At 70.4% G+C, this 53,875-nt stretch carries 61 protein-coding genes and 4 pseudogenes (1 of these 65 cut by a window edge); 42 read left to right on the top strand and 23 right to left on the bottom strand.

All coding sequences use genetic code 11. From position 1 onward, the window contains the following. Positions 1-133: 133 nt before the first annotated feature. The 4 genes and pseudogenes from NT132_RS07820 to NT132_RS07835 form a co-directional block, all read left to right on the top strand. Positions 134-571 (top strand): annotated as a pseudogene (locus NT132_RS07820) (DNA-processing protein DprA); the annotation flags it as partial. Between the two features lie 97 nt (positions 572-668). After that, positions 669-875 carry a hypothetical protein gene (locus NT132_RS07825; protein WP_297787143.1) on the top strand — a complete coding sequence of 69 codons (207 nt, stop codon included), beginning with the start codon at positions 669-671 and terminating at the stop codon, positions 873-875. A gap of 87 nt (positions 876-962) precedes the next feature. Beyond that, positions 963-1,874 (top strand): tyrosine recombinase XerC, encoded by a 912-nt coding sequence (locus NT132_RS07830; protein ID WP_297787145.1) that lies wholly within the window; start codon positions 963-965, stop codon positions 1,872-1,874. Positions 1,875-1,888: 14 nt separating this feature from the next. Continuing rightward, positions 1,889-2,452, top strand: coding sequence for a hypothetical protein (locus NT132_RS07835; protein WP_297787147.1), 564 nt, complete (start codon positions 1,889-1,891; stop codon positions 2,450-2,452). Here the strand turns inward: NT132_RS07835 and NT132_RS07840 are convergent, their stop codons facing one another. Next, positions 2,453-2,956 carry a M23 family metallopeptidase gene (locus NT132_RS07840; RefSeq protein WP_297787149.1) on the bottom strand — a complete coding sequence of 168 codons (504 nt, stop codon included), beginning with the start codon at positions 2,954-2,956 and terminating at the stop codon, positions 2,453-2,455. 280 nt (positions 2,957-3,236) lie between these two features. Between NT132_RS07840 and rpsB the strand changes: the two are divergent. The 9 genes and pseudogenes from rpsB (at position 3,237) to NT132_RS07885 (ending at position 9,967) form a co-directional block, all read left to right on the top strand. Continuing rightward, a pseudogene (gene rpsB, locus NT132_RS07845) lies at positions 3,237-4,176 on the top strand (30S ribosomal protein S2). Positions 4,177-4,270: 94 nt separating this feature from the next. Beyond that, a complete protein-coding gene (tsf, locus tag NT132_RS07850) occupies positions 4,271-5,098 on the top strand; it encodes a translation elongation factor Ts (RefSeq protein ID WP_297787151.1) in 828 nt (275 codons plus the stop codon). A gap of 88 nt (positions 5,099-5,186) precedes the next feature. Then, positions 5,187-5,903 carry a UMP kinase gene (pyrH, locus tag NT132_RS07855; RefSeq protein WP_297787273.1) on the top strand — a complete coding sequence of 239 codons (717 nt, stop codon included), beginning with the start codon at positions 5,187-5,189 and terminating at the stop codon, positions 5,901-5,903. A gap of 63 nt (positions 5,904-5,966) precedes the next feature. After that, on the top strand, positions 5,967-6,521 hold the full coding sequence (gene frr, locus NT132_RS07860; protein ID WP_297787153.1) for a ribosome recycling factor: 555 nt from the start codon (positions 5,967-5,969) through the stop codon (positions 6,519-6,521). A 6-nt stretch (positions 6,522-6,527) separates the two neighbouring features. Beyond that, positions 6,528-7,550 carry a phosphatidate cytidylyltransferase gene (locus NT132_RS07865; protein WP_297787155.1) on the top strand — a complete coding sequence of 341 codons (1,023 nt, stop codon included), beginning with the start codon at positions 6,528-6,530 and terminating at the stop codon, positions 7,548-7,550. Continuing rightward, entirely contained in the window at positions 7,547-8,194 is a 648-nt protein-coding gene (locus tag NT132_RS07870) for a DivIVA domain-containing protein (RefSeq protein ID WP_297787157.1), read from the top strand. Before NT132_RS07865 ends, NT132_RS07870 begins: the two co-directional genes overlap by 4 nt. 48 nt (positions 8,195-8,242) lie before the next feature. Then, positions 8,243-8,932, top strand: a complete 690-nt coding sequence (locus tag NT132_RS07875) for a transglycosylase SLT domain-containing protein (RefSeq protein WP_297787159.1) — start codon at positions 8,243-8,245, stop codon at positions 8,930-8,932. A 9-nt stretch (positions 8,933-8,941) separates the two neighbouring features. Continuing rightward, positions 8,942-9,229: a hypothetical protein gene (locus tag NT132_RS07880; RefSeq protein WP_297787161.1), complete on the top strand. Its 288-nt coding sequence runs from the start codon at positions 8,942-8,944 to the stop codon at positions 9,227-9,229. After that, positions 9,230-9,967, top strand: a complete 738-nt coding sequence (locus tag NT132_RS07885) for an alpha/beta fold hydrolase (RefSeq protein WP_297787163.1) — start codon at positions 9,230-9,232, stop codon at positions 9,965-9,967. On the opposite strand, the gene NT132_RS07890 is transcribed toward NT132_RS07885, so the two are convergent. Beyond that, positions 9,942-10,988 carry an AI-2E family transporter gene (locus tag NT132_RS07890; RefSeq protein ID WP_297787165.1) on the bottom strand — a complete coding sequence of 349 codons (1,047 nt, stop codon included), beginning with the start codon at positions 10,986-10,988 and terminating at the stop codon, positions 9,942-9,944. The two genes, NT132_RS07885 and NT132_RS07890, sit on opposite strands and share 26 nt — an antisense overlap. 1,705 nt (positions 10,989-12,693) lie before the next feature. Here NT132_RS07890 and NT132_RS07895 point away from each other — a divergent pair. Next, on the top strand, positions 12,694-12,948 hold the full coding sequence (locus NT132_RS07895; RefSeq protein WP_297787167.1) for a hypothetical protein: 255 nt from the start codon (positions 12,694-12,696) through the stop codon (positions 12,946-12,948). Next, positions 12,945-13,892, top strand: a complete 948-nt coding sequence (locus tag NT132_RS07900; RefSeq protein ID WP_297787169.1) for a tetratricopeptide repeat protein — start codon at positions 12,945-12,947, stop codon at positions 13,890-13,892. The genes NT132_RS07895 and NT132_RS07900 overlap by 4 nt, the downstream gene beginning before the upstream one ends. Before the next feature lie 59 nt (positions 13,893-13,951). Here NT132_RS07900 and glgB read toward each other — a convergent pair whose 3' ends face one another. The 3 genes and pseudogenes from glgB to glgX all read right to left on the bottom strand — a co-directional run bounded on the left by glgB (position 13,952) and on the right by glgX (position 20,313). Then, positions 13,952-16,090 (bottom strand): 1,4-alpha-glucan branching protein GlgB, encoded by a 2,139-nt coding sequence (gene glgB, locus NT132_RS07905; RefSeq protein WP_297787171.1) that lies wholly within the window; start codon positions 16,088-16,090, stop codon positions 13,952-13,954. After that, positions 16,087-18,157: pseudogene (locus tag NT132_RS07910) on the bottom strand (maltotransferase domain-containing protein). Before NT132_RS07910 ends, glgB begins: the two are co-directional and overlap by 4 nt. Positions 18,158-18,222: 65 nt before the next feature. After that, on the bottom strand, positions 18,223-20,313 hold the full coding sequence (gene glgX, locus NT132_RS07915; protein ID WP_297787173.1) for a glycogen debranching protein GlgX: 2,091 nt from the start codon (positions 20,311-20,313) through the stop codon (positions 18,223-18,225). A gap of 73 nt (positions 20,314-20,386) precedes the next feature. Here glgX and NT132_RS07920 point away from each other — a divergent pair, with 73 nt between their 5' ends. Continuing rightward, positions 20,387-20,776 (top strand): hypothetical protein, encoded by a 390-nt coding sequence (locus NT132_RS07920; protein ID WP_297787175.1) that lies wholly within the window; start codon positions 20,387-20,389, stop codon positions 20,774-20,776. A gap of 3 nt (positions 20,777-20,779) precedes the next feature. Here NT132_RS07920 and NT132_RS07925 read toward each other — a convergent pair whose 3' ends face one another. From NT132_RS07925 to NT132_RS07940, 4 genes are all read right to left on the bottom strand, one after another. Next, positions 20,780-21,814 carry an FUSC family protein gene (locus NT132_RS07925; protein WP_297787177.1) on the bottom strand — a complete coding sequence of 345 codons (1,035 nt, stop codon included), beginning with the start codon at positions 21,812-21,814 and terminating at the stop codon, positions 20,780-20,782. Between the two features lie 24 nt (positions 21,815-21,838). After that, entirely contained in the window at positions 21,839-22,327 is a 489-nt protein-coding gene (locus NT132_RS07930) for a hypothetical protein (RefSeq protein ID WP_297787179.1), read from the bottom strand. A 121-nt stretch (positions 22,328-22,448) separates the two neighbouring features. Continuing rightward, the gene (locus tag NT132_RS07935; protein ID WP_297787181.1) at positions 22,449-23,120 is read right to left on the bottom strand and encodes an LON peptidase substrate-binding domain-containing protein; all 672 of its coding nucleotides are present in this window, start codon (positions 23,118-23,120) and stop codon (positions 22,449-22,451) included. Between the two features lie 37 nt (positions 23,121-23,157). Beyond that, positions 23,158-24,075 carry a VOC family protein gene (locus NT132_RS07940; RefSeq protein ID WP_297787183.1) on the bottom strand — a complete coding sequence of 306 codons (918 nt, stop codon included), beginning with the start codon at positions 24,073-24,075 and terminating at the stop codon, positions 23,158-23,160. A 76-nt stretch (positions 24,076-24,151) separates the two neighbouring features. Here NT132_RS07940 and NT132_RS07945 point away from each other — a divergent pair, with 76 nt between their 5' ends. The 4 genes from NT132_RS07945 (at position 24,152) to NT132_RS07960 (ending at position 27,050) form a co-directional block, all read left to right on the top strand. After that, positions 24,152-24,550, top strand: coding sequence for a YchJ family metal-binding protein (locus NT132_RS07945; protein ID WP_297787185.1), 399 nt, complete (start codon positions 24,152-24,154; stop codon positions 24,548-24,550). A 9-nt stretch (positions 24,551-24,559) separates the two neighbouring features. Continuing rightward, on the top strand, positions 24,560-25,207 hold the full coding sequence (locus tag NT132_RS07950; protein WP_297787187.1) for an SDR family oxidoreductase: 648 nt from the start codon (positions 24,560-24,562) through the stop codon (positions 25,205-25,207). A gap of 51 nt (positions 25,208-25,258) precedes the next feature. After that, positions 25,259-26,389: an NAD(P)-binding domain-containing protein gene (locus tag NT132_RS07955; RefSeq protein ID WP_297787189.1), complete on the top strand. Its 1,131-nt coding sequence runs from the start codon at positions 25,259-25,261 to the stop codon at positions 26,387-26,389. A 61-nt stretch (positions 26,390-26,450) separates the two neighbouring features. Then, positions 26,451-27,050, top strand: a complete 600-nt coding sequence (locus tag NT132_RS07960) for a flavin reductase family protein (protein WP_297787191.1) — start codon at positions 26,451-26,453, stop codon at positions 27,048-27,050. A gap of 20 nt (positions 27,051-27,070) precedes the next feature. Here NT132_RS07960 and NT132_RS07965 read toward each other — a convergent pair whose 3' ends face one another. Then, complete coding sequence (locus NT132_RS07965) at positions 27,071-28,579, bottom strand: hypothetical protein (protein ID WP_297787193.1); 1,509 nt, start codon at positions 28,577-28,579, stop codon at positions 27,071-27,073. A 103-nt stretch (positions 28,580-28,682) separates the two neighbouring features. Continuing rightward, entirely contained in the window at positions 28,683-29,063 is a 381-nt protein-coding gene (locus NT132_RS07970) for a DUF3054 domain-containing protein (RefSeq protein ID WP_297787196.1), read from the bottom strand. A 71-nt stretch (positions 29,064-29,134) separates the two neighbouring features. On the opposite strand from NT132_RS07970, the gene NT132_RS07975 reads away from it, so the two are divergent. Together NT132_RS07975 and NT132_RS07980 are read left to right on the top strand one after the other, a co-directional pair. Continuing rightward, positions 29,135-29,704 (top strand): ribonuclease H, encoded by a 570-nt coding sequence (locus NT132_RS07975; RefSeq protein ID WP_297787197.1) that lies wholly within the window; start codon positions 29,135-29,137, stop codon positions 29,702-29,704. Then, positions 29,701-30,279, top strand: a complete 579-nt coding sequence (locus NT132_RS07980) for a YdeI family protein (protein ID WP_297787198.1) — start codon at positions 29,701-29,703, stop codon at positions 30,277-30,279. Before NT132_RS07975 ends, NT132_RS07980 begins: the two co-directional genes overlap by 4 nt. A gap of 21 nt (positions 30,280-30,300) precedes the next feature. Here NT132_RS07980 and NT132_RS07985 read toward each other — a convergent pair whose 3' ends face one another. Next, positions 30,301-31,332, bottom strand: a complete 1,032-nt coding sequence (locus NT132_RS07985; protein WP_297787200.1) for an LLM class flavin-dependent oxidoreductase — start codon at positions 31,330-31,332, stop codon at positions 30,301-30,303. A 51-nt stretch (positions 31,333-31,383) separates the two neighbouring features. Then, positions 31,384-31,896: a hypothetical protein gene (locus NT132_RS07990; protein WP_297787202.1), complete on the bottom strand. Its 513-nt coding sequence runs from the start codon at positions 31,894-31,896 to the stop codon at positions 31,384-31,386. A gap of 152 nt (positions 31,897-32,048) precedes the next feature. Here NT132_RS07990 and NT132_RS07995 point away from each other — a divergent pair, with 152 nt between their 5' ends. Continuing rightward, positions 32,049-32,555: a GNAT family N-acetyltransferase gene (locus tag NT132_RS07995; RefSeq protein WP_297787204.1), complete on the top strand. Its 507-nt coding sequence runs from the start codon at positions 32,049-32,051 to the stop codon at positions 32,553-32,555. A gap of 70 nt (positions 32,556-32,625) precedes the next feature. After that, the gene (locus NT132_RS08000; RefSeq protein ID WP_297787206.1) at positions 32,626-33,138 is read left to right on the top strand and encodes an ACT domain-containing protein; all 513 of its coding nucleotides are present in this window, start codon (positions 32,626-32,628) and stop codon (positions 33,136-33,138) included. A 12-nt stretch (positions 33,139-33,150) separates the two neighbouring features. Here NT132_RS08000 and NT132_RS08005 read toward each other — a convergent pair whose 3' ends face one another. The 3 genes from NT132_RS08005 to NT132_RS08015 are packed head-to-tail and all read right to left on the bottom strand — an operon-like array spanning position 33,151 to position 34,892. Further along, complete coding sequence (locus NT132_RS08005) at positions 33,151-34,125, bottom strand: DUF1731 domain-containing protein (protein WP_297787207.1); 975 nt, start codon at positions 34,123-34,125, stop codon at positions 33,151-33,153. Beyond that, positions 34,122-34,559 (bottom strand): hypothetical protein, encoded by a 438-nt coding sequence (locus NT132_RS08010; protein WP_297787208.1) that lies wholly within the window; start codon positions 34,557-34,559, stop codon positions 34,122-34,124. Before NT132_RS08010 ends, NT132_RS08005 begins: the two co-directional genes overlap by 4 nt. Before the next feature lie 18 nt (positions 34,560-34,577). After that, positions 34,578-34,892: a YbjQ family protein gene (locus tag NT132_RS08015; protein WP_297787210.1), complete on the bottom strand. Its 315-nt coding sequence runs from the start codon at positions 34,890-34,892 to the stop codon at positions 34,578-34,580. 127 nt (positions 34,893-35,019) lie between these two features. Between NT132_RS08015 and NT132_RS08020 the strand changes: the two genes are divergently transcribed. The 3 genes from NT132_RS08020 to NT132_RS08030 are packed head-to-tail and all read left to right on the top strand — an operon-like array spanning position 35,020 to position 38,247. Then, complete coding sequence (locus NT132_RS08020; RefSeq protein ID WP_297787212.1) at positions 35,020-35,964, top strand: squalene cyclase; 945 nt, start codon at positions 35,020-35,022, stop codon at positions 35,962-35,964. Between the two features lie 3 nt (positions 35,965-35,967). Beyond that, on the top strand, positions 35,968-36,780 hold the full coding sequence (locus NT132_RS08025; RefSeq protein ID WP_297787214.1) for a hypothetical protein: 813 nt from the start codon (positions 35,968-35,970) through the stop codon (positions 36,778-36,780). 48 nt (positions 36,781-36,828) lie between these two features. Then, the gene (locus NT132_RS08030) at positions 36,829-38,247 is read left to right on the top strand and encodes an FAD-dependent monooxygenase (protein WP_297787216.1); all 1,419 of its coding nucleotides are present in this window, start codon (positions 36,829-36,831) and stop codon (positions 38,245-38,247) included. Positions 38,248-38,400: 153 nt separating this feature from the next. On the opposite strand, the gene msrA is transcribed toward NT132_RS08030, so the two are convergent. Continuing rightward, positions 38,401-38,949, bottom strand: a complete 549-nt coding sequence (msrA, locus tag NT132_RS08035; protein ID WP_297787218.1) for a peptide-methionine (S)-S-oxide reductase MsrA — start codon at positions 38,947-38,949, stop codon at positions 38,401-38,403. Further along, positions 38,946-39,425, bottom strand: a complete 480-nt coding sequence (gene msrB / locus NT132_RS08040; protein WP_297787220.1) for a peptide-methionine (R)-S-oxide reductase MsrB — start codon at positions 39,423-39,425, stop codon at positions 38,946-38,948. Before msrB ends, msrA begins: the two co-directional genes overlap by 4 nt. Positions 39,426-39,601: 176 nt before the next feature. Between msrB and NT132_RS08045 the strand changes: the two genes are divergently transcribed. The 4 genes from NT132_RS08045 to NT132_RS08060 are packed head-to-tail and all read left to right on the top strand — an operon-like array spanning position 39,602 to position 42,917. Then, a complete protein-coding gene (locus NT132_RS08045) occupies positions 39,602-40,438 on the top strand; it encodes a hypothetical protein (protein ID WP_297787222.1) in 837 nt (278 codons plus the stop codon). Positions 40,439-40,498: 60 nt separating this feature from the next. Next, on the top strand, positions 40,499-41,353 hold the full coding sequence (locus NT132_RS08050; RefSeq protein WP_297787224.1) for an SDR family NAD(P)-dependent oxidoreductase: 855 nt from the start codon (positions 40,499-40,501) through the stop codon (positions 41,351-41,353). After that, positions 41,353-42,087 carry a histidine phosphatase family protein gene (locus NT132_RS08055; protein ID WP_297787275.1) on the top strand — a complete coding sequence of 245 codons (735 nt, stop codon included), beginning with the start codon at positions 41,353-41,355 and terminating at the stop codon, positions 42,085-42,087. Before NT132_RS08050 ends, NT132_RS08055 begins: the two co-directional genes overlap by 1 nt. After that, positions 42,084-42,917, top strand: coding sequence for an NAD(P)H-hydrate dehydratase (locus NT132_RS08060; protein ID WP_297787226.1), 834 nt, complete (start codon positions 42,084-42,086; stop codon positions 42,915-42,917). Before NT132_RS08055 ends, NT132_RS08060 begins: the two co-directional genes overlap by 4 nt. Positions 42,918-42,985: 68 nt before the next feature. On the opposite strand, the gene NT132_RS08065 is transcribed toward NT132_RS08060, so the two are convergent. Continuing rightward, positions 42,986-43,954, bottom strand: a complete 969-nt coding sequence (locus NT132_RS08065) for a lytic transglycosylase domain-containing protein (RefSeq protein ID WP_297787228.1) — start codon at positions 43,952-43,954, stop codon at positions 42,986-42,988. A 253-nt stretch (positions 43,955-44,207) separates the two neighbouring features. Between NT132_RS08065 and NT132_RS08070 the strand changes: the two genes are divergently transcribed. From NT132_RS08070 to NT132_RS08115, 11 genes and pseudogenes are all read left to right on the top strand, one after another. Next, on the top strand, positions 44,208-45,290 hold the full coding sequence (locus tag NT132_RS08070) for a M4 family metallopeptidase (protein ID WP_297787230.1): 1,083 nt from the start codon (positions 44,208-44,210) through the stop codon (positions 45,288-45,290). Next, positions 45,265-45,567: a protealysin inhibitor emfourin gene (locus NT132_RS08075; RefSeq protein ID WP_297787232.1), complete on the top strand. Its 303-nt coding sequence runs from the start codon at positions 45,265-45,267 to the stop codon at positions 45,565-45,567. Before NT132_RS08070 ends, NT132_RS08075 begins: the two co-directional genes overlap by 26 nt. 40 nt (positions 45,568-45,607) lie before the next feature. Beyond that, positions 45,608-46,009: a PPOX class F420-dependent oxidoreductase gene (locus NT132_RS08080; RefSeq protein ID WP_297787234.1), complete on the top strand. Its 402-nt coding sequence runs from the start codon at positions 45,608-45,610 to the stop codon at positions 46,007-46,009. Between the two features lie 83 nt (positions 46,010-46,092). Then, on the top strand, positions 46,093-46,827 hold the full coding sequence (locus NT132_RS08085; RefSeq protein WP_297787235.1) for a CoA pyrophosphatase: 735 nt from the start codon (positions 46,093-46,095) through the stop codon (positions 46,825-46,827). A gap of 97 nt (positions 46,828-46,924) precedes the next feature. Beyond that, positions 46,925-47,383, top strand: a complete 459-nt coding sequence (locus tag NT132_RS08090) for a hypothetical protein (RefSeq protein ID WP_297787237.1) — start codon at positions 46,925-46,927, stop codon at positions 47,381-47,383. 28 nt (positions 47,384-47,411) lie between these two features. Beyond that, on the top strand, positions 47,412-47,897 hold the full coding sequence (locus NT132_RS08095; RefSeq protein WP_297787239.1) for a tetratricopeptide repeat protein: 486 nt from the start codon (positions 47,412-47,414) through the stop codon (positions 47,895-47,897). A gap of 79 nt (positions 47,898-47,976) precedes the next feature. Further along, positions 47,977-48,060: pseudogene (locus tag NT132_RS14360) on the top strand (DUF2510 domain-containing protein); the annotation flags it as partial. A gap of 75 nt (positions 48,061-48,135) precedes the next feature. Further along, positions 48,136-48,363 (top strand): hypothetical protein, encoded by a 228-nt coding sequence (locus NT132_RS08100; protein WP_297787241.1) that lies wholly within the window; start codon positions 48,136-48,138, stop codon positions 48,361-48,363. 92 nt (positions 48,364-48,455) lie between these two features. Then, entirely contained in the window at positions 48,456-48,926 is a 471-nt protein-coding gene (locus NT132_RS08105) for a G5 domain-containing protein (RefSeq protein WP_297787243.1), read from the top strand. A 225-nt stretch (positions 48,927-49,151) separates the two neighbouring features. Then, positions 49,152-50,474 carry an HNH endonuclease signature motif containing protein gene (locus NT132_RS08110; protein WP_297787245.1) on the top strand — a complete coding sequence of 441 codons (1,323 nt, stop codon included), beginning with the start codon at positions 49,152-49,154 and terminating at the stop codon, positions 50,472-50,474. A gap of 26 nt (positions 50,475-50,500) precedes the next feature. Then, positions 50,501-51,013 carry a GNAT family N-acetyltransferase gene (locus NT132_RS08115; protein ID WP_297787247.1) on the top strand — a complete coding sequence of 171 codons (513 nt, stop codon included), beginning with the start codon at positions 50,501-50,503 and terminating at the stop codon, positions 51,011-51,013. 57 nt (positions 51,014-51,070) lie between these two features. Here the strand turns inward: NT132_RS08115 and NT132_RS08120 are convergent, their stop codons facing one another. The 4 genes in view from NT132_RS08120 to NT132_RS08135 are tightly spaced (at most 2 nt apart) and all read right to left on the bottom strand, a layout consistent with a single transcriptional unit that may run on beyond the window. Then, positions 51,071-51,544 carry an S-ribosylhomocysteine lyase gene (locus tag NT132_RS08120; RefSeq protein WP_297787248.1) on the bottom strand — a complete coding sequence of 158 codons (474 nt, stop codon included), beginning with the start codon at positions 51,542-51,544 and terminating at the stop codon, positions 51,071-51,073. After that, positions 51,544-52,707, bottom strand: a complete 1,164-nt coding sequence (locus NT132_RS08125; RefSeq protein ID WP_297787250.1) for an aminotransferase class I/II-fold pyridoxal phosphate-dependent enzyme — start codon at positions 52,705-52,707, stop codon at positions 51,544-51,546. Before NT132_RS08125 ends, NT132_RS08120 begins: the two co-directional genes overlap by 1 nt. 2 nt (positions 52,708-52,709) lie before the next feature. After that, entirely contained in the window at positions 52,710-53,378 is a 669-nt protein-coding gene (locus NT132_RS08130; RefSeq protein WP_297787252.1) for a methionine ABC transporter permease, read from the bottom strand. Continuing rightward, positions 53,375-53,875 carry the 3' end of an ATP-binding cassette domain-containing protein gene (locus NT132_RS08135; protein WP_297787254.1) on the bottom strand. The gene runs 531 nt beyond the window's last position, so only the last 501 of its 1,032 coding nucleotides appear in the window; the start codon falls outside the window, past its right edge; it ends in the stop codon at positions 53,375-53,377. The genes NT132_RS08130 and NT132_RS08135 overlap by 4 nt, the downstream gene beginning before the upstream one ends.

A 53,875-nucleotide genomic window follows, 5' to 3' on the forward strand; every position in this document is an offset into this window, starting at 1 on the left:
ACATTATGCATCTAACGCGAACGCTCGGTACGAGCGCAACTCGATCCGCACTATCACCAGGTGCCCCGGACCCCTCCTGTACGATCAGCGACACCTAGAACGCCACCCGAACCTGCGTTAGACGCAAAAGGGCGTGGTTATCGCGCTCGTCGGTGCGCGGGCTGCGACGTCGTACGGGGAACACGTCGCGGGCGAGTTCGCCGCGGGGATCGTCGGCGCCGGGGCCGTCGTCGTCTCGGGCGCGGCGTACGGGATCGACGGCGCAGCGCACCGGGCGGCGCTCGCGAGCGGGGGAGTGACCGTCGCGTTCCTGGCCGGCGGATGCGACCGGCTCTACCCCGCGGGCAACACCGACATGCTGGAGCGGATAATCCGGACCGGCGCGGTCGTCGGCGAGACCCCCTGCGGTGCGGCGCCGACCCGCTGGCGCTTCCTCGCGCGCAACCGGCTCATTGCGGCACTCGCCGGGGCGACGGTGGTGGTGGAGGCCGGTGCCCGCAGCGGATCGCTGAACACGGCGGGCCACGCCGCAGCGCTCGGTCGCCCGCTGGGCGCGGTGCCGGGGCCCGTGACGAGCGCGGCGTCCGTCGGCACCCACCGGATGCTGCGCGACTTCGATGCGCGCTGCGTGACGACGCCGGCGGAGGCACTGGAGCTCATCGGGCACGGTGCCCCGGGACCGCGGGGAGTGGACCGGCGAGAGCACGCGGCTGCGCGACGCGCTCAGCCGCCGGGTGTTCCGGGATGCGGCGACCCTCGCCGCAGCGAGCGGTCTATCGATCGGCGAGGTGGAGGGGATGCTCGGGATGCTGCTGCTAGAGGGCGTCGTGGAGCACGCGGGCACCGGCTGGCGGCGGCGTCCCGGCACGGAGTGACCGCCGCGCACCACCTCGTCGCGCCGGATCCCGGTCCCATCGGGGAGCCTGGCCGACGACCGTCCGGCGGCGCGGCATCCTGGGAGCATGCGACTCGACGACGCGGTGGAACGGTGGTGCACCCACCTGACCCAGGTGCGACGGCTATCGCCCGCCACCGTGCGCGCCTACCGGTCCGATCTCGCCGACCTCGCCGACGCCGTCGGGGAGGACACGCCGCTCACGCGGGTCGACCTCGAGGAACTGCGGGAGTGGCTGTGGCGGGCGACCTCCCGCGGCGACAGCCGTGCCACCCTCGCCCGGCGCGCCGCATCCGCCCGCGGGTTCTTCTCCTGGGCGCGGGAGGCGGAGCTCATCCCGACGGACCCCGCCCTCCGGCTCGTCACTCCCAAGCGCGGTCGCACCCTGCCGGCCGTGGGCACCGCCGCCTCGCTCGCCGAGGTGCTGCAGCACGCGGCCGAACGCGCGGAGACCGGTGACCCGGTGGCGCTCCGTGACCACGCCGTGCTGGAACTCCTCTACGGTGCCGCGGTCCGCGTCTCGGAACTGTGCGGGCTGCGGGAGGGCGACATCGACCTCGATCGGCGCACCGTGCGCGTCGTCGGCAAGGGCGACAAGGAGCGCGTCGTCCCGTTCGGGGGAGCGGCGGCACGCGCCGTCGCCGCCTACCTCGCGCAGGGGCGCCCCGTCCTGCGCGCCCGGGCCGCCGACCCTGCGGCCGCGAGCCGGGTGTTCCTCGGCGTCCGTGGCGGACCGCTCGGGCCCCGCGCCGTCTACGACCTGGTCTCGCGCACCGTCGGTCCCGCCCTCGGCACGGCGGCGGTCGGACCCCACGCGCTGCGTCATTCCGCCGCCACCCATCTGCTCGACGGGGGCGCTGACCTCCGTGCCGTGCAGGAGATGCTCGGCCACGCGAGTCTCGGCACGACCCAGATCTACACACACGTCTCCGGCGAACGCCTTGCCGCGGTGTATCGCCAGGCGCATCCGCGTGCGTGAGTTACCGTGAACGCATGACGATCTCGCGCGCCGGCGGACTCGCCGCCGTTCTCGCGGCCGCGCTGCTCCTGGCCGGCTGCTCGCTCGCGGCCGAGCCGCGCACCACTGTGTTGCCGAGCGACGGCACCGCCTCCGCCTCGCCGACACCCACCGCCTCGCCGTCCGTGACGGTGATCGTCCCGTCACCCTCCGTGGTGCCCGGTGACGCGCTCGACTGCGGCGGGCATGCACTCGTGATCACCGCAGGATCCGCCGACACGATCGTCGGCGACTGCCCCGACGTGCAGGTGCAGGGCGGCGACCTCACGCTCGATGCCACCGGTGCGTCCGTCGCCGTCCTGCAGCTGTTGGGGGACCGACTCACGATTCGGCTGGGCAACGCCGGCCAGATCACCCTCGCGGGCAACGACACGGAGGTTTCCGCGTCCGACATCTCGTCGCTGACGGTGCGCGGCGACCGCAACACCGTGGCCGCGACCGGCGCCGTCGCTGACCTGCTGCTCCAGGGGAACGACAACACGGTCCGCGGCACGATGGGCGAGGTGTCCGACGAGGGCGCCCGCAACACCATCGGCTGATCAGCAGCACGGCAGGAGAACCGCCCGCGGCACCCCGCCGAGCAGGAGCAGCGGGTTGACGTAGGCACCGTCGTGGCGTGCGCCCAGGTGCAGCGCGCCGGCCGGCGCATGCCCGCCGACGCTGATCCGGCCGATCTCCTGACCGCGCACGACGGCGGTGCCCGGCGTCAGGGCGCTCGAGACGGGTTCGAACGAACTGACCCAGCCGTCGCCGTGGTCGATCGTGACGACGCCGCGGTCGACCACGCGGCCGGCGAACGCCACGACGCCGTCGGCGGGCGCCGTGACGACGACGCCGTCCCCGCGCACATCGATCCCGCGATGCCCCGCGCCGTAAGGATGCGGCGGTTGCACGTACGGGGCCACGACCCGTGCGGCCGGGACCGGCCACGCCCACCGGGGCGCGGCCACCCCGCCGTCGGCGACGGATCCGGATGCGGCGGGCGGGCCAAGGACGCCGGCCGCGGCGACGAGGAGGACGGTGAGAAGCGCGCGGCGGAGCATTCCCCCAGGGTGCTCCCGCCCGAGGGCTTCACCCTTACCCGGCGGACGACTGTGGAGCGCGGGTGACTCCCCGCGACTGGGGAGGAGAGGTCCCGTGCCTGCTAGACTTGACGGTGCACCTCGCATGTCGGGGTGACTACGCGTGCCCAGAGCGCGACGGAATCCCGTCGCGCGGCATCCCACCCGGTGGTCTCCGTCACGGAGCGGGTGTGTGCCGGGTACCAGGATCGCGGGCCGGTCGGCCTCGCGGTGACAACCCGATCAGATCAGGAGAACGACCATGGCCGTCGTCACCATTCGCCAGCTGCTCGACAGCGGCGTCCACTTCGTACACCAGACCCGCCGGTGGAACCCGAAAGTCAAGCGCTTCATCCTCACCGAGCGCAGCGGCATCCACATCATCGACCTGCAGCAGTCGCTCGGGTACATCGACAAGGCGTACGAGTTCGTCAAGGAGACCGTCGCTCACGGCGGCACGGTCCTCTTCGTCGGCACCAAGAAGCAGGCGCAGGAAGTCATCGCCGAGCAGGCGACGCGCGTGGGCCAGCCCTACGTCAACCAGCGCTGGCTCGGTGGTCTGCTCACCAACTTCCAGACGGTGTCCAAGCGTCTCGCCCGGATGAAGGAGCTCGAGGAGCTCGACTTCGAGAACCCGTCCGAGAGCGGCTTCACCCGGCTTCACCAAGAAGGAGCTGCTGCTGAAGAACCGTGAGCTCACCAAGCTGCACAAGTCGCTCGGTGGCATCCGGAACCTCACCAAGACCCCGTCCGCGATCTGGGTCGTCGACGCCAAGCGCGAGCACCTCGCGGTCAACGAGGCCACCAAGCTCGGCATCCCGGTGATCGGCATCCTCGACACCAACGCCGACCCGGACGAGTTCCAGTACCCGATCCCCGGTAACGACGACGCGATCCGCTCCGTCTCGCTGCTGACGCGCATCATCGCCGACGCCGCCGCCGAGGGTCTCATCCAGCGCCACCAGCCCGCCGATGAGGCAGCCCCCGCCGAGCCGCTGGCCGAGTGGGAGCGCGAACTGCTCGAGCAGGGTGCGCCGGTCGTCGAGGGCGCTGCCGAGGTGGCCGAGGCCGCCGAGGAGACCCCCGCGGACGAGGCCGGCGCCGCCGCCGCCGAGGCCGTCGTGGAGACCGAGGTCGAGGCCGAGGTCGCCGAGCCCGCCGCTGAGGCCACCGAGGCCGAGGCCGAGGTCACCGAGAAGTAACCCCCGCGTCCTCCGACGCGCATCGATCGGCGCGGCCAGACCCGGCCGCGCCGATCGCCTCCCCAGATTCTTTCTACAGAAGGAGCAGCCAGTCATGGCAAACTTCACCATCGCTGACATCAAGGCGCTGCGCGAGCAGCTCGGCACGGGCATGGTCGACACCAAGAAGGCGCTCGAAGAGGCCGACGGCGACCGCGAGAAGGCCGTCGAGATCCTCCGTCTCAAGGGTGCGAAGGGCAACGCGAAGCGTGCCGACCGCTCCACGAGCGAGGGCCTCGTCATCGCCCGCGAGCAGGACGGTACCGTCACCCTCGTCGAGCTCGCCTGCGAGACGGACTTCGTCGCCAAGAACGACCGCTTCATCGCCCTCGCCGAGAAGGTCGTCGACGCTGCCGCTGCAGCGAAGGCCGACTCCGTCGAGGCCGCGCTGGCCGCCCCGGCCGGCGACCAGACCGTCGACCAGCTGATCTCCGACGAGGCAGCGATCATCGGCGAGAAGGTCGAACTGCGTCGCGTGCGCACCCTCTCGGCCGACCACGTCGAGGTGTACCTGCACAAGACCAGCAAGGACCTGCCCCCGCAGATCGGTGTGGCCGTCGCGTACAGCGGCGACGACGCGGAGACCGCGCGCAGCATCGCGCAGCACATCTCGTTCGCGAACCCCTCTTACCTCTCCCGCGAGGACGTCCCCGCGGAAGACGTGGAGAAGGAGCGTCAGATCGTCACCGAGATCTCGCGCGGCGAGGGCAAGCCCGAGGCGGCTCTGCCGAAGACCGTCGAGGGGCGAGTGAACGCGTTCTTCAAGCAGGTCGCGCTGCTCGACCAGGATTACGCCAAGGACAACAAGCTGTCCGTGGCCAAGGTCGCGGCCGACGCCGGCATCACGATCACCGACTTCGCCCGCTTCAAGGTCGGCGCGTAGTCGTTCCGAGAGGCCCGCATCGAGGTTCGGTGCGGGCCTTTCGCATGCCGTAGGTTGAGTTCGCAGCTGCTGAGAGGATGACGACGTGATGGATGAGTCGACCGGGCGCCGCAGGGTGCTTCTGAAACTTTCGGGCGAGGCGTTCGGCGGTGGACAGCTGGGGGTGAACCCGGACGTGGTCAGCCAGATCGCGCGTGAGATCGCCGCAGCGACCGACCAGGTGGAGATCTCCATCGTCGTGGGCGGCGGGAACTTCTTCCGCGGCGCCGAGCTCAGCCAGCGCGGCATGGACCGCGGGCGAGCCGACTACATGGGGATGCTGGGCACCGTCATGAACGCGCTTGCGCTGCAGGACTTCCTCGAGCAGGCCGGTGCCGCCACTCGCGTGCAGTCCGCCATCTCGATGACCCAGGTCGCCGAGCCGTACATCCCGCGTCGCGCCGAGCGACACATGGAGAAGGGCCGCGTCGTCATCTTCGGCGCCGGCGCAGGTCTGCCCTACTTCTCCACCGACACCGTCGCCGCACAGCGTGCGCTGGAGATCGGTGCCGACGAGGTGCTGGTGGCCAAGAACGGCGTCGACGGCGTGTACACCGCCGACCCGAAGAAGGACCCGGGCGCCACCAAGATCGATCGCATCACCTACGGCGACGCGCTGGTGCGCGGGCTCAAGGTCGTCGACTCCACCGCCTTCAGCCTCTGCATGGACAACCGGATGGACATGCGCGTCTTCGGGATGGAACCGCAGGGCAATGTCACCAAGGCTCTCCTCGGGGATCCCATCGGAACGCTCGTCACCGCCTGAGCTCCACGGGGCGTTGCCGCCGCCGACTAGACTGGAATTCTGCCGCAAGCGAGGAGAAAAACTGTGATCGCCGATGTGCTGAGCGAAACCACCACACGCATGGATCGTGCCGTGGAGGCCGCCAAGGAGGACTTCGCGACGGTGCGCACCGGGCGTGCGAACCCGCAGATGTTCCAGAAGATCCTGGTCGACTACTACGGCACCCCGACGCCGCTGGCGCAGCTCGCGTCGCTGCACAACCAGGAAGCCCGCACCCTCGTCATCACGCCGTACGACAAGTCGGCGCTGAAGGCCATCGAGGACGCGATCCGCAACATGCCGAACCTCGGCGCGAATCCCACGAACGACGGCACCATCGTGCGCGTGACGCTGCCCGAGCTCACCCAGGAGCGCCGCAAGGAGTACGTGAAGATCGTGCGCGGCAAGGGCGAGGACGCGAAGGTCCACGTGCGTGGTATCCGCCGCAAGGCCAAGGACGACCTCGACGCCCTGAAGTCGGACATCGGCGAGGACGAGCTCGTTCGCGCGGAAAAAGACCTCGATGCGCTCACGCGTGCACACGTCGACGCCATCGACGAGGCGCTGAAGCGCAAAGAGGCAGAACTCCTCGAGGTCTGACCTGCGATGAGCGACGCGTCCGCGGGGGCTACGCCCGACGCACCGGATGACGGTGCGCCCGTCGGCGATCCCGCGGTGGAGCCGAAAGCATCCGTGCTGCCGCACCAGGTGAGGTCGGCACGGAGCGAGTTCGAGTTGCAGGTCGCCCATGCACGCGCCGAGTTCGAGGAGGCCAACGCGCGCATCACGCAGCGCACCGGCCGCAACCTCATCCTCGCCATCCTCATCGGACTGGCGATCGGTGCGGTGGTGCTGCTCTCGCTGATGTTCTTCAAGTGGCCGTTCGTCGTCTTCGCGACCGCCGCGGCCCTGCTCGGCCTGTTCGAGTTCGGGCGTGCGCTGCAGGTCGCGGGCCGGCGAATCGACCTGGCCGTCCAGATCGTCACGGGCGCCGCCGTGCTGCTGTCGGCCTACTTCCTCGACGGCGGGCTGCACTGGGTCACCCTGTTCGTGGCCCTCGCCGTCGTCATCGTGTGGCGGCTCATCGGCCAGATGGTGGCCCGCGACGGCCGCCGCTACGGCGCGGTCATCGACGATGTCCTCATCTCCGGTTTCGTGCTGCTGTACGTCCCCTTCTTGGCCTCGCTCGCCCTCGTGCTGCTGCGTCAAGACGGCGGCGAGTGGTGGGTGATGTCGTTCCTCATCATCGCCGTCGCCGCCGACACCGGCGCCTACGCGTCCGGTCTCGCGTTCGGCCGCCACCCGATGGCCCCGAAGATCAGCCCCAAGAAGACCTGGGAGGGGTTCGCCGGCGCCGCGGTCGCCTCGATGATCGCCGGTGTGCTGCTGGCGTGGCTCCTGCTCGGCCTGCCGTGGTGGACGGGCATCATCATCGGTCTCGTCATCCTCGGCACCGCCACCGCGGGCGACCTCGGCGAGTCCATGGTCAAACGCGACCTGGGCATCAAGGACATGAGCTCGTGGCTGCCCGGGCACGGCGGTGTGCTCGACCGGCTGGACTCGATCCTGCCGTCCGCCGTCGCCGCCCTCGCCCTCTATTACCTGCTGATCCCGCTGGCGGTGACATGACGACCGTGAACGACGACGCCGATCTCAACGACGCCGAGGCGCTTGTGGAGCGCGAGACCGCGGGCGAGGTCGCCCCTCGCCCCGCCTTCCCGCTCGTGACCCGGGGCCGCGGCTACGAGCGCACTGCGGTCGACGCATTCCTGCTGCGCGCCCGCGCCGCGTTCGAGGACGGGCCGGATGCGGCCGCGGCCGATGGATCCGAGGATGCCCCGGTGACCGCCCAGACGGTGCGCGACGTGTCGTTCCCGCTCGCGCGGCGCGGCTACGCCATCGCCCCCGTCGACGCGGCGCTCGGCCGCATCGAGGACGCGTTCGCCGCACGGGAGCGCGCGGAGGCGCTCGCGACCGTCGGCGCGGGCACCTGGGTCGCACAGCAGCGCGAGCTCGCGCAGGAGATCCTGGATCGACTCACTCGGCCCCGCAGACACCGCTTCGAGCGCGCCAGCGTGCTCCGCTACGGTTACCGCGTCGATGAGGTGGACATGGTCGCCGACAAGATCGCCGGGTACCTCGCGGAGGGCTCGAACGTCACCGTGGAGCAGGTCCGCTCGGTCGCGTTCCGGATGCAGCGCGGCGGCTACCGCGAGGCGCAGGTCGATGCCGTGCTCGACGCGGTCGTTGAGGTCATGCTTGCGGTCGGTTGAGCGCCCGGGTGACACATCCGGAGTCCTGCCGGTATCATCGGGGGCATTGTGACTTCCCCCGACGAGCAGACGACCACCACCGTGAGCCCGCTCACCCGGCGGGACGCCCGGCTCGCGCAGGGCGCGCGCGCCCGCTCGGCAGCCCCGCGCTGGTCACGGCGTCGCCCTGTCGCGGCACTCTTCGCAACCGTTGCCGCGCTCGGCCTCGCGGCCGCGTACATCGGCCCAGCCGGGCTCGCCATGGCCGAGACATCGACCGATGAGGACACCACCACGGTCTACGCCGGCATGGTCACCGATGCGCAATCGCTGACGGTGTCCGAGGGAGTCACCGCTCCCGCCGATCTCGGCCGCGGCAATTACCAGACCTACCAGACGCCGAAGCCCGTCCCGGTCGTCGAGGCCGCGTCGACGAGCAGCAGCGACGGTGCGGTGGCGGCCGTGCTGTTCTACACCGGCGGGGGCAGCGCCTCGGAGTGGATGGCGGCCGCCGGGATCGCGGAGAGCGACTGGGCATACGTCGACTACATCGTGAAGCGCGAGAGCGGCTGGAACCCCAACGCGACCAACAAGTCGTCCGGCGCGTGCGGCCTGGTGCAGGCGCTACCGTGCAGCAAGGTCCCCGGGAACGGCTACGACCCGGTGGACAACCTGCGGTGGGGCACCGGCTACGCCAACGGCCGCTACGGCGGCTGGGCGGGCGCCTACGCCTTCTGGGTCAAGAACAATTGGTGGTAGGCGAGCCCGATGGCACGATCGCGCCGTCGGCGCCCTGAACCGCGCCCGCAGGAGGACTCGTTCCAGCGGCTCCTCGCGGGGTGGAAGCGCACCGAGACCCGTCGCGGGTCGACCTGGACCGTCCAGCCGGTTACCGGCGACCGCGCCGAGAAGTCGTACATCTGCCCCGGATGCGGCGGCACGATCGATCCGGGCACGGCCCATCTCGTCGTGTGGCGGGCGGACGGCGTCCTCGGTGATGCCGCCGACCTCGCCGCCCGCCGACACTGGCACTCCCACTGCTGGAAGGTGTACTGAATGGAGATCCGCGGCGCGTCGCTCCTCCCCGCCCGACGTGAAGACATCGAGCTGCGCACTGCCGACGGGCTGACGCTCGTCGGCGAACTCGCACTGCCCCTGGACCGGGAGCCGGCCGCGACCCTGGTGACACTGCATCCGCTGCCCACCCACGGCGGCTTCATGGACTCCCACATCCTGCGGAAGGCCGCCGCCCGCCTCCCCGCGCTGGCGGGCATCGCGGTGCTCCGCTTCAACACCCGGGGCACCTCGAGCCCGCGTGGCACGAGCGAGGGCGCCTTCGACGGCGGGGTCGCCGAGCGGGAGGACCTCGCTGCTGCCATGGCGTTCGTCCGCGAACGGGGCCTGCCACGCCCGTGGCTCGTGGGGTGGTCGTTCGGCACCGAGATCGCTCTGAAGTACGGTCGCGAGCACGATGTGGAGGGCGCCATCCTCCTGTCCCCGCCGCTGCACCGGGCGACCGACGCCGAGGTGGCCGCGTGGTCGGGCGACCCGCGCCGGCTGATCGTCCTCATCCCGGAGTTCGATGACTACCTGCGCCCGGCCGAGGCGGCCGAACGCTTCGCGTCGGTTCCCGAGGCGACGCTGATCCCGGTCGAGGGCGGGAAGCACCTGTGGGTGGGGGAGAGTCAGACCCGGCGCGTGCTCGACGAGATCGTCCGCGTGGTCGCGCCGGAGTCGGCACCGCTTCCGACCGAGTGGGACGAGACGGTCAGCGCTCGTTCTGACGCGGGATGACGACCTGGCGGTAGATGATCAGGATGCTGGCAGCCACCGGGATCGCAACGAGTGCGCCCAGCAGACCCAGCAGGGAACCGCCCGCGAGGGCGGCGATCACGACGACCGCGCCGGGGATCGAGACCGCGCGGTTCATGATGCGCGGCGAGATCACGTACGCCTCGACCTGCATGTACACGAGGTAGTAGATCGCCGCGATCAGCGCCGTCGTCGGAGAACCGAGACCCAGGCAGGTGAGCACGATGATCGTCGAGCCGGTCAGGGTCCCCACCAGCGGGATCAGCGAGAAGAAGAAGGCGATGACGGCGAGCACGGCCGGGAACGGCGCGCCGATGATCGTGAGCAGGATGGCGCTGAGCACGCCGTTGATGACGCCGAGCGCCCCCTGGCCCATGACGTAGTAGCCCACCGAGTCGGTGATCTGCTCGGCGAGATCGATGAACCGGGCGCGCTTGGACGCCGGCACCACGCTGTACACGGCCGCCTTCAGCGACGGGGTGGACGCGGTGAAGTAGATCGTGAGGATCAGGACGATGAACGCACCGGCGAAACCGGTGATGATCGCGGCGCCCGCGGCGAGGACGCCCTCACCGATCGAGCCGACGTCCAGCGACTGCAGCCAGTCCTGCACGTACGTGAACGCCTGATCCACGTCGAGGTTCGGGAACGTGGCGGTGAGCCACCCCATGAGATCCGTCTGCCAGGTGTTCTTCTCGATGATGGTCGAGATGGCGTCGACCAGCTGCCCGATCTGATCGGCGATGATCGGCACGACCATCATCACGATCCCGGCGAACACGGCCAGCACCAGCAGGATCGTGACGAGCACCGCGAGCCAGCGTGGCAGCTTGCGGCGCTCCAGGAAGCGCACCAGCGGATCCAGGCCCAGCGACAGGAACAACGCCGTTCCGACGTAGAGGAGCACGGTCGACAGGGTCGACAGGCTGTTGATCAACAGCATCCCGAGACCGACGCCGAGGGTGGCCACCAGCGCCAACCGGAACGGGTTGTGCAGCTTCATCCGGTCTCCTTGCGTGCGGGGCTTCGACTCCGCCAGCATAGGCGCGTCGCACCCCCAGACCCCGCAGTGACGCTTCTGGGAGCATGCCCAGGCGGTCTTCGCTAGTCTGGACTGTCGGGTCGGGCCCACCCGGGAGCCCGTGGAAGGTTGGATACGTGCGTTTCGTCTGGGCTGTGCTGGCCTTCGTCCTGGCCGCCGCGATGATCGGCGCGGGCATCGCCCAGCGCACGATCTTCCAAGGACCCGAGACGCAGTCGGCCGAGGTCACCGCGCCCGAGGACAGCCCCTACCTGCTCATCGACGGCTCGGCCATGGCACTGCTGCCCGGGACCCAGACTCTGACGGTCAACGGCCCTGGTGAGGTGTTCGTCTCCTACGGTCGCACCGCCGACCTCACCTCCTGGCTCTCCGACCAGGAGTACGGCCACGCCACCGTCAAGAAGGGCGCGATCGTGGTCACCACCGTCGAGCCCGAGGCGGATGCGGCGGCCGAGACCGATCCGACGGCGCCGGATGCGGCGGAGGAGGACGCGCAGGCGGCCCGTCAGCCCGCGGGTTCCGACCTCTGGCTGGGGGAGTACTCCGGGGAGCAGACGGTGTCGCAGCCGCTGCAGATCCCCGAGGAGATGAGCGTGCTGGTCGCCTCCGACGGCACCGCCCCCGCACCCTCCGACGTGACGATCACCTGGCCGCTTAACACCTCCACGCCGTGGGCGGGACCGCTCATCGTGCTCGGTGGCCTGTTCCTCGCGGCTGGCATCGTGCTCTACCTCCTCGGCATCCGGCACGTGCGCCGATCCCGCGGCCCGCGCCGGAAGGCGCCGCCGCCCCTCGAGGCGACCCAGCCCATCGACATCTCGGTCGAGGGCGAGGAGAAGGGGGTCATCAGCGCCGCTCCCCGTCGACGCTCGCTCGGTCGCCGCGGATTCACCGCCACGGCGCGCCGCCGGGTCCTCGCGGCGCTGCCGCTCATGCTCGTCGTGCCGCTCGCGGTCACGGGTTGTGCCGCCGATGCATGGCCGCAGTTCGGGCCGAGCGCGACGCCGTCTCCCACCGAGACCGTCGTCGACGCCGAGACGCAGCAGCAGCCGGCTGTCACCGAGGCGCAGGCCGAGCAGATCATGACCCGCGTCGCTGAGACGGTCGCAGCGGCCGACGAGGCCCTCGATCCGACGCTCGCAGCGACCCGGCTGGACGGCGCGGCCCTGGCCGCACGGACGACGAACTACACGCTGCGCGGTCAGATCGCCGACTACGCGGCGCTACCCGCCGTTCCCGCGGAGCCGCTACGGATCATCCTGCCGCAGGCGTACGACGAGTGGCCGCGCACCGTGCTGGCCGTCGCCGACCAGGAGTCCGCGTCGACGATGATGATGCTGACCCAGCAGGACCCGTGGTCGAACTACAAGCTCGTCTATCAGGGCGCGCTCGGTGGCTCCACCGAGCTGCCCGACCTAGCGCCGTGGTACATCGGTGCCGCTCAGGTGCCGCCGGGCTCCACGTTCCTCACGATCGCGCCGGATCAGCTGGCCGCGGCCTACGCCGACGTGCTCACCAACGGCGCGAACAGTGCCTTCTACGGCCTGTTCGATGAGGAGACGGATGTCTTCAGCGCGGACGTGGCCGAGGACCGTCAGCGGCGACTGGACGAGTTCAACGCGNNNGCTCCACGGCCGGAGCGCAGCCGCCGCTGGCACTCGCCACCGTGGACAGCGGCGCGATCGTGGCCGTGACGGTGAACGAGACCGACACTGTGACTCCCGCCAGCGCCGACGTCGTCATCAAGCTCGACAACAACCCCACCGTGAAGGCCTTGACCGGGGTGAGCGAGTCGCAGACCGGCGTCACGACGACCTTCACCGACCAGCTCTTCTTCTCCGTGCCGGCGCAGGGGTCTTCTGCGAAGATCCGCCTGCTCGGCTACTCCTCGAACATCATCGAAGCGAAGGTGAACCCGTGACCGATCCCACCCCCGCTGCCGTATTGCGCGGCGCCGTCGACCTATCCTCGCTGCGGAACCGTCCCGCAGCCCCCTCCCAGCCCGCGGCGAGCCCCGGCGCTCCGGGCGGTGCCCCCGCTCTCCCGAGCCTCGTGTTCGACGTCACCGACGAGAGCTTCCCGCAGGTGCTGGAGCTCTCCCGCACCGTGCCCGTGGTCGTCGACCTCTGGGCCGAATGGTGCGGGCCGTGCAAGCAGCTCAGCCCCGTGCTGGAGAAGGTCGTGCAGGAGCTCGGCGGGCGCGTCGTGCTCGCCAAGGTCGACGTCGACGCGAACCCGCAGCTGGCGCAGGCGTTCCGCGCCCAGTCCATCCCGATGGTGGTGGCCCTGGTCGCCGGGCAGCCGGTGCCGATGTTCACCGGCGCGGTTCCCGAGCAGCAGGTCCGCGAGGTGTTCACGCAGCTCCTGCAGCTCGCCGCGCAGAACGGCGTCACCGGCACCGTGCCCGTCTCGGGCGAACAGGCTGCGCCGGACGACGCTGCGGAGCCCGAACTGCCGCCGCTGCACGCCGAGGCGTTCGCCGCGATCGAGGCCGGCGACTACGCGCGCGCGATCAGCGCGTACGAGCGCGCGCTGGCGGAGAACCCCCGTGACGAGGATGCGCGCGCCGGGCTCGCCCAGGTGACGCTTCTCGCCCGCGTCCAGGGGCTCGACCTCGCGGCCGCGCGCGCCGCCGCGGCCGCCGACCCGCACGACGTGTCGGCACAGTTCGACGTAGCCGACCTCGACATCAGCGGCGGACACGTCGAGGACGCGTTCGCGCGCCTGCTCGACCTGTTCGCGGACCTCACCGGCGATGACCGGGTGCCGGTGCGGGAGCGCCTGCTCGAGTTGTTCGCCCTCATCGGCGACGCGGACCCGCGCGTCATCGCTGCCCGCTCCCGGTTGGCGTCGCTGCTGTTCTGACCCGCCCGCACGATGACGGCCCGCCCCCGAACCGGAGGCGGGCCGTCATCGTCTGCTGCTCAGCCGGCGCGGTGGTGCAGCCAGAGCGCACCGAGCGGGGGCAGGCTAAGGACGGCGCGACCCGCCGCATCCGTCTGCACCGCGCCCAGGTTGCCGACGCCGGATCCGCCGTACTCGAGCGCATCCGAGTTCACGATCTCCTCCCAGCGGCCGGCCTCGGGCAGGTCGAGGGCGAAGTCGGACAGCGGGGAGCCGGAGAAGTTGCAGATCACCGCGACGGTGTTGCCGTGGTGGTCGCGCCGTGCGAACGCCGATACGTCGGGGTTCCATACCGGCGCGCCCAGGCGCGCGAACGCCGCGCCGTCGCTGTCGCGTGCCCAGAGCGCTGCCTGCTCCCGGTAGACCCGGTTGAGGGTCCCGAGGAAGCTCCGCAGCTGCGCGTGCGTCGGCTGGTCGAGGAGCCACCAGTCCAGGCCCCGTCCCTCCGACCACTCCGAGAGCTGACCGAACTCCTGCCCCATGAACAGCAGCTGCTTGCCGGGATGCGCCCACATGTAGGAAAGGTAGAGCCGCATGTTCGCGAGTTTCTGCCAGTGATCCCCGGGCATGCGGGTGAACAGGCTCCCCTTGCCGTGCACGACCTCGTCGTGACTGATGGGCAGGACGAAGTTCTCGCTGAACGCATACACGAACGAGAACGACAGCTCACCCTCGTGATGGGAGCGGTGCATCGGGTCGCGGGAGATGTAGACGAGCGAGTCGTTCATCCAGCCCATGTTCCACTTGAACCCGAAGCCGAGACCGCCGGCGCTCGTGGGTGCGGTCACGCCCGGGAAGCTGGTGGATTCCTCGGCGATCATCGCGATACCGGGGTAGCGCTTGTAGGAGGTCGCGTTGACCTCCTGCAGGAACCGGATGGCCTCCAGGTTCTCCCGGCCGCCGTGGATGTTCGGCTCCCACTCGCCGGGCTCGCGGGAGTAGTCCAGGTACAGCATGGAGGCGACCGCATCCACCCGCAGGCCGTCGACGTGGAACTCCTCGAACCAGTACAGCGCGTTCGCGACGAGGAAGTTCCGCACCTCGTTGCGGCCGTAGTCGAAGATGAGCGTGCCCCAGTCCTTGTGCTCGCCGCGCCGCGGATCCGGGTGCTCGTACAGCGGCCGGCCGTCGAAACGCGCCAGGGCGAACGCATCCTTCGGGAAGTGCCCCGGCACCCAGTCCATGATCACGCCGATGCCGGCGCCGTGCAGCCGGTCGATGAGGTAGCGCAGGTCGTCCGGGGTGCCGAACCGGCTGGTGGGTGCGTAGTAGCCCGACACCTGGTAGCCCCACGATCCGCCGAACGGATGCTCGGCCAGCGGCAGGAACTCGACGTGGGTGAACCCCGTCTCGGTGACGTACTCGATGAGGGGGTCGGCGGCCTCGCGGTAGCCGAGGCCCGGACGCCAGGAGCCCAGGTGCACCTCGTACACCGACATCGGCTGATCCAGCGGGGAGCGGTTGCCGCGGACGTCGAGCCAAGCATCGTCGCCCCACCGGTAGTCCGTGCTCGTGACGACCGACGCGGTCGCCGGTGGCACCTCGGCGAACCGGGCCATCGGGTCGGCCTTGAGGATCCAGTCGCCGTCCGGCGTGCGGATCTCGTACTTGTACACGGTGCCGTCGCCGATCCCGGGCACGAACAACTCCCAGACGCCGCTGCCGCCCATGCTGCGCAGCGCGTGACCGCGGCCGTCCCAGCCGTTCAGATCGCCGACGAGGCGCACCGCGCGCGCGTTCGGCGCCCACACCGCAAATGCGACGCCATCGACGCCGCCGTGGCGGCGCACCTGCGCGCCGAGCACCCGCCACAGCTGCTCGTGACGGCCCTCGGCGATGAGGTGCAGGTCGACCTCGCCGACCGTCGGGGTGTGGCGGTACGGGTCGTCGGCGGTGTGCGCCGGGGCGTCCGGATAGGTCGTGACCAGCTGATACGGCTCGGGGGAGCCGGCGCGCACGCCCTCCCAGATCCCGCTGCGCAGGTGGGTGAGCTCCACCCGGTCACCGTCGGAGAAGACCGCCGTCACGGTGTCGGCGAGGGGGCGACGTGCGCGCACCGCCCACGTCTTTCCGTTCTCGTGGAGGCCGAGGATCGCGTGCGGGTCGTGGTGAGAGCCCTCCGCGACCGCATCGAGCGTGGCGTCGTCGATCGAGGTCATCGGGGCTCCTTCACGTGCAGGATATGGACCGGCTCGGCGAAGGCGTCGAGCCGGACGTAGTTGTGGTCGTGCCAGGTCCAGTGCGCGCCGGTGAGGAGGTCTTCCACTTCGAACGGTTCACCGGGCGTGACCCCCCAGAGGCTGGTGGCCAGGTGCACGGTCGTCTCGCGCACCGAGTGCGGGTCGAGGTTGGCGACCACGATGAGGGTGTCCGCCTCGCCGGTGGGGGAGAGGGCCGCCGGCACGTGCTTGGAGAACACCAGGATGCTGTCGTCGTCGCTCCAGTGCACCGCGAGGTTCCGTAGCTGCCGCAGCGCGGGATGAGCGCGCCGGATTTCGTTGAGGCGCCGCAGGTAAGGGGCGAGCGAATCCCCGGCGGCCTCGGCCGCCTCCCAGTCGCGGATCTTGTACTCGTACTTCTCGTTGTCGAGGTTCTCTTCCGACCCCGGTCGGGCGACGTTCTCGTACAGCTCGTAGCCCGCGTACACGCCGTAGCTCGGGGCGGCGGTTGCGGCGAGGGCGGCGCGGATCTTGTACGCCGGACGCCCGCCGAATTGCAGGTACTCCGTGAGGATGTCGGGCGTGTTCACGAACAGGTTGGGCCGCAGGAAATCGGCGGTCTCATGGGCCAGCGCGCTGAGGAACTCCTCGAGCTCCGCCTTCGTGTTCCGCCAGGTGAAGTAGGTGTAGCTCTGCTGGAACCCCGCCTTCGCGAGCCCCTGCATCGGTGCCGGACGCGTGAACGCCTCGGCGAGGAACACGACGTCAGGGTGCTCGGCGCTCACCGTCGCGATGAGCCACTCCCAGAACTGCAGCGGCTTCGTGTGGGGGGTGGGGGTTGTCGACGCGGAAGATCGACACGCCCTGCGAGATCCAGTGGCGCACGATCCGCAGCACCTCGGCGCGGATGCCGTCGGGGTCGTTGTCGAAGTTGACCGGGTAGATGTCCTGGTACTTCTTCGGGGGGTTCTCGGCATACGCGATCGTGCCATCGGGCAGGGTCGTGAACCACTCCGGGTGCGCGCTCACCCACGGATGGTCAGGCGACGCCTGCAGTGCCAGGTCGAGGGCGATCTCGAGGCCCACGTCGCGGGCGGCACGGACGAATGCGCGGAAATCGGCGAGGGTGCCGAGGTCGGGGTGGACGGCGTCGTGCCCGCCCGCCTCGCCGCCGATCGCCCACGGCGACCCGGGGTCGGATGCGCCGGCGTTCAGGGTGTTGTTGGGCCCCTTGCGGTTCTGCAGACCGATCGGGTGGATCGGCGGGAGGTACAGCACGTCGAAGCCCATGGCGGCAACGGCCGGGAGCCGTTTCGCCGCGGTGCGGAAGGTGCCCGATGTCACGGTGCCGTCCTTCAACCGCCGGGCGCCCTCGGACCGCGGGAAGAACTCGTACCAGGCGCCGACGCCGGCCCGCTCCCGCTCGACCAGGATCTCCTTTTCCTCGCCCGGTGTGGTGAGCTCCTGCAGTGGGCGAGCGGCGAAGAAGCCGGTGATCGCGCGGTCGGTGACGATGCCGAGGGCCGTGGCGTCGGAGACCTGGGGGTCGCGCAGGTCCCGGGCGCGCTCGCGCAGCATCCGTCGCTCCGCCTGCGGCCGATCGCCCTCCGCGGCGGCGCGATCGAACAGCAGCGCGCCGGACTCCCGCATCAGCGCCGCGTCGACGCCGGCGGCGATCTTCAGTTCCGCGGCATGCTGCCAGGTCGCGAACGTGTCGCCGAAGCCCTCGAATCGGAAGCGCCACACGCCCCGCTCGAGCAGAGAGATCTCCGTGCGCCAGTGGTCGAGGCCGTCCTCGAGGGGAGCTAGCCGGTGCAGTGACACGTCGCCGCTGGGTGAGAAGAGCCGCAGATGCACGCCGATCCGGTCATGCCCTTCGCGGTACGCGGTCACCTGGAACGGCACGATCTCACCCTCGAACGCGGAGGGCCGGTACGCCTCACCCGGGACGTCGGGCCGCGGGTCGGTCAGCGGGATACGACCGATCACGGTGTCGCGCTCGGGTGGGGCGTCGAGGCCCGGCCGGAGGGGGATCGCGGCGGAGCTCCGCCACAGGGGAGAGGTCATCACAGGGGCAGCCACACCTCGAACCTATCGCGCCGCCCGGAACCGAAACAGGCGCTTGCGCTCGGTCACTCTGCGCGGAACAGGTGCATCGAGGTCGCCGGCATCGGGATGATCTCGCCGGGGGTGTGCACGGGTTCCGCCGGTGAGGGAGCCTCCTCGGCGCTGCTCCACAGCGACACGAACCGCGTGACGCCCTCGATCGCCGGCAGGGCGACGTCGATGGGGCGCTCGTTGCCATGGACGATGAGCAGGATGCGGTTGAAGGCCTCGGTCTCCGGGGTGGATGCTGCCGCGTACTGGAGTGTGCGGTGGGCCGGGTTGGTCCACCGCTCGCCGGACATCATCTCGCCGTTCTCGTCGTACCAGTCCATGACGGATGCCGACGGGGTCGTCTCGTCCGGTCGGGCGAACCTGATGGGCCGCAGTGCCGGGTTCTCCCGCCGCAGGTCGGTGAGGCGCCGCACGTGTGCCATGAGGTCGCGTTGCCACGGCTCGTGATTCCAGTCCAGCCAGGTGAGCGCGGAGTCGTGGCAGTAGGCGTTGTTGTTCCCGCGCTGGGTGCGCCCGAACTCGTCGCCCGCGGTCATCATCGGGATCCCGGCCGACAGCAGCAGGGTCCCCAGCAGGTTCCGCATGGCCTTCCGGCGCGTCGCCAGGATGCGGGGGTCCGAGGTGACGCCCTCCGCGCCGTGGTTGAACGAGCGGTTGGTGTCGGCGCCGTCGCGGTTCTGCTCGCCGTTGCCCAGGTTGTGCTTCACGTCGTAGGAGACGAGGTCGTGCAAAGTGAAACCGTCGTGCGCGGTGACGAAGTTGATGCTGGCGAGCGGGCCGCGTTCCTCGCTGAACGTGTTCGAGGACCCTGCCAGGCGGGTGGCGAACCCGCCGATGCCGACGGGGGCGGTCGAGGCGCGGCGGGCGTAGTCGACGTCGCTCAGCCAGAAGTTCCGCACCCGGTCGCGGTAGCGATCGTTCCACTCGTGCCAGCCCGCGCCGAAGTTCCCGGTCTGCCAGCCGCCCATGCCGACGTCCCACGGTTCGGCGATCGTCTTCACGCCCGCCAGTTGCGGGTCGGTGACGATGGTGCGCAGCAGCGGATGCTCCGGGGTGAAGCGGTGGGTCTCGTCCCGTCCGAGCGTCGCGGCGAGGTCCAGCCGGAACCCGTCGATCTGCACCTCGGTGGCCCAGTACCGCATCGAGTCCAGCACGAGACGCGCGGCCGCATCCGTCGCCGTGTTCAGCGAGTTGCCGCATCCGGTGACGTCGATGTAGGCGCCGTCCTCCTGCTGCCGGTAGTAGTGGCGGTTGTCGATCCCGCGCAGGCTCGAACGCGGTCCTCCGAGCCCCTCCTCGGCGGTGTGGTTGTAGACGACATCGAGGATGACTTCGAGACCCGCCTCATGCAGCAACCGCACCATGCCCTTGACCTCGCGGAGGACCGCGGAGGGACCCTCGCGGCGCGCCTCCGCCGTGGCGTAGGCCGCGTGCGGGGTGAAGAAGTTGAGGGTGTTGTACCCCCAGTAATTGTCGAGGCCGAGCTGCAGCAGTCGTGGTTCGGAGGCGAACGCGTGGATGGGCAGCAGTTCTATCGTGGTGACGCCGAGCGCATGGAAGTGCTCGATCATGGCGGGGTGCGCGAGCCCGGCGTAGGTGCCGTGCAGTGCCGGCGGCACAGCGGGGTGGCGCTTCGTGAGCCCTTTGACGTGTCCCTCGTAAATGACGGTGCGGTCGAGCGGCACGGCGGGCTTCACAACGCCGCCCCAGTCGAAAGCCTCGTCCACCACGGTGGCGCGCCAGTCGCCGAAGCCGCCACTGACGAGGCCGCGGGCGTAGGGGTCGATGAGCAGGGTCGCGGGGTTGAAGGTATTGCCGGCGGCGGGGGAGCCCGACACCCGCAGAGCGTACCGGCTGCCCGGACGGAGCAAGTCGGTCGTGACCTCCCAGACGTCGCCGGCACCGCGGTGTAGCGGCAGGGTGTCGGTCACCCAGTCGAGGTCCACCTCGTCGCAGATGACGAGTTCGATCGCCTCGGCGTTCTGCGACCACACGCGCAGAGTGCCCCCGCCGTCGTGCAGCCGGACCCCGAGGTCGTCGAACGCGGGGTTCAGCAGGCCCGGCGGATGGACGGGATCAGCTGGGGCCGTCAACGCAATACCCATGCCGACTACCCTAACGAGCGCGCGGCCGGTGGTTTCACCGGGCTCCGGCGCCCGCTGCTGCCATACTGACCGCGTGAACAGCCTTCGTCTTGCCGCAGCCGTCGCCGCCGCGGCCGCGGCCTTCGCCCTGTCCGCCTGCTCCGGCTCCGCCTCGCCCGGGAGTTCGCCGTCGTCGGTCATCGCCCCGGTCACGGTCTCCGCAGGCGACCTGCAGGGGGAGACCGTGGACCTGCTCATGGGTCAGACGCTGAACATCAACACCGGTGACCTGGCGGTCGACAGCTATCGCGGCACCGTCGCCGACGCGGCCGTCGCGACGTTCGTCGAGGGGCATGACGACGGCAGCGCCCAGTTCAACCCCGGCGTCGAGGCTCTGGCCCCCGGCACGACCACGGTCACGATGACCAACACCGACGGCGGTATCGAGCCGCTCGAATTCACGGTGGTCGTCACCGCGAAATAGCACTCACGCCGCCGGCGCGTCCTCTCCGCCCAGGGTGCGGTGGATGCGGTGGAGGTCCTCGAGGAGTGATCCGATGAGGATCCAGTGATCCGGTGAGGGATGCGAGATCCGCAGCGGAGCGGTCAGCGCCGGCGGTTCGACCCGCGGATCGACGGCGCCAGTGCCGAATCCGCGTTCCACGTCGTGCGCGGCACGACGCAGCTGCTCCGCGATGGCGCGGACGTTCGGATCGGTCGCCAGGTCCTGCGCATACCCGTCGTACACGGTCCGGGTCATGCCGATCAGCTGTGTGATGAGTGGGGTGTAGAGGTCGAGCACCCGCCGCAGCTCCTCCAGCTCCTGCCGGTGCCTGCCGCCTCGCGGGTTGAGCGTCAGCGACTCGGCGGCGGTTCGGAGGGCAGCGTCCGCCCGGTCGCGCATCGGACGCAGCAGGCGAGCCTGCAGCATGACCTCCTCGAGCCCCGGGCGACTCTGCACCTGTTCCAGCGTGTCCGCCAGTCGGACGAAGGATGCGGAGATCTCGGACACGAGCGCGGTCATGGCCTCACGCGCCGGCGCGATCGCCACCGGCGGGACGAGTGCCACGTTCACGATGAACCCGATGAAGGCGCCGAGCAGGGTCTCCAGGATCCTGTCGAGGGCGTACCCGGGGGTGGCCGTGCCGAGAGTCAGCACGAGGATGGCGCTGATCGCCACCTGATTCGCGCCGCCGGGGGTGATCTTCACTGCCCAGGCCAGCACGAGACCGGCGGCGGCGGCGATGAGGATCACCCAGGTCGCGTTGCCGAACGCGAGGCCGAGGAGCGACGCGAGGACGACTCCCAACACGACGCCGACCGAGCGTTCGATGGCTTTCGCGAACGACTGGTTGAGGCTCGGCTGCACCACGAGGAGCGCGGCGATGGCGGCGAACACCGGCAATGGGCCCTGAATGAGCCAGGCCGCCGCGAGCCAGGCAGCAACGACCGCGATCGCGGTCTTCAGCACCTGCAGGAGCGGCGAGCGCTGCGGTGAGCGGAAGGCGGCGGTGACTTGCACGTTTCTCACGCTACGCATGGCGGATCAGGGGAGGAAGCGCCGGAGAGCGGCGGCCGCATCCTTCGCGGGCGTGCCGAGCTCCCGGTCGGTGAAGACGAGATCGTACCCGCCCTGAGTAGCACGGGTCTGGCGGAGCGAGTCGGCGGTGGTGCCGCGCCCCCCGCCGGCGAGCAGGGCGTCGGTGCGGCGCAGCCGGATGCCGAGACGCCCCTGCGCGGTGGTCCCGATGCGGTCGACATCGGCCCACGGTGCCAGGCCCACCCGGCCGACGCGGAGGCCCCGGGTGTCGGCGACGAGCGTCGGTGTGCGCAACTGCCCGATCACGCTGATCCCGCCGCCGACGCCGAAGAGTCCCGCCGCGGCGGCGCCGATGATGAGATTCATCAGGTTGTCGACGTTCAGCAGGATGATGACGACGCCCATTGCGCCGATCAGCAGGCACACGACCAGCAGCACGATGAAGCGACCGCGCGGCGGCGTGAAGCGGATGCTGTCGGGAGGGGAATCTGCCACCCCGCCAGCCTACGCGGGCGTCAGCCTCGGACATGTCGTCGCCGATCCGGAGCGGAAAGGCCTCTCGTGCCCGCATCCCCTCTCATCGAACCGAACACCGGCGCGCTGACCGGAGGCCGGGCTACGCCTCGTCCTCGTCCTCGTTCGCGAGCAGATCGCGGATCGCGGCGTCCATCTCGTCCGGTGGGGCCGCGGCGGTGAGGACGGGTTCCGCCGCGATCGTGAGGTCCAAGGTCCGCTGCAGGAGTTCGCCGAGGCTCGCCGCGGTGAGAAGGCCGAGCCGGTCCTGGGCGCCGAGGGGAGCGATGGCGGCCAGCTGCCAGGCGGCGGTGACGGGTTCCTCGTCCAGGTCGACGTCCCCGGCCCACACGGCGGCGCCGTACTCGGCGGCGCGTGCGAGGACCCGGCGCACGGTCCCCTCGGTCTCGCCGAGCAGCGCGCCGAGTTCGTCCTTGTATGTGAGTTCGGGCAGCGGCTCGACCCGTGCGCGGGGGTAGGGGTCGTCCGTGAGCCACTCGATCACCCGGACCCGACCCATGCCGACCGCGAGGACGCCCAGGTCACCGGATCCGGCGTCGACCTGCACGATGCGGGCCAGGGTCCCGATGTCGTGGCGCACGTCCGTGCCACCCGCCTCCGACCCGCGGGCGATGAGGACCACACCGAACTCGGGCTCCTCCTCATCGAGCAGGCGACCGAGCATGATCCGGTAGCGCTCCTCGAAGATGCGCAGCGCGAGCGGCATCGCCGGCAGCAGCACCGTGTTCAGCGGGAACATCGGGAGCGGATCCATCGCCCCAGTCAACCACCGCCGGGACGTGTGAGGCCCGTCAGCGGGAGAGGAGATCCGCCGCGGAGCCTTCGGGCAGGGCCACGGTGATGCGGGTGCCCCACGGGTCGTCGACGGCGATCTCATGGCCTTCGTCGGCGAAGGCGAGCCCGCGATGGCGCAGCCGCGCAGCGAGCGCATCCAGATCCTCCCGGCCGGGGACCGTGATGGCCACTTCGCCCAGGCCGAGACTTGCGGCACGGGGACCGGCACCGCGGCTCTGCCACACGTTCATGGCCACATGGTGGTGGTACCCGCCGGCCGATGCGAACAGCGCCCCGGGGTAGGTCCCGATGGTCGTTTCGAACCCGAGAGCATCCACGTAGAAATCCTTCGCGCGGGCGACGTCGCCGACCTGCAGGTGCACGTGCCCGACGACGCCGGGCCGGCGGGGCGCCGCATCCAGCACCTCCTGGGTGAGGTGGCGCTGCAGGTAGGAGTTCGGGTCGAGCGCGAGGACGTCCATGCGGATCTCACCGTTCACGTGCTGCCAGGTGTCGCGGTCGCGGTCGGTGTAGAGCTCCACGCCGTTGCCCTCCGGGTCGGTGAAGTAGAACGCCTCGCTGACGAGGTGGTCGGCCGCACCGGTGAAGCGGCTGCGCGGGTCTCGCGCTGCCCGATACACGGTCGCGGCGAGGTCGGGCGCCGTGTCGAAGAGGAAGGCGGTGTGGTAGAGCCCCGCCTGGCGCGGGTCGACGGCGGGCAGCTCCGGCGTGTGCACCAGCCGCAGCAACGGCACGCCGCCACGGCCGAGCACCCGGTGTACCTCGCGCCCCCGAGCCCGTTCCTCGATCGGCGTCAGCGCCAGCGCGTTCGCGTAGTACGACGACATCAGTTCCAGGCCGCCGACGCGCAACGTCACGGCATCCATGGTGGTGGCGGCGTTCAAGCGCAAGTCGTCGATGGCCGGGGCGTTCATGAGACTCCTTCGGGTGGGGCTTACGGTGGACAACATCGATAGCCCTTCCCGCATTCCATTCACATGAAAGGACTTCATGAGCCCCGAGCGTTGTCCCTGCGGCAGTGGCGCGCCCTACGACGAATGCTGCGGCCCGGCACTGGCCGGCTCACCGGCGGCGACCCCCGAGGCTCTCATGCGCTCGCGCTACACCGCGTTCGTGCGGGGCGACGGGGACTACCTTGCCGCGACCTGGCATCCGGGGACGAGGCCGGATGACACCGCGCCGGATGCGGAGCTGCGCTGGACCGGGCTGGACATCCTTGATGCCCCGCCGCCGTCGCCGAAGCGCGGTGTGGTGGAGTTCATCGCCCGGTACCGCTCCGCCGGCAACGCCGGGCAGCTCCATGAGCGCAGCAGGTTCGTCTTCCAGAGCGGACGATGGTGGTACCTCGACGGCGCAACCCCCGGCGACGGATCGATGGCCGGCTCGTAGGCTGGCGCTATGTCACGCATCCTCGTCTTCGGCGGCCACGGCAAGGTCGCCCTGTACCTCGAACGTCTGCTCGCCGCCCGTGGCGACGACGTCACGGCTGTCATCCGGAACCCCGACCATGAGGCCGAGGTCGCCGCAACGGGTGCCGTGCCCGTCGTCCTCGACATCGAGACCCTCGATGTCGACGCGCTCACCAACCTCGTGGCCGCGAACGACGCCATCGTCTGGTCGGCCGGTGCCGGCGGCGGCTCCGCCGAGCGCACGTACGCGGTCGATCGCGACGGGGCGATCCGGTCGATGGATGCGGCCCGCGCGGCCGGCGTCCGCCGATACGTCATGGTGTCGTGGATCGGGTCGAAGCCCGATCACGGCATCCCCGAGAACGACGCGTTCTTCGCCTACGCCGACGCCAAACTCGCCGCAGACGAGCATCTGCGCGCCAGCGGACTGGATGCCACCATCCTCGGCCCCGGCACCCTCACCCTCGAGGACGCCACGGGCCTCATCGAGATCGATCCGCAGGGACGCGGGGAAGTGCCGCGTGCGGACGTCGCCGCGGTCATCGCTGCCGTGCTGGCGGACGACACCACGATCGGACGCACGATCCGCTTCGGCAGCGGCGACACCCCAATCGTGGAGGCGCTGCGCGCCGTGTGACCCGATTCATGCGGGGGAATATGTCGTGGCGCTGACGGTGTTGCAGATTCCGTGACCCTGCCAGCCCTCGACACCCCGGTGGACATCGTCGTCATCGGTGCCGGGCAGGCGGGCCTGTCTGCTGCCCACCACCTGCGGCGGCGGGGATTCGTGCCGGTAGCGCAGGCGGCAGCCGGGGACCACACCTTCGTCGTGCTGGATCAGAATGCGGGCCCGGGCGGCGCGTGGCAGCACCGGTGGGCGTCATTGCGGATGGCCACGGTGAACGGCATCCATGAACTCCCGGCGGCCCCCGTTCCGCCGGCCGACCCCGGCTCCGCGGCCCGCGATGTGTTGCCCGCCTACTTCGCCGACTACGAGCGTCGCTTCGACCTCGACGTGCAGCGCCCGGTCACCGTGCGTCGCGTGAGCCGCGCGGACGACGACCCGCAGGGGCGGCTCCTCGTCGAAACCGACCACGGCGGCTACGCGGCGCGCGACGTCATCAATGCTACCGGGACGTGGACCCGGCCCTACTGGCCCGCGTATCCGGGCCGCGAGCGATTCCTCGGCCGCCAGCTCCACGTGCACGATTACGTGTCGGCGGCGGAGTTCGCAGGCAAGCGGGTCGTCATCGTCGGCGCCGGCGTCTCGGCCGTGCAGCTGCTCGATGAGATCTCCCGCGTCACCGACACATTCTGGGTCACCCGGCGCGAGCCGGAGTGGCGCAGCGCCGACTTCGACACCGCCGCGCGGATCGCGGCGATCGCCGGGGTCGAAGAGCGTGTCCGTGCGGGGGAACCGGTCGGCAGCGTCATCTCGGTCACCGGCATGCACTGGTCACCGTGGGCGCGCGCCGCCGACGAGCGGGGCGTGCTTGTGCGGCACCCGATGTTCGCCGCCATCGAGCCCCACGGCGTCCGGATGCCGGACGGCACGTCCGAGCCGGCCGACGTGATCCTCTGGGCCACCGGGTTCCGCGCGGCGCTCGACCACCTGTCGCCGCTGCGCCTGCGGACGCCCGCGGGCGGAATCCGGGTCGCAGACGGGCGCTCGCTCGACGAGCCGCGCCTCTTCCTCATCGGCTACGGCCCCTCACAGTCCACCGTCGGCGCCAACCGTGCCGGCCGCGCGGCCGCCGCCGCCATCGTCGCGGCGCAGGCCGCCGCACAGAACCTCGAACGTCAGGAGATGCCCGCATGAACCATTGCGTGATGTGTCGGCCCCGGATGCGGACCGCATCCATCGTCCGTACGGTCGAAGCATGACCGGCTCCTCCGCTTCCTCGCCCGCCGACCGCCAGGCTGCCGCCGAGGCCACCTCGCACGATCACGATCGGACGCTGGGAGCCTCCCTGTCCGCCGACGATTTCAAGGCACTGTTCCGCGGTCACCCGGGCGGGGTTGCGGTCATCACGGCGGAGGGGCCCGACGGGCCGGTCGCACTGACCGCCACCTCGGTGTCGTCGGTGAGCGTCGACCCGCCGCTGCTCATCTTCTCGGTGTCGGCGTTGTCCTCGGCCACGCCCGCGATCCTCGCCGCCGACACGATCGTGGTGCATCTGCTCGACGGCGAGGACCTCGACGTGGCCCAGCTCGCGGCGACCAGCGGCATCGACCGATTCGCCGACCGCACCCGCTGGTCGCGCCTCGTGACCGGCGAGCCGGTCTACCACGGCGTGCGCGCCTGGGTGCGGTGCAGCATCGTGGAGCGGATGAACGCGGGCGGATCGACCGTCATCGCCGCGCACGCGCTGCAGTCCGACATCGCCCGCGATGTGGAGCCCGGTGAGCACGGCAACGCGCTGGTGTACCACAACCGCACCTGGCACCGTCTCGGCGACCACTCGCGCGTCGACGGCTGACCGCAGCGCCGGCGGCGGTCTCAGAGCGCGGGATAGGCCTCCAGCGTCATGCCGTCGGTGAGCGCCGGGTAGAAGAGCACATCGAACGGCCCGCTGCCGCCGGCCGGGACGGCCTCGGCATAGCCGCGCGCCGCGTTCACGATCGTGCCGGCCGCGTCGCGGGCGATGACCGAAACCACGACATAGTCGGCGTCGTCGGAGAACGTGCTCGTGACCGTTCCCGTGACCGTCGTCGTGCTGGAATCCGCGGTAGCGCTGATGCCGTCGACCGTGAGCTCGCCCAGGTCCGCCGGGTCGACGAGGTACCCGTTCTCGGCATCGGGCAGGCCGATCTCGAGCTCGGAGATCTGCACGTCGGTCAGACCGTCGAAGTAGCCGACGATCGCGACGGTCCCGGGGAGGATCGTCAGGTACTCGTCATTTGTCGCGAGTTCCACACCGCCGGCATCCAGGGCAGTGACGGTGAGGTCCTCGTAGTCGAAGACGGCGTCGTCGTTGGGGTTCTCAATGATGACCGCATACCACCAGCTGCCGTCGCCGCTGTCGCCGAACGCCGTTTCGAGGACCGTCAGGTCCTGATCGGCGCCGTACTCGGCGTCGGCATCGCCTTCGCCCGGGTAGGGCTCGATCGTGCTGTCGTCGGGGACGCTGTCCTCGATCGCGGCGATGCCGCCGAGCGTGAGGACGAAGATCGACACGATCGCGACGATGATGGCGGCGAGCCCGGCGACCACCGACACGATGAGGGCGGCGATGCTGAACCCGGTGCCGCCCTGCTTCTTGCTGACCAGGGCGATGATCGCGAGGACGATCGCTGCGATCAGCAGGGGGATGGAGATGAGGTTCACGAGCGGGATGAACGCGAGAACGGCGCCCCCGATCGCGAGGCACAGCGCGATGACCCCGAGCGTCTTGGGGCGGGTGTCGGCGGGCTTGCCAGGGCCGGGAGGTACCGAACCCGGGGCCGGGGTGTGTCCGGGCGGGATGCTGCCGCCCGCGGGCGGGTACTGACCGGCAGGCGCCCCGTACTGTCCGGGAGGGGCGGCGGGAGCCCCGTACGGGCCGGCGGGCGGGGCGGCCTGACCCGCGGGGGGTGTGTACGGTCCGGCCGGCGGAACGCTGGCGGATGCGGGATATCCGCCCGGTGCACCGGGGTAGCCGGAGGCCGCCGCGTACGGCGGAAGCGGAGTCGTCGGCGCGGCGGGCTGCGCGCTCGGCGGCTGAGCCGCAGCAGGCGGCTGCGGTGCCGCGGGCGCCGCTGCGGGCGGTCCCGCGGGAGCTCCGGCGGCGCCGGAGGGCTGGGCGCCCGCGACGGGGACCGGCGCTGCACCGGGGTAGGGCTGGACGAACTGCGGGGCGGCGGGGGCCGGGGCCGGCTCCGCCGGGGGAGCGGACGGGGGCGTGGGAGCCTCGGGGGCGGTCGGCTCGGACGGGGGAGTCGTGGACTGCTCCGGGGCGAGCGGTGCGCCCGGGTCAGACGCGGCCGAGTCCTCAGGGGCGGGGGTGTCAGGGTGTGACGGATCGGACATGCGTGTGGCTCCTCGGCGCGCGCCGGCACGTCCGGCGACGCCCTGAGCCTAGGGCCGATGGTGCCCGGGCTGCCGCCTGCTGTGTCTTTCCTGTGGACAGCGCTCAGCGGCGACGGCGAACGAGCGTGGCGACGCCACGCCAGCCCACGAGGAAGACGAACAGGACGATCGTCGCGACGATGACGAAGGCGAGGGCGATGCCCTGTCCGCTGACCGCGCGCAGCAGCATCCCGCCCGCGACCGTGACGAGCCAGACGCCGACGCCGGTGCGGAGCGGCGCGGTCGGGCGCCGCCAGGCGCGAAGGGTCACCCACCCGACGGCGAGGGCCACGAGGAAAGGCCATGCCGTGAGCGCCAGGCCCGCCAGGACAGGCTCGTCGTGGCTGGCGCGACCGACCGCGGCGAACACGAGCACGGCGACCACGTCGATGACCGCCGCGAGGGCAAGAATGGCAGGGCGGGGGGACACAGCAGTGGCGGACATGCCTCCATTGTCCCCGGCGGCGGGCGGCCCGTTCGCTCGTCACTTCGGCGGATGCTGCGAGACTGAGAAGCGTGCCGACTCCGATCTCCCCGCATCCCACCGACCGCTACGTCGTCGCCACCGACGGCGCCTGCAAGGGCAACCCCGGCCCCGCCGGCTGGGCCTGGGTCGGCGAGGACGGCAATTGGGCCGCGGGATCGCTCCCCGAGGGTACGAACAACATCGGCGAACTCCTCGGGCTGCTCCACGCGATCACCGACCACGCCGACGTCGAGCAGCTCATCATCCAGGCAGACTCGAAGTACGCGATCGACACCTACTCGTCGTGGATGGACGGGCATCGCCGGCGCGGATGGGTGACGAGCGCCAAGAAGCCGGTGGCGAACCGCGAGATCCTCGAGCAGCTCATCGCCGCCCGCGATGCACGGCGCGCGGCCGGCAAGCCCGATATCGTTCTCGAGCACGTCCGCGGGCACGCCGGGCACCGGTTGAACAGCTGGGCGGACGAGCGAGCCGTGCGCGCCTCGCAGCACGCGGCGCAGGGCGAGGCGCTCACCTGGACGTCGCTGCGGGGGCTCGATCCGCTCGACGTCACTGTGGACCCGCCGAAGAGCGCCGGGGATCGCGTCCGGAAGCGATGACCGAGATCGATCCGCTGATCGTTCCCGACGTCGAGGCCTGGCGCGGGTGGCTCGACGCGAACGAGGAGACGTCCGACGGCGTCTGGCTCGTGCTGGCGAAGAAGGGCGTGACCGATCCCACGTCGGTCACCTACGCGCTGGCCCTCGATGAGGCGTTGTGCAGCGGCTGGATCGATGGACCGAAACGGGGCCGGGATGCGGCCACGCACCTGCAGCGGTTCACCCCGCGTCGTCGTGCTTCGCTCTGGTCGCAACGCAACGTCGGGATCGTGGAGCGGTTGACCGCCGAAGGCCGGATGCGACCGCGCGGTCAGGCCGAGATCGATCGCGCCCGCGCCGACGGTCGCTGGGACCGCGCCTACGCGGACGCGGCGACGGCGGAGGTCCCGGCCGACCTGCTCGCCGCGTTCGCGGCCGACCCGGCACTGGCGGCGACCTTTGCGAGCGCGAATAAGACGAACCGGTACGCGGTCATCCACCGGCTCATCACCGCACCGAACGATGCCACCCGGGCGCGACGCCTGGAGCGGCTCGTCGGCATGCTCGCACGCGGGGACTACCCCTACCCGCAGTGACCCCGCTGCGCGAGCACGCGGTCAGGCGACCGTGTTCGGCTTCCACCCGAGCGCGGGCGCCACGTGGTCGGCGAAGGCCTTCACGATGCGCAGGTTGAACTCGACGCCGAGCTGGCTCGGGATCGTGAGCATGAGCGTGTCGGCGGACGCGATGGCCGCATCCTGGTTCAGCTGCTCGACCAGAGCGTCGGGCTCATCGGCGTACGTCTTGCCGAACGTGGAGCGGAATCCGTCGATGTAGCCGATACCGTCGCCGTCCTGGCTGTGCCCGAAGTACATGGCGTCCTGCGCGGTCGTGATGGGGAAGATGCTGCGGCTCACCGAGACCCGCGGGGTTCCGGGGTGGCCGGCCTCCCGCCAGGCGGCACGGAACGCGTCGATCTGTTCGGCCTGCAGCAGGTCGAACGGCTGCCCGGTCGCCTCGGTGAGCAGGGTCGACGACATGAGGTTGACGCCGATGCGACCCGCCCATTCCGCGGTCTCGCGGGAGCCGGCACCCCACCAGACGCGCGACCGGAGCCCGGGCGAGTGCGGTTCGACCGGCTGCCCGCCGGTGCCGCCGCCGAAGGGACTGTCAGGGTCTCGCTGCGCCATCGGCTCGCCGTCGATCGCGCGCAGGAACGTGTCGAAATGCTCGCGGGCGAGGTCGGCCCCGCGGGGGTCCTTCGCACCGGTGTACCCGAACGCCTCGTACCCGCGGACCACAGTCTCGGGTGAACCGCGGCTCACTCCGAGCGCGAGGCGGCCGTCGCTGATGAGGTCCACGGCGGCCGCCTCTTCCGCGAGGTACAGCGGATTCTCGTACCGCATGTCGATGACACCGGTGCCCATCTCGATGCGCTCCGTCTTCGCGGCGATCGCGGCGAGCAGCGGCATGGGGGACGACTGCTGCCGGGCGAAGTGGTGCACCCGGAAGGAAATCCCGTTGACTCCGAGGTCGTCCATGCCCTGGGCGAGGTCGATCGCCTGCAGCAGCGAGTCGCGGGCGGTGAGGATGCGGCCGCCGCCGAGGGGACCGTAGTGGCCGAAGGACAGGGTTCCGAAACGTTCCATGTCAGAGGCAACCGGCGCGGAGCCAGAATGATTCCGATGAATACATCGAGGTCAGTCGGTGCGGTCTGCGTCGCCGTCGAGGTGCGTGCCGGGATCCGGGAGCGGGGCGGCGGGCGAACCGTCGACCTCATCGCCGGTCTCCTCGCCACCGTCATCGGAGGGCGACGGAGTCGGGGTGACAGGCACGGTCGGGACGTCGGTCTCCGTCGGCACCGGAACGGCCGGGACGGGAACGACCGGTGCCGGAAGGCCCGGCGCGGGAAGGCCCGGCGCCGGCACCGAGGGACTCGGCGCCGGGATCACTCGACGGGGCGTAGCCCGCGGGCTCGGCGAGGGCGCGGGCGAGGCGCTCGGCGTGGGGGTGTCCTCGAAGCCGAGGGCGCGCGCGGGTTCGTCTTCGTCGGCGACCAGGACCGAAGGCAGCGCCGTCGTGTCGATCGCGGCGGCAGCGCCACCGGCAGGCACCGCCGTGAGCGCGCCGTGCAGGCTCGCCGCACCGACGCCCAGGACGAGCACGCCCGCAGCCAGGCTGGCCAGGGCGAGGGCCGACACGCGAATGCGCAAGGGTCTCTTCTTTCCGCACCGGGGTTCGGGCCTCGGTGTCGTGGTGATCGGACCCCGCCATCTTCCTCGGTGGCTCAACGGGAGTCACGGCGACGGCGTGCCGCTCACCGTGACACCGGGTCCCGCGGGGCACGCTCCGCTAGCCTCGATGGATGCGCTCCCACTCCTTCCCCGACGGCGCCGAGCTGCGTGAGGCGCGGCGCGGTGACGAGCCCGGCATCCTCCGCTGCATCCAGGCGCTGGCCACGTACGAGAAGGAACCGGATGCGGTCGAGAACACCGTCGAGGCACTCGGCGAGACGCTGTTCGGGCAGACTCCTCGCGCGTTCGCGCACGTCGTGGAGCGGGAGGGTGCGATCGTCGGCATCGCGATCTGGTTCCTCACCTACTCCACGTGGACCGGTCGGCACGGCATCTGGCTCGAAGACCTCTTCGTCGACGGGGAGCAGCGGGGGCGCGGCTACGGCAAGGCGCTCATCGCGTCGCTGGCCGAGGTCTGCGTCGAGCGGGGGTATCCGCGGCTGGAGTGGACGGTGCTGGACTGGAATGCGCCGTCCATCGCGTTCTACCGGTCGATCGGAGCGACCCCGATGTCGGAGTGGACCACCCAGCGCCTGACTGGCACCGAGTTGGAAGCCCTCGTCGTGCGCGGTCGGTGACCGGGCGGAGCGACACGGCACGGCACGACGCCCACTGACACCAACGGGTCGGCCTGGCTACGCTGGCCCCATGACGACCCTCGTGCTGACCGTGGTGGGCAACGATCGGGCCGGCCTCGTCGCCGAGATCGCCGATGCGGTGGCCGCGCATGGCGGCAACTGGGAGCGGAGCCAGCTGGCGGAACTCTCCGGTGCGTTCGCCGGCATCATCGAGGTATCGGTGACCTCGGCGAGTGCGCTGTCGCTGCGCGCGGCGCTCAGCACCCTCGACGGGCTTATCGCGATCGCCGTCCCGGCAATGGGCGAGCACCCCACCGCGGACAGTGGGCGCCGGTTCTCGTTCCAGGTGCTCGGCAACGATCGCCCCGGGATCGTCAAGGAGGTCTCTGCCACGCTCGCCGCTCTCGGGGTGAGCGTGGAGCGCATGACGACCGAGACGCGGGATGCGGCGATGGCCGGGGGACGACTGTTCGAGGCGTCGATCGCGGCTGCCGTGCCGGGCGACGTGGACGTGGACGACGTGGCGGCTCAGCTGGAACGCCTGGCGAGCGAGATCCAGGTGGACGTCACCGTTACCGAATGACGCCCGGCGGCCTCACCGGCCGAGGACGTCACGCAGGGCCGGCTCCAGGTCGGGGTACGCGAAGCGGTAGCCGCTGCGTTCGAGCGCGGCGGGGACGACCCAGCGGCTCTTCAGGACGAGTTCCGGCTCGGTGCGGAGCACCCACATCGCCGGTTCCAGCATCCAGCGCCAGGCGGGAAGGCCGATCGGCATCCCGACGAGTCGGCGGAGCGTGCGCATGAGCGTGCGGTTATCGCTCGGATGCGGGCTGGCGAGGTTCACGGGCCCACTGAGGTCGTCGTGATCGCGCAGATACCGGACGGCGCCGACGACGTCGTCGAGGTGGATCCAGCTGAACCGTTGCCGTCCCCGGGTGCGGTGGGTCGGGGCGCGGCCGTCACCGCTCGGGTTCGTCCCGATGCCACGGTATCGGCGGTGCGCCAGCGGCCACCAGCCGTCGATCTGCGGTCCGCCGAGACCGAGCCGGGCGAGCCGGATGAGCAGGTTCGTCGCCGGTCCGTCGCCGAGGACGATCGCCATCCGCAGGGCGACCCGGCGGGTGTGCGGCAGTGTGCCCACGAAGAGCTCCCGCTCCCATTCCCGGGCGACGTCGACGGAGAAGCCTGATCCCAGAACACCCCCGTCCTCCGAGTTCGGCCGGTCCGTCGCGTGCCGGTAGATGGTCGCTGTCGAGGCGTTCATCCATACCCGGGGAGGGTGCTCTGCCCGGGCGATGGCCGTGCGGAGAAGGCGCGTCGTGTCGACCCGGGAACGCAGAATCTCGTCGCGATTGCGGTCGGTGTAGCGGCAGTTGACGGACTTGCCGGCGAGGTTGACGACGATGTCGGCGCCCTCGACGGCGGCTCGAAGGGCATCGGGCGACGACCAATCGGTATCGGCGGATCGTCCGATCGTGCGCACCGTGTATCCGTCGTCGGCGAAGGCGCGCGCGAGCGCCGTGCCGACGAATCCGGTGGTGCCGGCGATGACGGCGACCGGAGCGGTCACGCGGTCGGCACTTCGTCCGTGGGCCGATCGGTCGGCCACCGTGGGGGTGCGTCAGCATCCGGCACGAAGCCGGCGTCGCCGTCGCCGAGGATCGCGTAGATCCGCCGCCACGGCTCGTAGCCGGTCAGGAGCCATCCGTGCCCGCTGCCGGTGGTGTCCTCCGCGAGCAGTACGACACCCGGGCGCAGATGGAACATGTCGCCGTCGCGAGTGGTGAAGTCGAGTTCACCGGAGAGGGTGATCACGAACTGACGGTGCGGCGCGGTGTGCCACATCTCCTTGCCGATCGTGTCGGTCTCACGGAAGGAGATCGCGGTTGCGGCGGTGGCCGCCGACAGCAGATCCCCGTCGTCCTCCCCGTTCATCCGCAGATGGCCGTGCTCGACATGCGAGATGCCCTGATCGTCGGAGTAGAGGCGGATTGCGGGGATCATGGCGAGCCGGTGCGGGGATCAGCCGAGGACGACCGCGGTGCCGTACGCGACGACTTCCTGGAAGTTCTGGTCGAGTTCGTTCGAGTCGTAACGCATCGCGACCACCGCGGTGGCGTCGACGGCCTCCGCGGTCGCGACGAGCCGGGCGACGGCTTCGGCCCGGGTCTGCTCGAGCTGGGTGGTGAGGCCCTTGAGTTCGCCGCCGCCGAGCGCCTTGAGTCCTGCGCCGAACTGGACGCCGATGTTCCGGGAACGGACGGTGAGCCCGCTGACCTCGCCGAGCACGGTCGTGATGGCGGAACCGGGGACGTCGTTCATGGTCGTGACCAGCATGGATTCTCCTACGTCGTCGTGATGGGCGTGCAGGCTCAGGCTAGTGGGTGAGGCCTTCCCTCCGCCCGCGCTGTCCACGGCGCCGGGCCCCCTTCCGCCAGCGACCTCCCCGTCCTACCGTGAGCGCATGGACGTGACAGCGTGGTTGCTGGACTCGGACCCGACTCTGCGATGGCAGGTGGAGCGCGACCTCGTCCGTGCCCCCGAACCGGTGTGGCGCGAGACCCGCGCGCGGATCGCGACCGAGGGGGATGGTGCCGCATTGCTCGCACAGCAGGACGCGGACGGTCAGTGGGCGAACGGCGCCTACTTCCCCTCGGATGCCGACGGCCACACCGGCCCGGACGACGAGGGTCAGCCCTGGACCGCGACCACGTGGTCCCTCACGACGCTGCGCGAGTGGGGGCTCGATGCGTCCGCGCTCGCGGGCACCACGGAGAAGCTCGACGCGCACGCACGGTGGGAGTACGACGATCTGCCTTACTGGGGCGGGGAGGTCGATGTCTGCATCAACGCGATGACGCTCGCGAACGGGGCGTGGTTGGGTGCCGACGTGGCGGCGATCGCCGCCTGGTTCCCCGCGCATCAGCTCGCCGACGGGGGCTGGAATTGCGAGTGGGTCGAGGGTTCGACGCGGTCCTCGTTCCACAGCACGATCAATGCGCTCCGCGGCATCCTCGACGACGAGGAGCTCACCGGCACGAGCCCGCCGGAGCTGCGGAGCGCGCGCATGCGCGGAGAGGAATATCTTCTGCAGCGCGGCCTCCGCTACCGCCTCTCGGACGGTGAGCAGGTGGGCGCGTGGGCGACGCAGCTCTTCTTTCCGATGCGCTGGCCGTTCACGGCGCTGAAGGCGACGGACTACTTCACGCGGGCCGCGCGTCACGACTCGGTGCCGCTCGATCCCCGCCTCGATGACACCCTGGAGCTCCTCCGCTCCCGCCGTCGGCCCGACGGTACCTGGCTGCAGGAGCGGGTGCTCCCCGGTCGGGTGTGGTTCCCGCTCGACGTTCCCGCAGGTGTCCCGTCGAAGTGGGTCACCTTCCTCGCCCTACGCGCCCTGGGGGAGTGACGGATGCTGCGCCACGACGTCCGCGGTGCCCCGAGCGGGGACGATCCGACGGCAGAGCTGCGGGAACTGCGCCTGCGCGCCTACGGGCCGGATGCCGACATCGCCACCGATCCGGGCGCCCAGCGTCGGCTGCAAGAACTCGAAGCGCGGGAGGCGAGTGCATCCTCGCCGCACCGCGTCGCGCACCCGTCCGGGCCCGTTGCGGTGACGGAACCCGCGGGCGTCGACCGCATCCCGCGCGCGGATGAAGGGACGACGGAGCCCGACGACCCGCTCGCGACGACCTCGGAGACGCCTGGCGACGTCCGAGCCGAGCCGACCTCGACGTGGCGTCTCTCGCGTCGACTCGTGCTGACGTGGGCCGGTTCGCTCGCCATCGTCGCCATCGTCGCCGCATCGGTTTCGTGGGCGGTCACGCGCCGCATCCAGGCCGACCCGCAACAGATCGCGGTGCTCGGAAGCCATCCGGACCAGCGCATACCGACCGTCTTCGGCACCGATCCGCAGGGGAAACGATTCGCGGACTTCTACGGGCTGACGGTGATTGCGCTGCAGGGACGCGGGTGGATGGGGGGCGCGCCCGAGGACTACTGCCTCATCCTCATGGACTCCGGCAGCATCCGGCTCGACACCAATTCGTACTCCGGCGAGATGTACGGCGGATGCGGCGCCGGCATGTTCCCGGCGACCGTGCAGGTCCGGGTCTCCGAAGAACTCCCCGACTCGCTTCGGGAACGCTTCGCGGACGGCTCGGCACTGCAGTTCGTGTTGCAGGGCGGCGAGGTCGTCGTTCTCAGCGACGTGCCCGGGGACTGAACCCGGCGGGCGCAGGATGGGGCCGGTGCAGAGCGATCGGGGGTTTTCATGACCGAGGTGATGATCGTCGGGGGCGGGCCGACGGGGATGATGCTGGCGGGTGAGCTGCGTCTGCACGGCATCGAGGTGACCGTGATCGAGAAGGATGCGGAGCCGAGCCCGCTGGTGCGCTCACTCGGCCTGCAGCCGCGCAGCGTCGAGCTGCTCGACCAGCGGGGGCTGCTCGACCGGTTCCTCGCCGCGGGCACACCATATCCGGACGGAGTCCGGAACTTCGCCGGGATCCCCGCATCCGCGGGGGTCGACACGGCGGGCGCGTACCTTCTCGGCATCCCGCAGTCGATCACCGACCATCTTCTCGCCGAGCATGCGGGGGAGAGGGGCGCGGTGGTCCGGCGCGGCGCGGAGGTCGTCGGCCTCGACACCGACGCGGACGGGGTGAGCGTCGCCCTCGCCGACGGCGAGCGGCTGCGCGCCGGCTGGGTCGTGGGGTGCGACGGCGGGCGGAGCATGGTCCGTCGGCTCCTCGACATCGGATTTCCCGGCGAGCCGGCGCAGACCGAATGGCTGCTCGGCGAGGTGGCGGTGACCACACCCGCCGACGAGATCGCCGCGATCTCGGACGAGGTGCGTCGGACGCATCGCGGGTTCGGCATCGGGCCATCGGGGTCCGGGGGATATCGTGCGGTGGTGCCGGCCGCATCCGTCGCCGAGGACCGGGCGACACCCCCGACCCTGGACGAGTTCCGCACCCAGCTGCGGGCGTACGCCGGCACCGACTTCGGCGCGCACGCGCCGCGGTGGCTGTCACGCTTCACCGACGCGACCCGGCTCGCCGACACCTACCGCCGCGGGCGCGTGTTCCTCGCCGGTGACGCGGCGCACGTGCACCCACCGCTCGGTGGGCAGGGGCTGAACCTCGGCATCCAGGATGCGGTCAACCTCGGCTGGAAGCTCGCTGCGGCCGTGGCGGGGTGGGCGCCGGCCGGCCTGCTCGACACCTACGAGTCCGAGCGTCGCCCCGTCGCGGCGGGCGTGCTGAGCCTCACGCGCGCGCAGTCCGTGCTCATCGCACCCGAGCCGGGACCGCAGGCGGTGCGGCGGCTCCTGACCGAGCTGATGGCGTTCGACGACGTCGGCAGCTACCTGATCGGGCGCGTCACCGGTCTCGGCATCCGGTACGACCTCGGCGCCGCCGATCCACGTGTGGGAATGCGGCAGCGTGACCTGCCGCTCGCCGAGGGACGCCTGTACGACCGGATGCACGCCGGCCGCGGCCTGCTGCTCGACGCGGGCGGCGCGATGTCGCTGCAGGGGTGGGAGGACCGCGTCGATGGCGTGGACGATCCGGCGGGCGGGCCCGAGGCGGTGCTCGTCCGCCCCGACGGCTATGTCGCCTGGGTGGGCACCGACCCCGTCGACCTGCGAGAGCACCTGACGCAGTGGTTCGGCGCCCCTTCCATCTGATCCGGCGTCACCGGACACAGGGATGTCGCGAGATTCGGACCGATTACCGTCCCACGCTCCGAATTTCGCCGCATCTCCGAATCTCACGACCGGCGAGGAACCCGGAAACGACGCATGCCGCGCCCCAGGAGGGACGCGGCATGCGTGTGGTGCTTACGCCGTGGCGGTTTCGCTGCGGCGGGGGAGAACCCATCCGGGCCGCACGAAGTGGCACGTGTATCCGTTCGGGATCCGCTGCAGGTAGTTCTGGTGCTCGGGCTCGGCCTCCCAGAACGGCGCGGACGGCTCGATGGTCGTCACCGCCTTGTCCGGCCAGAGCCCGGAGGCGTCCACATCCGCGATGGTGTCGCGCGCGATCTGCTCCTGCTCCGGGGTGACCGGGAAGATCGCCGACCGGTAGCTGGTGCCGATGTCATTGCCCTGACGGTTCAGGGTCGACGGGTCGTGGATCTGGAAGAAGAACGCGAGGATGTCGCGGTACGTCGTCTTGGTGGGGTCGAAGACGATCTCCACCGCCTCCGCGTGACCGGGGTGGTTGCGGTAGGTGGGGTGGTCGTTCTGCCCGCCGGTGTAGCCGACCCGGGTGTCGAGCACCCCGGGCTGACGGCGGATGAGCTCCTCGACGCCCCAGAAACAGCCGCCCGCGAGGACCGCGGTCTCGGTTCCGGGTCGCTGGGTGATGGCTCCGGTGTCGATGGTCATGCGAGGTTCTCCTCAGAGGTCGGGGTGGATGCGGTGGCGAAGAGCGAGCGGTAGTTACCGTACCCCTGCTCCTCGAGCTCGGCGACGGGGACGAAGCGGAGGGCGGCGGAGTTCATGCAGTAGCGCATGCCGCCCGCATCCCGCGGTCCGTCGTCGAAGACGTGGCCCAGGTGGCTGTCGGCGTGCGCCGAACGCACCTCGGTGCGGCGCATCCACAGCGAGCGGTCGGTCTTCTCGGTGACGACGCCCTGTTCGATGGGCTTGGTGAAGCTCGGCCAGCCGCTGCCGCTCTCGAACTTGTCGGTCGATGAGAAGAGCGGCTCGCCGCTGACGACGTCGACGTAGATGCCGGCCTCGTGGTTGTCCCAGTAGCGGTTCCGGAACGGCGGCTCGGTGCCCGCCTCCTGGGTGACGTGGTACTGGGTGGGGGTGAGGCGATCGAGCGCCTCGGGGGTCTTGCGGTAGTCCTGTGACACGGTTTCCTCCTCGGAAGCCGCCGCTGGCTGCGGCGTCATAGAGAGGAACGGCGGGGGACGGCGTTTTGGTCCCGTGAAGCTGTGAGCGGGCTATGAGTATCCCACCGCCACTCCCATGATTCCGCAGCGACGTCAACGACGGATCGGCATCCGATCGGGCAGGGCAGACTTCCTCCGTGCCTACCACCTCCACACAGCGCACCTACCGGTATCTACGCGTCGCGATCTCCGGCACCGTCGCCGTCATCTTCATCGCGGTGCTGGTCACGATCCCGCGGGTGGGACTGTTGCCGTCGCTGAGTCACTACTACTACACGCCCGCACGGATGCTGTTCGTCGGGGCGTTGATCACCGTGTCGGTGTGCTTCTTTGCGCTCTCCGGCAGCGGCGCAGAACGCGTCCTGCTGGATGCGGCGGCGATGCTCGCGCCTCTGCTGGCGATCGTCCCGACGGCGATATCAGCCGATTCCGTCCCGGGGATCACCGTGACGTGTCCCGGCGCGTGCGTCCCGGATGCGGTCGACGCCGAGGTCGATGTCGGCCTGGCGACCTATCTCATCGTCGGTGTGCTCGTGTTGGCGGTCGCCGTGACGCTTGCCCTCACCGGTGAAGTCGATCGGCGCGGCGCGCTGCTGTCCTCCGCGATCGCGGTGGTGGTGCTGGCCGGGGTGGCCGCCTGGTGGTGGATCGCGCCGGTCGCGTTCCGCCAGTGGGCGCACCTGATCACCGCGGCCGGGTTCTTCGGTCTCATCGCGGCGGTCGCCGTCGTGACCGCGTTCTGGCCGTCCGACCGGCGCCCGCCACCGCGAGGGCTGAAGGCGTCATACGTGGTGGTCGCGATTGCGATCGTGGTCGATGTCGCCGCGATGCCGGTGTTCGGCAACGTGCGGGTCGGCGACGTGTACGGCATCTTCGTGGGCGAGGTTCTCGCGCTTCTGCTGTTCGTGACGTTCTGGATCCTGCAGACCGTGCAGTACTGGCGGGCGGATGCCGGGGAGATCCCGCTGCGCTGACCTTCGTGTGATCCACCGCGCCGACCCTGTCAACCCGCCCCACCCCTGACGCGGGGCACGATGGGATGGAACCCCCGAGCCGAAGGAGCATCCGTGCCTCGCACCATCGTCATCACCGGCGCCAGCGACGGGATCGGCGCCGCCGCAGCGGAACAGCTGCACGCCGCCGGCGAGCACGTCGTCCTCGTAGGTCGCGATCCGGAGAAGACCGAACGGGTCGCCGCGCGGCTGGACGCACCCTGGCATGTCGCCGACTACAGCGACCTCTCCCAGGTCCGCGACCTTGCTGCCGCACTCGACGAGACCTACCCCCACATCGACGTGCTGGCGAACAACGCCGGCGGCATCTTCGGCGAGCGGACGCTCACCCGCGATGGGTTCGAACTCACGTTCCAGGTCAACCACCTCGGCGGGTTCCTGCTGACGAACCTGCTGCTCGACAAGCTCCTCGCCGACCAGGCGGCCGTGATCCAGACCTCCAGTCTCGCGGCACGCCGGTTCGCTCGCTTCGACATCGACGATCTGCAGGGGGAACGCGCATATTCGCCGACCGCCGCATACGGCAACGGCAAACTCGCCAACATCCTGTTCACGAAAGAACTCTACCGCCGCTTCGGCGACCAAGGCCTGCGCCCGGTCGCCTTCCATCCCGGCGCCATCGCGAGCAGCTTCGCCGCCGCATCCTCGGGGCCGTGGAAGTTCATGTACACGAACCCCGTGATGACCCGGATGCTGTCATCGACCGAGGAGGGCGGCTCGCGTCTCAGCTGGCTCGCCCTCGGCAAGCCGGGCATCGATTGGGAGCCCGGGGAGTACTACGCGAAGAACCGGGTGGCGAAGACGAACCCGCTCGCGAGCGATCCCGGCCTCGCGAAACGCCTGTGGGAACGCAGCGCCGAGGCGGTGGGACTGTGATGCAGACCCTGTGGCTGGTCCGGCACGGCGAGAGCATGGGTAACGTCGCGGCGACCCGGGCGGAGCGTGAGGGGCTGGAGCGGGTTCCGATCGACCTCCGCGACTCGGACGTGCCGCTGTCGCCGACCGGTGAGGAACAGGCGACGGCGCTCGGCTCGTGGCTCGATGCGAACCGCCCCGGGATCGCGACCTTCTGGGTCTCGCCGTATCTCCGCGCCGAGCAGACCCTGGCCATCGCCGCGGGGCAGCAGCCGGTGCCGATGGTCGTTGACGAACGGATCCGCGACCGAGAGCTGGGCGTGCTCGACCGGCTGACCTGGCGCGGGGTGGAACGCCTCCACCCCGAAGAGGCGGAGCGCCGCCGTCACCTCGGCAAGTTCTACCATCGCCCGCCCGGCGGGGAATCCTGGGCCGATGTCGCCCTGCGCCTGCGGTCGTTCCTCGGCGACGTGTTCGCCCGACCGGAGGAGACCGCGCTGATCGTCGCGCACGACGCGGTGGTGACGCTGATCACGACGCTGCTGCTGGGGATGCCTGAACCGCAGGTGCTGCAGTTCGCCGCGGCGAACCCGGTGCTCAACGCGTCGGTGACCCGCCTCGATCGGGCCGGTGACGGTTGGCGGGTGACCGCATTCTCCGACGTCGGGCACCTCCGCGAGGAGGGTGCCGATGTCACGGTCCACCAGGGGAGCCCCGACGTGCAGCATCCGGATGCGGGAGGGACCCCGCGATGACGAATGCGGTCACGCCCGCGGTGCTCCGCGATTGGGGGCTGCCAGACCCCGGCGACAGTAAGAAGGCGCGGGGCGACGTCATCGTGGTCGGCGGTTCACGACGCACGCCCGGGGGAGCCATGCTCGCCGGCGTCGCCTCCCTCCGCGTCGGTGCGGGGCGCCTCGCGGTCTACGCGCCCGGCTCGATCGACGCACAGCTCGGCGCGGTCCTCCCGGAGGCGGCGGTTTTCGCGCTCCCCGAGGACGCGTCCGACCCCTTCCCGGACCCGGATCGTGCGCGGCTGTCGAGCGCGGATGCGGTGCTCGTCGGTCCCGGTTTCGACGACCCGGACGAGACGCGCGACACGCTGCTCCAGGTCGCGGCCACGAATCCGCACTGTGTGGTGCTCGACGCCTACGCGCTCGGCATCCTGCCGCAGATCGACCGGGATGACCTGCCCGCCGCGCTCCTGCTGACCCCGAACAAGGAGGAGCTCGCCCTCCTGCTGGACACCGAGGATGTCGGCGACGACCTGACCGCCGCCGTGCGGGATGCGGCGGCGCGCTACCGTGCCGCGGTCACGTGCTACGGCGTGGTCGCCGGTCCCGACGGGGCCACCTGGCGCGTGCACGGCGGCGGCCCCGGCCTCGGAACCTCCGGCAGCGGGGACGTGATGGCCGGTGCCGTGGCGGGGTTCGCCGCGCGCGGTGTCGACCCGGTACGTGCGGCCGCCTGGGGAACCTGGGTGCACACGCGGGCGGGCAACCGGCTCACGCAGCGCTTCGGTCTCGGTTTCCTTGCGCGGGAGCTCGCCGCTGAACTGCCGCTCGCCCTGCGAGAGGTCGCCTGAGCCGCAGACGACGATGCGGGGCCCGATAGCATCCGCCGTCGGGCCCCGCATCCTCGATGGCGTGGTGCTCAGTACCAGCCGCTGGACTGGGAGTGTCCCCAGGCCCCGCACGGGGTACCGTACCGGCCGGAGATGTAGCCGAGACCCCAGGCGACCTGGGTGGCGGCGTTGGTCTGCCAGTCGGCGCCGGCCGAGGCCATCTTGCTGCCGGGGAGGCCCTGCGGGATGCCGTAGGCCCCGCTGGAGCGGTTCTGCGCCTGGTAGTTCCAGCCCGACTCCTTGCTCCACAGCGATACGAGGCACTGGAACTGGTCGTCGCCCCAGCCGCGCTCGGCGAGCATGGTCCGCGCGGATGCCTGCGCGCCGGCCGGGCTGTTGTCGCCCGATCCGCCACCGCTGAAAGTGACGGCGGTGGTGCCGGAGCTGGAGCCGGAGGACGCCGGCTTCGCCGCGGCCGCCGCAGCCGCCTCGGCGGCGAGACGCGCCTGCTCGGCGGCTGCGGCCTCTTCTTCGGCCTTGCGCGCCAGGGCACCGTCGAGGCTGCCGCGGAGTTCGCTCACGCGCGTGTCGACGGACGCGACGAGTTCGGTCGCATCCTCGGCGATGGCAGGCACCAGCGCCTCGGGCAACGCGTCGACGCTCGCCAGCTGGACGGTGGCCGCTTCGAGCGGCGCGGTGTCGATGGACGTGTCGGGCACGCCGATGTCGAGTCCGGATGCCGCGATGTCGGCGGTGACGGCCGAGGCTGCGGCGAGGGTCGTCTGCGCAGCGGCGAGGGCGGCGTTCGCCTCACCCTGTTCCGCGGCAGCGGCGACGTGGGCCGTCGGCGTCGAGTAGGACGCGAGCTGGACGTGGGAGGAGGCTGTCTTCGCGGCGGCGGAGCCGGCCTGCGAGGCGGCGGCGGTGCCGGTCACCGAGGCGGTGGCGATGAGGCCGAGGGCGAGGCCCGTGGCGAGGATCGCGGGGCGACGGCGGGTGCGGCGGGCGGCTTCGCGGCGGGCGCGACGGGCGGAGATGATCGACGTGTTCGGGCGCATATGACTCTGTAACTGGTTCCGTATCGGGGGAGATGGTGCCGTGGAAACGGCGTGTCGTGTCGGGTCGTTCGGACACAAAGCACCAAGCCTGCACCCCGTTACCTGAGTGTTACCTCCATGGGAGCCCTGATCGGAGGCCGGAAACCTGTCAGCGGGTCCCCAGCTCCGCCTCGGCTGTCCGGGCTCGATGGCTCTCGTCATCAGGTGAGGTCCACCCCGTGACAGCGTCGGAGGTCGGGTCTATCGTCGCCGCATGACGTCAACGGATGCCGCGCCCACCGCGTTCCACACCATCGTCCCGGGCTACCTGCTTGCGCGGCTCGCGCAGTCGACCGCATACCCGAAGGCGGCGCGCGCGGCGCGTCAAACCCTGATCCAGGGGAGGCCGCCGTACCGGGCGCGCCTCGAGCTGTCTATCGACGCCGAGGGCAATCTCGTCGCGGAACTCAGCGAGGCGCCCGACCGCACCATCAGTGATGCGGAACACACCGAGGCCCTGCCGGGCGCGGTCGTGCGTCGTGAGGACGAGCCCCCGACGTCCGATGAGGCGGTCAACGAGGCCTATGACGGACTGGGAGCCACGTTCGAGATGTTCCTCGCCGCCTTCGAGCGGAACTCCATCAACGGCGCGGGGTCGCCGTTGAACGCGACCGTCCACTACGGCGTCGACTACGACAACGCGTTCTGGGACGGCACCCGCATGGTGTTCGGCGACGGAGACGGGGAAGTATTCCGCGGCTTCACCGGGTCGATCTCGATCATCGGTCACGAACTGGGTCACGGTGTCGTCCAGTCCGCATCCGGGCTCGAATATCAGGGTCAGTCCGGCGCCCTGAACGAATCCATTGCCGACGTCTTCGGCGCGCTGACGGAGCAGTTCTCGAAAGGCCAGTCCGCGGATGCGGCCTCGTGGCTGATCGGCGACGGGATCTTCACTGACGCGGTGCAGGGCGAGGCCCTGCGATCGATGATCGCCCCCGGAACGGCCTACGACGACGACGAACTGGGCAAAGACCCGCAGCCCGCGCATATGAGGGATTACGTCGAGACGACGGAAGACAACGGGGGAGTGCACATCAACTCCGGCATCCCCAACCGGGCCTTCGCGCTCACGGCCATCGCTCTCGGCGGCAACGCGTGGGAACGCGCCGGTGAGGTCTGGTATCGCGCCCTCACCGGCCTGAGCGCCACGGCGAGCTTCGCAACCTTCGCCGCGGCCACGATCTCCGCAGCCGCGCAGCAGTACGGTGAGGAGTCAGAGGTGACCGCGGCGGTGCGGGACGCCTGGGCGACGGTGGGAGTGACCGAGGATGGGCGAGCACGGTCCGACCGATAACGCACGCGTCATCGTCTCGGTCGTGCGCAGCGGCGGGTTCGCCGGGCTTCGTCGGCAGTGGAGCGTAGCCGCATCGGCGGATGACGCGCCCCGGTGGATCGAGCTGATCGAGCAGTGTCCGTGGGACGCACCCGCCACACCCGACGCGAGCGCCGACCGGTACGTCTGGAAGCTGCGTGCGTGCACCCCCGAGCGCGAGTTCACCCGCGAGGTGACGGATGCGGAACTCTCCGGCGCCTGGCGCGCACTCGTCGACGCGGTGCGTGAGCCGACGTGACGGTTGCGCCCCCTCCCGCATCCCACGGCAGACTGAACCCATGACACACGCCGACGAGATCATCCCCGCGGACTACCGACACCTGCTCGAGCAGCCCAACTACGGGCACCTCGGCACGATCCGGCCCGACGACACCGTGCAGGTGACGCCGATGTGGTTCGAGTTCGATGGCGAGCACGTGCGGTTCACGCACACCACGTACCGTCAGAAGTACCGGAACCTGCAGCACAACCCGTCGATGGCGCTGTCGATCATCGATCCCGAGAACCCGTTCCATTACCTCGAGGTCGCGGGCGCGCTCGTCGACGTGGTCCCCGATCCGGAGGGCGCCTTCTACGTCCAGCTCCAGAACCGCTACGGCAACCCAAGCGACGTGCCGCCGCGCGACAAAGCGGATCGCGTCATCCTCGTGATGTCGATCGAGCGGGCGACGAAGCAGTAGTCGCCCCTCCGTCAGGCGCGGGTATCTCGCTCCTCCGCGGGGCCGATCGTTCCGCCGTGCTCTCCGCGGCGTAGCCTGATCGAATGCCGGATGCTCTCTCCTCGCGCAGCGCTCGCAACGAACTCCGTGCCCTCGCCTCGGCCGGCGGGGAGCTCCGGTCGCGCCGTCTCGACGAACTGCGCAGCATCCCGGTGCCGGAGGACTCGCGACCGGCTGCCGTGCTCATCCTGTTCGGCGTGCTCGACGATCTGCCGAGCGACCGCGACGCGCACGATGTCGCGGTGTCACGCGACCTCGATGTGCTGCTTCTTGCGCGGGCATCGACGCTGCGAGCGCACCCCGGCCAGGTCGCCTTCCCGGGCGGACGTATCGACCCGGGCGACGACGGGCCCGTGGCGGCGGCGCTCCGCGAAGCGCGTGAAGAGACCGGGCTCGACCCGGCCGGGGTCGAGGTGCTGGGAACGCTCGACGTGTTGCCGCTCGTCTTCTCCCGCCACCTCGTGACTCCGGTGGTGGGGTGGTGGCAGCATCCGTCTCCCGTGCGAGTCGTGGACGAGGCCGAATCGGCCGATGTGTTCCGGGCGCCGGTGGCGGACCTGCTCGACCCGGCCAATCGCGGCGTGACCGTGGTGCAGCGCGATGGTGATGAGTTCCGTGGGCCTGCGTTCCTCGTGCGGCACGCCGCAGGCACGCATCTTGTGTGGGGCTTCACCGCGATGGTGCTGGACGGGCTGTTCGACTTGCTCGGCTGGACCGAGCCGTGGGATGCGACGCGGGAGATCCCGCTCGTGGTCCCGGGTCTGCCGACCGCGCGCTGAGGTCATCCGTTCCTCCCCAGGGTGTCGTTCGCCACGGGTGTCGACAGATCCCGCCGAGTGCCGCAACGCGCGCATGCAACGGGTGAGTCTCGTGGACATGACCGACATCGACCCCCGCCTCGACCTCGACCGTGTGCTCGCCCGTGACGAAGACCTCGAGGAGGTGCTGACACTGCTGCTGCGGAACGCGATCCATCGGCAGATGTGGCTGTTCTTCCTCGACGATCAAGACCGGGCGACCGGCGTCATCGCGCCGTGCGATGACTATCCGCTGGATCCACACGGGAGGGTGTCGACGTCCGATCGCGGCGGCACGACGTTCGCGGCGGCACTCTGCCGCACGTTGCGTGCCCTGGTGGACGACGGTGCTGCGGGGAGGGTCGTGCTCATCTGGGAGCGGCGCGGATCCGAGGTGTTCACGCCCGACGAGCTCGGCTGGGCCGGCGCAATGGCCGACGCCTGCCGTGATGCACACGTTCCGCTGCGTGCCCAGTTCCTGCTGCATGACGCGGGTGTCCGGATGCTGACCCCGGACGACTATGCCGCCTTTCGGTAGCGCTCGTCCCGTCGCCTACGCTGACGGAATGGATGCCGACGAGTGGGAGCGCCAGGTCGCGAGCCTGTGGGACGACGCCGCGATCTCGGACGAGACCCGGATCGCGCGGATGCGGGAGCTCGCCGCATCCGCGCCGCATCCTGCGCTCGGGGCGTTCGAGCTGGGCGGTGCGTACGACTCCGCGGGACGGGAGGCCGAGGCCGAGGCCGAGTACGCCGCAGCGGCCGGGCTCGCCGAGGTCGATCCGTCTCGTGCGGCGCAGCGTGTGATCCAGCACGCCTCCACCCTGCGGAACCTCGGTCGGATCGATGAGGCGATCGGGATGCTCCGCTCGGCCCCGCCGCATCCCGAGGTCGGCGCGGCGCCCGCGGTGTTCCTTGCACTCGCCCTCCACAGTGCAGGGCGGGTCGATGAGGCGCTGCAGGTCGCGATCCAGGCGATCGAACCGACGCTGCCGCGTTACCGCCGATCGGTGCGTGCGTATGCGGCGGCGCTGACAGCGGCGGCGGAGTAGCGGCGCCGCTGCGGGCTGTTGCCCGGAGCGCCGCCGGCTGTGCGATGCAGCGTCGGTTCAACATCTTGGGGGAGATGTCATGGCGCAGCAGCCTGGGTGGTATCCGGATCCTGCGCACCCGGGTCAATCGCGGTGGTGGGATGGCCGCGAGTGGACGGATCAGGCGGCGCGGGACGGTATCGCGTTCGCTGACCCACTCCGCGTGGTCGCACCACCGAGGCCCTCGAGGGTGAGGCGCGTGCCGGTGTGGCTGTGGATCGTTGCCGCGATCGCTGCGGTGCTGCTCCTGGTCTTCGCCTCGCCGTTCATCGCCCTCGCGGCGCTGATCGTGCTCATCACAGCCATCGTCGGGCTCGCACGACGCACGCCCACCTGGCTCCGCCTGCGATCGACGGGTGTCGCGGTGGGGGTCGTCGCTGCATCCGCGGTTGTTCTGCTGGTGTCGGGGGGGGGGGGGGGGGCGTGAACGCGGCGCTGACCTCCGGAGGTACGGACGATGTATCGGCGGGGAGTGTGACCTCCCGTGCGAGTCGTGAGCCGGCAGTGGCGAGTCCGGCTGTGTCGACGCCGTCGCCGACCCACACCCCGGTGACGATCACGCGCGACGAGGTCGTGACCGAGGCGATCCCGTTCGAGCGGGCCACGATGGACGACCCGAAGACGACGCGCGGTGAGACCTGGGTGGCCACTCCGGGAGTCGACGGTGTTCGGACGATGACCTACACGGTCACGCTGGTCGACGGCATCGAGACCGGCCGCGCCTTGGCCTCAGACGTCGTGACGACGGCACCCGTCACGGAGGTGACGGCGGTCGGCAGCTACGACGCGCCCGTCGTGCAGCAGCAGGCGCAGCCGGCCAGCGGCGGGTGCGATTCGAACTACGCGGACGCGTGCGTGCCGATCTCGAGCGATGTGGATTGTGCGGGTGGCGAGGGAGATGGACCGGAGTATCTCTCGGGCACTGCACGTGTGGTGGGAACCGACACGTACCGCTTGGACGCGAACCACGACGGCATCGCCTGCAACTGAGCGTGCTAGCGGCGTCCGGCATAGATCATCCGCGCGGGAACGTCATCGGCCATCGACAGAGTGACGTCGTGCTCGTTCTCCCTCGTGGTCATGACTTCAGAGTAGAACAGGGATTCGAGATGCGGGAGTCGCAAACGACGGAATCTCCAGGCCCGGATACCTTCCTCCCTCATGATGCTTCCCTCTGTCTCGTGCAATGTCGGAGGTACGTTCTAATCTGGTGGCATGGCGATCGAAGACGACGCGAACCTCACCCCCGGCGGGTGGAGTGATACGAACCGCCCCGACACCCTCGACCGGGTGATCGAGACGACCGCGCAGCTGGCAGCGGCCACCGCTGAACGACTTCGATGCGTTGCGCAGCTGCATCGTGAAGCGGTGCGCGCGTCGGAGGAAGGCGGCGCGGTGAGCCGAGAACTCGTCGAACGCTCGTTGCGGCTCGAGCTGTCGGCAGCGCTTCGCATCACGGAGCGCGCCGCAGATGCCCTCCTGTCCCGCGCCGACGCCCTGGTGAACCGCCACCCGAACGCGCTTGAGGCATTGGCCCGCGGCACGATCACCGAACGTCACGCCGACCTCTTCACCGATGCGATGGATGAGCTGCAGCCCGAGCAGCGCGCCGACATCGAGGACCTCGCGCTGAAGCGGGCAGAGGAGCTCGCAACGGGTGCGTATCGCCGATGGCTGCAACGACTGGTCGACACGATCAACGCTCCGACACTCGCTGAGCGGCATCACGAGGCTCTGGCCCGACGCGGGGTCACCGTGACGAGCGACCGCGACGGCATGGGCACGTTGGCCGTCCATGGTCCTGCCGTTGAGGTCCACGCCGTCTTCGACCGGATCACGCGGATGAGCAAGGTCATCGGCGACCAGGATGGCGAGACGCGTTCGCGCGACCAGTTGCGTGCCGACATCCTGTTCGACCTGCTGATCGAAGGCGTGGTCACCGCTCATCCCAAGAGAGCCCGGGGCATCCGCGCCGAGGTCATCGTGACCGTACCGGCGCTGTCGCTCCTTCGCGATTCCGTCGCTGACGCGGCGCCGGCGACCGTCGAAGGCATCGGGCCGATCCCCATCCACCGCGCTCGCGAGCTCTGCGGTGACGCTAAGGACTGGATGCGGGTGCTGACCCATCCCGAAACCGGAGTCGTCCTATCTGTGGGGCGCAAGAAGTACCGACCACCGGCGCAGCTCGCACAGCTGGTCCAGTGGCGAGCGGAGCGCTGCCTCGCTCCGGGGTGCGGGATGCCGGCGCACCGGTGCGAGATCGACCATTCCGTCGCCTGGGCTGAGGGCGGAGTCACGGCCGCCTGGAATCTCGATCCCCTCTGCAAGGGTCACCACGTGATACGACATCACGGTGGGTGGGAGATTCGTCAGCTCGAGGGCGGCGTCCTCGAATGGACCTCCCCCCTCGGCCGGGTCTACCTCGCGGAACCCGAGCGACGAACGCCATCCTTCCGGCCCGCTACCGGTGGCGGACGCGGGGGATCGGCGTGGGCGGCCGCGTCGTCGGCGATGGCGGGGGAGTCCGCACCGTTCTGATCGCCTGCCCGTGCGACCATGCTGTGATGAGCGATGACACCGGCAAGAGCGATGACACCGCGGGGCCGATCGTCCGCGTCCGTCCGATGACGCAGGCCGAGTACGACCACTGGCAGGTGCATCTCGCCGACGACTACGCGAACGAGCAGGTCGCCGCGGGGCGATGGCCGGCACAGGGCGCCCTGCAACGGGCGCTGGAGGAGAACGCGCGGAGCCTGCCCGACGGACTCGACACCGCCCGGATGCTGTTGCTGCGCGGCGTGCTCGACGACGACACCCCCATCGGGCGCGCCTGGGTCAGTCTCGACCATCCGCGCGAGGCGCCCGACGTCGCCTTCCTCTACGACATCGAGGTCGAGTCCGACTTCCGCGGTCAGGGACTCGGCCGCGCGCTGCTGAGCGCGGTGGAGCAGGCCGTCCGAGAGGCCGGCGTGGGATCGCTCGAACTCAACGTGTTCGGCCGCAACCACGTCGCCGTGCGGCTCTACAGCTCACAGGGGTATGAGGTCGTCACCCAGCAGATGCGCAAGGCGCTGTAACGTCCTTCGGACGCCGATCCCCGAAGCGATCGGCGCCCGAAGGACGTGGGAGAGCGGTCAGACGCCGACGCGCACGAACGCGTCGTGGCTGATGCCCTGATCGAGGACGACCTTCGCCCATTCCCGCGCCGTGTGCAGCGAGTGGTCGCGGTAGTTGCCGCACTCGAGCGCGGAGACAGCGGGGATGTCGGATTCGACAGCGTCCTCGGCGATGAACCGCAGGCTGTCGGTCAGGGCTGCGGCGACGTCGGGCACGGCCGGCTCACCCCACATGAGCAAGTGGAAGCCGGTGCGGCAGCCGAACGGCGAGATGTCGATGACACCGTCGATGCGGTCGCGAAGCAGCTCCGCGAGCATGTGCTCCAGCGTGTGAATGCCGGCGGTGGGGATCTCTTGCACGTTCGGCTGCGTGAACCGCACGTCGAAGTTGGTGAGCGCATCACCCTTCGGGCCGTGCTCGACGCCGATCTTGCGCACGTACGGCGCCAGGACAGCATTGTGGTCGAGCGTGAAGCTCTCGATCTGGGGCATCAGTTCCTCCTCATGAACGCGTCGAGGCGTTCGATCAATTCCACCAGACTCTGCTCGTCGTGAACGAGTCCGATGCGGATGTGGCCGCGGCCGCGCGGGCCGAACCCATCGCCGGGCGCCACGGCCACACGTTCCTCTTCGCGCAGCCGCGCGGCGAACTCGACGGCATCTCCGCCGCCCGGCACGCGCACCCACACGAAGAACGTTCCCTCCGGGACGAAGACATCCCAGCCGAGCGACTGCAGTCCGGTGACGACGACATCGCGACGGCGCTGGTACACCTCGACGAGCGCGGACGCGGCGGACTGGTCGCCGGCGAGCGCGACCGCGGCCGCCTCCTGCGTGGCGCCGAACATGGTGCTGAACGCGTGCGCCTGGTACCGCTTCATCCCGTCGATGACGGAGGCGTTCCCGGCGGCATACCCGAACCGCCAGCCTGCCATGCTGTACGTTTTCGACAGCGTCTGCACCTCGACGGTGCGCTCGGTGTCCACCGTCAGCGCGGAGAGCGGTCGGTTCCCGTCGAACCCGAGGGATGCGTAGGCGAAGTCGTGCACGAAGGCGGCCCCCGTACGCTCGGCGAACGACACCGCACCCTCGAACGTCGCGCGGGTGGCGAGCGCCCCGGTCGGGTTGTTCGGATAGTTCAGCAGCAGCGCGCGCGCCGCATTCAGCCGCTCGAGAGCGGCGAAGTCCGGCTGGAAGCCGGGTTCCGTCAGCGGCAGCGGCTCAATGCGCGCCTGCGCGAGATCCGCAGCGGACGTGTACATGGGGTATCCGGGATCGGGCAGCACGACAGTCGACCCGGGATCGGCGAGCGAGAGCACGGCAGCCATCAGCCCCTCGTGCGATCCGTGGAAGACAGCTACCTGGGTGGCGGGGTCCAGGGCGACGCCATGATCCTCCCGATAGCGCAGCGCCACCGCATCCCGCACCGACGGCCGTCCCGCGTACGAGGGGTAACGGTGGTTCACCGGGTCCGCGACCTCGCGCTGCATCGCCGCGACGATGTGCTCCGGCGTCGGCAGGTCGGGATTCCCCTTGGACACGTCGATCATCCGCGGCCCCGGCAGTGCCGACAACCGTGCGATCTCGCGGTCCATGGCGCCCCAGAAGTTCGGCGGCAGGGCGCGTACCCGCTCGGCGGGGGTGAAGGTGGCCACGCTCACCGCCGCCGGTAGCGACGCGCGACCGCGTTGCCGATCGTCTGGATGCCCTGCACCAGCACGATGAGCGTGATCACTGTGATCACCATGGCGAAGCCGTCATACCGCTGGTAGCCGTACGAGAGCGCGAGATCACCGATACCGCCGGCTCCGACGGTGCCCGCCATCGCGGTCGCGTCGATGAGGCCGACCGTCGCGATCGTCACCGCGAGGATGAGGGAGCTCCGCGCCTCGGGCAGCAGGAACCGCCAGAAGATCTGCAGCGGCGTCGCCCCCATCGACCGTGCCGCCTCGACCACGCCGCTCGGGACCTCCAGCAGCGAGTTCTCGACCAGGCGCCCGATATACGGGGCGATCATGACGGTAAGCGGCACGATCGCCGCCCACACACCGATGCTCGTACCCACGACGAGCCGCGTGAAGGGCAGGATCGCGACGAGCAGGATGATGAACGGCAGCGACCGGAAGACGTTGACGATCGTGCCGAGGATGAGGTTGACGGGTCGGTTCGGCAGGACGCCGCCCGCGCGGGTGACGGCGAGCACGGTGCCGATGATGATGCCGAGGATCGACCCGAACACGAGCGAAACGCCCAGCATCTGCAGCGTCTCGCCGAGTGCCTTGAAGAAGATCTCCGGAGTGATCAGAGTCCACTTGTCACCGTTCATGCGGCGACCTCCTCGAGGTGGACGACCCGCTCGGAGAGGAATCGCCGCGCGGCGGCGATCTTGTCGGGGGCTCCGGTGACCTTCACGATCATCTGGCCCACCGTGTGCTCCTGGATCTCGGTCATATCGGCGTGCAGCATGTTGACCTCGACACCGATGTCGGTGATGAGGGTCGATACCAGCGGCTGGGTCACTTCGGCGTCGAGGAGGAGAAGGCGCCAGAGTCCGTCGGCGCCCATGTGCTCCACGACACGACCCGGAACACTCTGCGGGATGACGGTGGAGACGAAGTCGCGCGTGACTGGGGCCTGCGGGCGCAGGAACGTGTCGAGCACCGATCCGCGCTCGACGACCTCGCCGCCGGCCATCACCGCGACGTCGTCGGCGAGATCCTTGATGACATCCATCTCGTGGGTCACCACGAGGATGGTGGTGCCGTACTCGCGGTTGATGCTGCGCAGCAGGTCGATGATCTGCACCGTGGTGGTCGGGTCGAG

It is taken from the genome of Microbacterium sp. (assembly GCF_026393345.1).
Classification (GTDB): domain Bacteria; phylum Actinomycetota; class Actinomycetes; order Actinomycetales; family Microbacteriaceae; genus Microbacterium.

Bases quoted from the DNA above. Each gene is read 5' to 3' on its own strand.
- NT132_RS07830 (WP_297787145.1), top strand. From the start codon at position 963: ATGCGACTCGACGACGCGGTGGAACGGTGGTGCACCCACCTGACCCAG.
- NT132_RS07835 (WP_297787147.1), top strand. From the start codon at position 1,889: ATGACGATCTCGCGCGCCGGCGGACTCGCCGCCGTTCTCGCGGCCGCG.
- NT132_RS07840 (WP_297787149.1), bottom strand. From the start codon at position 2,956: ATGCTCCGCCGCGCGCTTCTCACCGTCCTCCTCGTCGCCGCGGCCGGC.
- tsf (WP_297787151.1), top strand. From the start codon at position 4,271: ATGGCAAACTTCACCATCGCTGACATCAAGGCGCTGCGCGAGCAGCTC.
- pyrH (WP_297787273.1), top strand. From the start codon at position 5,187: ATGGATGAGTCGACCGGGCGCCGCAGGGTGCTTCTGAAACTTTCGGGC.
- NT132_RS07865 (WP_297787155.1), top strand. From the start codon at position 6,528: ATGAGCGACGCGTCCGCGGGGGCTACGCCCGACGCACCGGATGACGGT.
- NT132_RS07870 (WP_297787157.1), top strand. From the start codon at position 7,547: ATGACGACCGTGAACGACGACGCCGATCTCAACGACGCCGAGGCGCTT.
- NT132_RS07880 (WP_297787161.1), top strand. From the start codon at position 8,942: ATGGCACGATCGCGCCGTCGGCGCCCTGAACCGCGCCCGCAGGAGGAC.
- NT132_RS07885 (WP_297787163.1), top strand. From the start codon at position 9,230: ATGGAGATCCGCGGCGCGTCGCTCCTCCCCGCCCGACGTGAAGACATC.
- NT132_RS07890 (WP_297787165.1), bottom strand. From the start codon at position 10,988: ATGAAGCTGCACAACCCGTTCCGGTTGGCGCTGGTGGCCACCCTCGGC.
- glgB (WP_297787171.1), bottom strand. From the start codon at position 16,090: ATGACCTCGATCGACGACGCCACGCTCGATGCGGTCGCGGAGGGCTCT.
- glgX (WP_297787173.1), bottom strand. From the start codon at position 20,313: ATGGGTATTGCGTTGACGGCCCCAGCTGATCCCGTCCATCCGCCGGGC.
- NT132_RS07935 (WP_297787181.1), bottom strand. From the start codon at position 23,120: ATGGATCCGCTCCCGATGTTCCCGCTGAACACGGTGCTGCTGCCGGCG.
- NT132_RS07940 (WP_297787183.1), bottom strand. From the start codon at position 24,075: ATGAACGCCCCGGCCATCGACGACTTGCGCTTGAACGCCGCCACCACC.
- NT132_RS07945 (WP_297787185.1), top strand. From the start codon at position 24,152: ATGAGCCCCGAGCGTTGTCCCTGCGGCAGTGGCGCGCCCTACGACGAA.
- NT132_RS07950 (WP_297787187.1), top strand. From the start codon at position 24,560: ATGTCACGCATCCTCGTCTTCGGCGGCCACGGCAAGGTCGCCCTGTAC.
- NT132_RS07960 (WP_297787191.1), top strand. From the start codon at position 26,451: ATGACCGGCTCCTCCGCTTCCTCGCCCGCCGACCGCCAGGCTGCCGCC.
- NT132_RS07965 (WP_297787193.1), bottom strand. From the start codon at position 28,579: ATGTCCGATCCGTCACACCCTGACACCCCCGCCCCTGAGGACTCGGCC.
- NT132_RS07970 (WP_297787196.1), bottom strand. From the start codon at position 29,063: ATGTCCGCCACTGCTGTGTCCCCCCGCCCTGCCATTCTTGCCCTCGCG.
- NT132_RS07980 (WP_297787198.1), top strand. From the start codon at position 29,701: ATGACCGAGATCGATCCGCTGATCGTTCCCGACGTCGAGGCCTGGCGC.
- NT132_RS07985 (WP_297787200.1), bottom strand. From the start codon at position 31,332: ATGGAACGTTTCGGAACCCTGTCCTTCGGCCACTACGGTCCCCTCGGC.
- NT132_RS07995 (WP_297787204.1), top strand. From the start codon at position 32,049: ATGCGCTCCCACTCCTTCCCCGACGGCGCCGAGCTGCGTGAGGCGCGG.
- NT132_RS08000 (WP_297787206.1), top strand. From the start codon at position 32,626: ATGACGACCCTCGTGCTGACCGTGGTGGGCAACGATCGGGCCGGCCTC.
- NT132_RS08010 (WP_297787208.1), bottom strand. From the start codon at position 34,559: ATGATCCCCGCAATCCGCCTCTACTCCGACGATCAGGGCATCTCGCAT.
- NT132_RS08015 (WP_297787210.1), bottom strand. From the start codon at position 34,892: ATGCTGGTCACGACCATGAACGACGTCCCCGGTTCCGCCATCACGACC.
- NT132_RS08020 (WP_297787212.1), top strand. From the start codon at position 35,020: ATGGACGTGACAGCGTGGTTGCTGGACTCGGACCCGACTCTGCGATGG.
- NT132_RS08025 (WP_297787214.1), top strand. From the start codon at position 35,968: ATGCTGCGCCACGACGTCCGCGGTGCCCCGAGCGGGGACGATCCGACG.
- NT132_RS08030 (WP_297787216.1), top strand. From the start codon at position 36,829: ATGACCGAGGTGATGATCGTCGGGGGCGGGCCGACGGGGATGATGCTG.
- msrA (WP_297787218.1), bottom strand. From the start codon at position 38,949: ATGACCATCGACACCGGAGCCATCACCCAGCGACCCGGAACCGAGACC.
- NT132_RS08050 (WP_297787224.1), top strand. From the start codon at position 40,499: ATGGGATGGAACCCCCGAGCCGAAGGAGCATCCGTGCCTCGCACCATC.
- NT132_RS08055 (WP_297787275.1), top strand. From the start codon at position 41,353: ATGCAGACCCTGTGGCTGGTCCGGCACGGCGAGAGCATGGGTAACGTC.
- NT132_RS08060 (WP_297787226.1), top strand. From the start codon at position 42,084: ATGACGAATGCGGTCACGCCCGCGGTGCTCCGCGATTGGGGGCTGCCA.
- NT132_RS08065 (WP_297787228.1), bottom strand. From the start codon at position 43,954: ATGCGCCCGAACACGTCGATCATCTCCGCCCGTCGCGCCCGCCGCGAA.
- NT132_RS08070 (WP_297787230.1), top strand. From the start codon at position 44,208: ATGACGTCAACGGATGCCGCGCCCACCGCGTTCCACACCATCGTCCCG.
- NT132_RS08075 (WP_297787232.1), top strand. From the start codon at position 45,265: ATGGGCGAGCACGGTCCGACCGATAACGCACGCGTCATCGTCTCGGTC.
- NT132_RS08080 (WP_297787234.1), top strand. From the start codon at position 45,608: ATGACACACGCCGACGAGATCATCCCCGCGGACTACCGACACCTGCTC.
- NT132_RS08085 (WP_297787235.1), top strand. From the start codon at position 46,093: ATGCCGGATGCTCTCTCCTCGCGCAGCGCTCGCAACGAACTCCGTGCC.
- NT132_RS08090 (WP_297787237.1), top strand. From the start codon at position 46,925: ATGACCGACATCGACCCCCGCCTCGACCTCGACCGTGTGCTCGCCCGT.
- NT132_RS08095 (WP_297787239.1), top strand. From the start codon at position 47,412: ATGGATGCCGACGAGTGGGAGCGCCAGGTCGCGAGCCTGTGGGACGAC.
- NT132_RS08110 (WP_297787245.1), top strand. From the start codon at position 49,152: ATGGCGATCGAAGACGACGCGAACCTCACCCCCGGCGGGTGGAGTGAT.
- NT132_RS08115 (WP_297787247.1), top strand. From the start codon at position 50,501: ATGAGCGATGACACCGGCAAGAGCGATGACACCGCGGGGCCGATCGTC.
- NT132_RS08120 (WP_297787248.1), bottom strand. From the start codon at position 51,544: ATGCCCCAGATCGAGAGCTTCACGCTCGACCACAATGCTGTCCTGGCG.
- NT132_RS08130 (WP_297787252.1), bottom strand. From the start codon at position 53,378: ATGAACGGTGACAAGTGGACTCTGATCACTCCGGAGATCTTCTTCAAG.